This is a genomic window from Limnobaculum parvum (assembly GCF_003096015.2).
Classification (GTDB): Bacteria; Pseudomonadota; Gammaproteobacteria; order Enterobacterales; family Enterobacteriaceae; genus Limnobaculum; species Limnobaculum parvum.
The window spans coordinates 2,474,876-2,532,546 of the sequence record NZ_CP029185.2; the positions used below are offsets into that span (position 1 = coordinate 2,474,876).

A 57,671-nucleotide genomic window follows, 5' to 3' on the forward strand; every position below is an offset into this window, starting at 1 on the left:
TGTTTGGTAATACCCGCGGTCTTAAGCAGTAACTCACCGGGAGCACCAATCTCTACCTTTCCCCCCGCGATTTTAATATAACCACCACCACAAACCAGAATGAGCTCATCTTGCGCAGATATCACCATCCGCTTTCCACTGCTAATCAGGGTATCCTTCGTTGACCAGGTACTTATTTGTCCCTGATGAGCTTGAATATCAATATCATTATTAGAAGCAAATAGCTTCATACCGGATTCAAGGGCATATAATCCTATCCCTCCACCAGCGGCCACCGTGACATCCTTAATGGCACCAATATCAATCTGATCACCAGCAGTTAAAGTCATATTTTGAGCTGTAGCAATTTGCATATGTTCACCACTGGTTAAACCAATACCTTGAGGTGCGCTGGCTAAAATTACTTGTGCACTTAAATTATTTAAACGTTGTCCTAGTAGGGCCTGTTGCGCATCGATATCAGCCACCAACGCTTTCGCTTTACGAGCAGCTTCAGTCAGGCTTTGCATATCCATTTTAGCCTGCTCCAGTTGACTTAATGCAGCTTCCATCTCAAGACTCAACCCCGAGGCTTTCGGTTGCCCATCCGCACTAATAAACAGCCCTTTCCCCGCCCGTATCGCCCCCCACTCATCGGTGCGTAGCTCAAACCCTTCTCCCCGCTGTTTACGTTCGGCATCCACCAGATGCCCCATATTCAGTTGGGTTTTGCCGTATTCGGTGGCGACTTTGATGTGCTCTTTGCCGCGCTCGTCGTCCATTCGCAATTTGTTATTGGCTGGGGTGCGGATCAGGTTGCGTTTATGGTTGGCAAGAGTGACCACATCCCCATGACGGGAGTCGTGCATGGCGTGGGCGATATACGGTCGGTCGGGGTTGCCTTCGGTGAAGGCGATAGCCACTTCGGTGCCGTCAATCAGCGGGAAGTGGATGCCGTAGGTTTCACCGGCGTAGGATTTCGCCAGCCGCATCCATAAACTCTCTTCCCCTTTACGCCAGTTGTCGTTCAGGTCGAAGTCCATCTTCACCCGATAGCGCCCCTGTGCGTCGATATAACTGTAGGTGTCGTTATCCGGGCTGGTGACCCTTGCCGGTAAGGTGCCGCTGATGGTCGGCCAAGGCAAACGAACTGGGCGGTAAGGGCGCAGTACGTCGTAAGGAATACCGGTGAAGCTGATGACATAGGCCTGTTGACGGTCGCCCTGCGTCTCTACTGAAACAATCAGAATGCCGCTGCCCGCTTCGGCTATTGGCGAACCGGATACGGTCAGAATTTGCCCCGGAGCCAGATGGGATAAGGTGGTCTTTCCGCTGATGGTGATTTGTTCGGTCATAAAGCGCTGATGGCGCAGGCGAGCATACCACGCGCCTTGACCCACGCCCTCGGGCTCTTCGCTGGCAGCAGCGTCACTTTCACTGTCGCTGCCGCTCAAGCCATTGAGCAGGTCTCCACCTTTATCGGATAAGCCTCCCAGCGAACTGCCGACGCTGTCGAAAGCCCCTTTGGCCTGCCCCGCCATGTTCTGTACCGTACCGGTCACGCCGGAAACCGCTGAACGAGCAGAGGAACCCACTGAACCCGCGGCAGCGCTAGCGATATCGCCCATACCCGCAGCCGATGTTCCTCCGGCGATACCCGCTGGCGAGGGTAATGAAACCCCACCCTTAACGCCGCTGACCGCACCGCCCACCGAGCCTGCCACGCCGCTTAACTGGCTGACGCCGGGGATATCCCCTAAGCCGTTTGGCATCATATTGCTGAACTGACCGACTAAATCATCCTGTGCATTGGCGTGGTTGGTGTCTTCTCCTTTGTCGCGATAGTGCTCACCGTAAACATAATGTTGACCGCGGGTGGTGTTATCTTTTTGCGCGCTGTTAACGTCGGACTTCATGCCGGTTTGGGCGTTACGGTAGTTATAGTCTTGGGTCAGCACATTTTTGGGCACGGTCTTGCGGGCTACCGACATATCCCATACCGATTCCACCCCGTTATCGTTATTGCCAGAAGGCTGACGATAGCTGGCGGTTGGGCCGTCCTGATATTGCTGTTCACAATCGCCAAACACCACCACATCACAGTTGTGTTTGGTGTGGGTTTCAAAGCGAAACCAGATACCGCTGTCCGCCAGTAACCGGCGAATAAAGGTCAGGTCGCTCTCTTGCCATTGAGAGATGTACTCTTTGACCGGGTAGCTTTCCGTGAGCTCAAAGCGGAAATCCACCCCGGTCATTTCGTGTTGACGCAGCACCTGCTCTACCACTTGGGGAACCGTCTGGTTCTGGTAGATGGCGCTGTTTTGGGTGTTCTCCAGCAGGGCTAAACGCGGGGCGAGCGTAATGGCGTAACGGGCTTCGTCTGCCGATGTGGCTAACTGACTGAACGCGGTGACCACCCCGTATAAAATTCGGGTTTCGCTTTCACTACCGCCTAGTGAACGGGTGATACCGCTGAGGGTCGACAGGCTGGAGCCGGCTTTGCCCAGTAAGCCTGAGGCTTTACCGGCGATGCCGCCAACCGAGTCCGCCATTCCCCCCAGTTGGCTCATCGCCGAGCTGGCCTGATTCACCCTGCCCATGCCGCGACTCGCCATCTGGCTCACGCTGTTAATGGAAAAACCACCGGAAAGCGAGTTGGACGCACTGCCAATCTTGTCGCTGAACATCCCGCCAAAGGCGTTAAACGCGCTCATCAGTTCATTACTTAACTGACCGGCAACGCCGCTTAGGCTGCTGATACCGCCGGGCGCCAGCGTAAACACCGCTTTTTCACTCAGCACCTGTTCCATGCTCAGGCCGTGCTGCGCGGTAAACTGAATGTCGTATTGCCAAGCCTCACTCAGGTGTTCATGGCCCTGTACGCTTAACACAGAAAGTTGAGCGTTCAATCCGTCTATCGCCAACTGATAACGGTTGATGCCATCACCTAATGATGAAAAGCTGGCGGCTGAACCACTGCGGTTACTACTGCTACTCTGGCCGACCATTCCCCCAAGACCATAGGCCTGAAGCTGTTCGTCCAGCAGATCTTTACCCTTTGTTATCAGTTGGTCTTTCATTCCGTTATTCCTTTTCTGACTCGTAAACGCCCAAGGTTATCTCTGCTTCCGGTGCAGAATGTGTCATTGCGGTCGTGTCGTGTTCAATAATATCCAGCGTAATGCCTTCCTGCTCGCGGTAACCCAAGGCCAGCGCTTTGGCTTTCTTCTGCTGTGACTGCATTTGCAGCAGGGTTTGTGACAGTACCGGCAAAATTTGCTGATTCAGCAGGCTATCGATATTGCGGGCTCCGCTGTCCGGCAATAAACAGGCGCTCACCAGTTCGTCAAACAAACTCTCTTCAACCCGAAACTCAATGCCGTAGTGGCGCTGTAATCTTTCCGCCACGTTGCCCATTTTTATCGCCACAATTTTTCTTAACGCGTCGGCCCCCAGTGGGCGGTAAATCACGGTCTGGAAACGGGCCAGTAAAGCCGGTTGGAAGTGGTCGCGCAGAATAGGATGAATCACTTCATGCAGCATGGCGGTGGTCGCCTGAGGTTGCTCTTCCAGCAACGCCATCATGTAGTCGCTGCCGAGGTTGGCGGTCATCAGAATAACGGTATTGCGAAAATCAATTTCACGCCCTTCACCGTCGCGCATAAAGCCTCGGTCAAAGACCTGATAAAACAGATTGATGACGTCCTTATGGGCTTTTTCTACTTCATCCAGCAGCACGACGCTGTAAGGGCGACGGCGTACCGCTTCGGTCAGGATGCCCCCCTGTCCGTAGCCCACATAGCCAGGCGGGGAGCCTTTCAGTTGGGAAACCGTATGGGCTTCCTGATATTCAGACATATTGATGGTGATCAGCGAGCGTTCACCACCAAACAGGCTATCCGCCAGCGCCAGCGCGCTTTCGGTTTTACCAATCCCCGATGGGCCTACCAGTAAGAATACCCCCAACGGTCCCTTCTCCGGGGTCAGGCCGGTTTTTGCCGCCCGTAAACGCTGGGCCAGCGATATCAGCGCTTCATCCTGCCCGATGACTCTTTCTGCCAGTTTGCTTTCCAACGTCAGCAGGTTGCTTTGCTCATCTTTCATCAGGCTTTCTAATGGAACCCCGGTCCAGTCGGCGATAACGCTAGCAACGGTGCGGCTGTCTACGTCCAGCGACAACAGCGGTACCGAGTCCTGTACGTTGTAAAGCTGTTGCTGAAGTTGGTTAATCTGCTCGGTTATCTCCTGCGGCGTTTGCGGTATATCCGTTTGGTTCAGCCAAGAGCGCAGCTCAATCAGTTGCTCAATAATTTGCTTTTCGTTAGTAAACTGTACGGTGCGCTGCTCAATTTGTTGGATCAGCCCTTGCTGCTCGACTTTAATCTTATCCAAACGTGACTCGGGGATGGCTTCCCCCAGTTCTTTATCTTCACTCAGGGCGATGTACTCGTACTCCCGTGCTGAAAGCTGTGCTTCTAGCAGCGTTATCTCTTCGGGAATAGTATCTAACCCCATACGCACTCGGGCTGATGCGGTATCCAGCAAATCCACCGCTTTGTCCGGTAGCTGACGACCCGTAATATAGCGGCGCGACAGTGAAACTGCGGTACGTACCGCTTCATCTAAAATATGAACCCCGTGGTGCTGTGCATAGCGAGACTTTAGGCCGCGCAGCATCAGCGCGGCGGTGTCGTCGTCTGGCTCATCCACTTTCACCATTTGAAAGCGGCGTTCCAATGCCGCATCGCGCTCAAAATACTGTTTGTATTCAGACCAGGTGGTGGCGGCAATGGTACGCAGTTCCCCCCGAGCCAGCGCGGGTTTCAGCAAGTTAGCCGCATCGGCTCCCCCGGCCTGATTACCCGCCCCAATAATGGTATGGGCTTCATCGATAAACAGCAGGATTGGGGTGGGCGATTGCTGTACCGCGTCAATCACGTTTTTTAGCCGCTGCTCAAATTCACCTTTCACGCCAGCACCGGCCTGTAGCAAACCTAAGTCCAGCGTATGAATATTGACCGGTTTTAAGCTGTCCGGCACGTTGCCTTCGGCAATACGCAGGGCTAAGCCTTCTACCAGCGCGGTTTTTCCTACGCCGGGTTCCCCCACCAAAATCGGGTTGTTTTTACGACGGCGGGATAAGATATCCACCATCTGACGAATTTCTACATCGCGACCAAATACCGGATCGATTTTTTGTTCTTTTGCTCTGGCAGTTAGGTTGATGGTGAAACGGTCTAATGCGGTAGGCTGTGCCGGTGGTGGTGCCGTTTTATTTAATGTGCTGGCGCCCGGTGCAGTTGGGGCGATATCGGCACTGGCAAAGTCAGCGCTCTCGTAAGTGGGTGCGTTGACCCGTTCTGGGCTCTCATCGGAGAGTTCGTCCAGAATGGGTAATAGACGCTGAAGCTGAACCTGAGAAACGCTGAGTAAAGGCCACGCGTCTCGGGCTTTCAGCCATTGGGGATTGTCGCAAAGCGCCTGAAGAATGTGGGCTGAACGCACGGAATCGGCTTGATTTTCCAGCGAGGCGATAAGCCAGGCTGACTTTAACAGCTCTTGTACCACGCCGGATAATACCGGTTTCTGCTGTACCGTATGGGGTAAGGTTTCCAGTTGATTGAGCAGTGCTTGCCATACGCTGTCCAAATCCAGCTCATAGCGACGAGCGATCACCGTCATATCGCCGCACCCTTGCTCCAGCAATTTCAGTAACCAATGTTCTAAAGTAATTTCTGGATGTGCGCGCGTCTGACACAGGCTGGCAGCAGCCTCTAACGCTTTGGCGCAATAGGGGTTTAATCGACGTAGTAATACGGAAGGATCGGTGATCATTGGCTGCTCCCTGGCACAATATGATTTTATCTTGGAGATAGATGCATGATTTTATCTTGGTGATAAATGCACCGGCAGAAGCCCACCGGTGCATCATGGCGGTAATGCCCTAAGTCATTGGAACCGTGGCAAGGCAGAAAGTGAACGCCGCGCCGGTTTCAAGGACGTCGGGAATTTAACCGCGACCTTCGTTCCAGCTATCAGCATGGATGATGTTGCCATCTTTATAAGTCCATGTGATTTTTTCGTAGCGCACTTCCACTTCTTCTAAGTGGTTGTAACGCTCTTTGCTTGGATCTTTGATGTTGTGCATGATGGGTTTGATAGAAACCACTTTCACGCTGTCCATCAGGGTGTTGAAGTACTCGACTTCCTGACCAGAATCATCAATACGGAACCATTTGATTTCAGCTGATTTCAGGGTTTGACCGGTGGTCACCGCTTTGTACAAATAAGGGGATGAAGAATCCACTTCTTTAACAAAGGTTAAAGGCGCATGTACGCGAGTACCGGTTAATTTGCCGGTGTTACCATCGGTGGGAATATGAACCTTATGGTCAAACTCAACCAGTTCAATACTGCCTTCACGTCCTTGAACCGTCACCGATCCCTTGATGTCTGCACCACCATCATCTTTAACAAACAGATATGCAGGAATTGCCATTACTCTCTCCTTAGTTTTGTTGAGATATCTGATGCCCGGCTTGTGGCTGACATGCCGAAGCGTCTGGCACCAAACTGATTTCCACCCGGCGGTTAGCCGCTCTTCCTTCTGCTGTCTCATTGTCAGCAATGGGTTGAGTTGCCCCGTACCCCTGAATGGCGAAACAGGTCTTCTCGATATCACTGGTGTGTATCATCCAGTCGCGGACCGATTCCGCTCTGGCCAGTGACAGCGTCTGATTACTTTCTGGATTTCCTGTGACATCGGTATGGCCCGCAATCAGAATCAGCCACCCCGGCTTGGCTTTAATGTTAATTAAAGCGTCTACAAGAATTTTGGTTGAACCACTTTTCAGTTGGGCCTTCCCGGCGTCAAACAGCGACATGCTGTCGAGGCGGACCAGCTTCGGTACGTCCTCTACCGGAGGCGGCGGAGGCGGTGGCTGGTAATTTTTAATCGCCACATCCAACGGCAGGATTAATCGCCCGGCGGTGTACAATCCCACCCCCAACCGTTCGGGTTCGCCTTCCCGGTAATACTTATCTAACAGTTGGCGGTCTGTTTTCAGCACATTCAGGCGGGTTAACTTTTCGTCATAGCTGTCCATAGCTACCTGCCGGTAGGCATTCAGATCGCCTGCGACATGTTGCAGCAATTGGCGGTTGTGATAAGCCGATGAGCATAATGCCATCGCCGCAAATATCGCCGTCAGTATGACCGCATGACACAGCGCCCTTTTCTTGGCCGGTAACGGACAGTACACCGGCATGTCTTCCACCAAGCGCTCTGGCAAGGCGATCGACTGATTCGTTTCAGCCGCCGCCGGAAGCGATAACGTAGTGGCATCGTGTAAATAGCGCTGCCAGACGTTTTCACTTTCACCCGCCAAACGGATGTTCAGGCACGCTACCGCCCCCGGTATCCACTGGGGAACCGGCTGTTGTGTATCATTGAGTACTGAAATGACCTGCTCATCCAGCCACTGTTGTAAGATTTTCAACATCACCGCCAGATGTTGGCGCCGATGTTGATGCGGTTGCTCTGCCTGCTGACACCACAGGTTTAGCGGCGTGTGGCAGTCATCCAGAATACGTATTCCCGAACTCTGTTGATTCCACCAGAACCACGGCGCTGATTCTGAGGGCTCTTCACCCAGTCGGGCATTAACCGCCAAGTACCCCGGCAGCTTGTAACCGCTGGTTTTACTGGCATCCGCCCATGACTGGCGAAAGGTTTGCAGATATCCTGCCAGCGACGGGCCGTTGATATATCGTTCAGGCGTCAGCGTGAACAGAACGCCTATCCTTCCTGCCATCTCGGGCCAGCGTCCGCTCAGGGCGTCTGCCGTCAGAGAGAGCGTCGACATATCCGGTACTGCAATCCAGATACACTTACCGCTTATCGCTACTTGCTGATTGTCTTGTTCCGCAAAGTAACGGGGGGTCGCATCGCCGGTGACGAATATCACCGGTAACCGGCGTCTCAGTCGCGCCGGCAATGCTTCCAGTTGTCCGTCTAGCGCATCCAGATAAGGTGATACCTGTTTAACCTGTTTGGTATACCGTAAGGTGCGCCACCCTTTATATCCGCTGACCAACAGCGTCAGCACACAACCTATAACTACCCAGCCGGTCGGCAAAGGTAGGAAGAACAGCAGCAGAGCCAGACAGAGACAGGTGGCATACAACAGCTGCACTCGCCAAGGGTAATCACCCACATTCACATCCTTAATTTCAATCCCACGTCGATTTTGCAATGCCGTCTCGTTGTGCAGGACGCCTTACCCCATCGATAAGGGGCAACCCGGGTATGACGCTAAACTATCCACTCCGCTTAAAGTCAACACCGCCGGGACTTTCCCTATTGCTGTGTAAGTTTCTCTCTCCTGTAAAACGCCTGATTAATTGCATAGATTTTCATACCGGTTGCCGTCACAGCGCCGGATTGAAACGTTGTTATGCATCCTGTAATAGCTGAACCAGCGTGCTGTCCAGATGCTGGCGTAACAGCATGTACAGTAAAATCACCGCCATCACTGAAATACCGGTCCAGAACAGCAGCGAAGAACGACGCCAAAAGCCGCCTTTCCCCTGCACTGCGTTAATTGTTGGCGCGTTGTTACCCGTTGAAGACTTCGGCAACAGATCGCGTACCGCCATCACCAGTTGTTCTCTTTCCGTTTGTGGCTGTGCCAGATAACGGCCCTGAAAGCCCAACCCCAAAATGCGGTCGTAGCAAGCCAGCACGAGCTGAGCCCCTTCCGGATGGCCAATACGCTGGCGAATGCGTTCAAACAGCTCATCACCGGCTCGATACGTTTTAAAGAAGGTGACCTGTAGCGGCGTGCCCTGCCAAACGTTGTAACCTTCATCGCTATTGCGTAACAGGACGGTTTCATCCAGTAAGGCACAGGCGGCGTAGCTGATGTCGTTAACCACGTCCGTGCTGCATTGCATGTCGGTTAAGCGTTTACGCAGTTGCTCGATCTGCTCTACGCAGCGTTTGTACAGCGCTTCCCCCTGTTCAACCACTGACCCCGCGCGCAAATGCACGACGGTCAGGGCGGTATCACGCAACAGTTCATCAATGGAAATAGTTTTCAGGTTTTGGCTCATGATTTAAGTACCGCAAACAGTTCCAGCGAAACGTCCGGCAACGAGCGCGGAACGTAAAACTCGCAGCAACGTGCCGCCAGCATGCTTTGCGCGGCCGAATGGGTTAAGTCCAGCGCAAAGTACTGGTTATCCAGCCGCAGCGGGATGGCTGCCGGTACATGACTTAATGCTTTTAGCGGAACGCCGGACAGCGCCGAGTTGATGATTTGATTCACATCGTCCGGAGAGCCCACTTTGCACAGCACCGGCATCAGTTCCAGCAGTTGATGCGCCGGTAACGATGAGCGCACCGACAGATAGAAATCGGTCTCTTCCGTCAGGCGGCTGTCTTGTAGGCGACCAGACCAGCGGGTTCCGTTGCTGTGAACCAGATCGATGGCAATCACCCTTGACGGTAAGCTGGCTTCCAGCAGTTGACCAATCAGTTTAAACAGCGGCGGGAATACCCTATCCAATTGGTTATGCTGATAAGACGGGATGGCCTCAACGTCATGCTCCAGCGAAAACGTCAGCAACGCGCCCGCCAGAGAGACCAGTTGCTGATACAGTCGCTCAGGATGGGTAACCGGGTACTGGTGCAGAAACTTCAGCAGCGGCTCATGGCTGTTCAGGGCATTGAGCAGCCAGAACAGTGACACATCCGCCACGGCAAACTCCGCCATTTGCTGATTGCGCTCACGACGCATTCCCATCAGGCGCTGGCGCTTTGACTGCACCTGCGTGCATAACATGTCCAGCTGTTGGGTCAGCACGCCATTACTGGCGGTGAGGCTCAGTAGCGGTGGTAAAAATGCCGGTTCAATGGCAAACAGGCCGTTAGCATCGCGCTTTAGTCGAATCAATGGACAGGTGAGATAATCTCCCTGTTCTTCAAAATCAAACAGCAGCGTCAGTGCATAACGCTCAACGGCAATGGATTCATTCCCCTGACCGAATATGTCCTGCGTTTCGACCCATTCCTGCCGGTAGCGTAATGGTCGCTCCGAGTAGTGACCGTCCTGATGGCAGTTTCCACCATTAGCATGTAACAGCGGCAACCCCAACAGCACCGTCACATCATGACGATCGGCTGGAATGCTGTGTTTCAGATCGCGAGCCGGAGGCAGCGCATCAGAGACGTCGGTATCTATCCAACTGCCATCGGGAAAACGCACGCTTAAACTTTCGGCATTGAGTCTATTCAAGGCTAAAGCTTGGGTGTCAAACGTGACGCGCTGGACGCCCCAAGGATTAGCCAGGCCGAGCCTGGCAATCTGATCGTTACTAAACGCTTCCCATCGACTTTGCTGCTGGAATTGTTCCGGCGACAAAAACGCACCTTCGCTCCATAACGGGCGGTGGATCTTCATTATTTAAAACTCCAGATAAAATTAAGCTTTAGCCTTTGGCATTTGAGAAACCATCGATAAATTGATGTCCATGCCTTCAATCTGGAAGTGAGGAATAAGGAAGGTTTTCACGCGGAAGAAGCCCGGGTTATCCTCAATATCTTCTACGGTCACTTTAGCCTGACGCAGCGGGTGTGATGCTTGAACTTCATCACTCGGATCGGTCATTTCTGTCACCAGATTATTGATCCAAGCGTTCAGTTCTAGCTCCAGTACGCGGCGGTCTTTGGTGGCACCGATGTTTTCACGCTGAATCACTTTCAGGTAATGGGCAATGCGCGACAGCAGGAAAATGTACGGTAAACGGGCATTGATCCGGCTATTGGCGGTGGCTTCTTTGGTGTCATACAGCGCCGGCTTCTGGGTAGAGTTAGCGGAGAAGAAACACGCGTAGTCGCGGTTTTTATAGAATGACAGGGGAATAAAGCCCAAGTTAGCAAATTCAAACTCACGGGTTTCCGGGATCAGTACTTCCGTTGGGATCTTCACCTGATTGCCGGTGCCGAGGTCATACAGATGGATCGGCAGATCGTCAACCAAACCACCCGCTTGCGGGCCACGTACTTGGACACACCAACCGTTACGCACGAAGCTTTTTACCATATTGGCGGCAAACGCAAATGAGGCGTTGGTCCACAGATATCTGTCGTGATCCGGCCCTTTTACCTCTTCGGTATAGTTGAAGTTACGCACCGGTACCGTATCTGGACCATAAGGCAGACGCGCTAGCACACGCGGCAGAGTTAAACCCACATAGCGGGAATCGTCGGTATCGCGGAAGCTTTTCCACTTGGTGTATTCAGCACGGTCAAAATAGTTGGCGATGTCTTTAATGGCAGCCACTTCTTCCATGTTGTTCTTGCCAAAGAATGCCGGGCCGACGGAGGCGATAAACGGCATGTGGGCCGCCGCCGCGACTTTAGAGATATTACGCAGTAATGCAATATCTTGCGGGCCACGGTCAAACTCAAAGTTAGAGATGGTTACGCCAATCGGCTCGCCGCCCGGGGTGTCATATTCCTGAATGTAGGTATGGCGGTAGAAACCGGTTTGGATGGTTTCTGGCGCATCTTCGAAATCTTGCTGTAGCGCTTCTTTAGACGCATCCAGCACTTCGATTCTGACGTTGCGGCGGAAATCGGTGCGGTCAACCAGAAACTTCAAACCACGCCATGCAGACTCGATAGACTGGAACTCTGGGTGATGCATGACGGCATCTAACTGCTCGCTCAGCTGTTTGTCGATTTGACTGATATGGAAATCCAGCAGGCTCTTGTCCAGCTTATCCACTTTTTGCGCCGATTTCTGAACCATGTTCAGAAAGACGTTAACCGCCATGGTGACACGTTCGTCCGCCGAGGCTTCTGCCAACGCATCGTTGTCCTGAAACTTGACGATATCGTCAAATTGCGCCACTGGGGTGAGATTAATTTTATCGAACAGAGACTGATAGACGCTGCCGGCGTCTTTTACGACGGTGCTGGCTGTTTTAGAACTGGAACCTTGTGTAGAGGTAGACATAAACAATCCTTATAAAATACGTATCAGAGAGTCATGATTACTGAGAATCAGAGCCGCCGGGTAAAGAACCAATTGCTGCTAATTCGGCGCGCAGTTCGTCCGATAATTGCTCATCTTTTAAAATACGTTCCAGTTCCTGACGGAAAGTGGCGTTATCTAACAGGTTGGATTTCAGGTCGCGTAATAGATTACGCATGGCGAGTAGTGAACGTAATGCAGGAATTTGTTTGGCTACCTGCTCCGGTTCGAAATCTTTCATATCTTTAAAACTTAACGATACGTTGGTTTCTGAATCATCACCGGCTAGGGTATTTTTGATGGTGAGTTTAGCTGTAGGGTTTAAATCCGCTAATACGGCATTGAAGTTATTTTTATTGATGGAGATCTTTTCTCTTTCAGCAATGGGGCGATTTTCCTGACCGTGGCTATAATCGCCCATCACTAATAGTTTCAGTGGTAATTCAACTTTTTTCTGTGCGCCGCCGGTATGAAGATCGAGTTTAATATTTACGCGCGCTGCGGGAACTTCGTTTTGAAAGCTGTCAGCCATAGTCTTAGTCCTGATCCTTATTAGTAAAGTACACCACAACTACGTTCCCTATTTCCTTATGCATCAACTGCCTGAAATATCCGAGCGCTCGGATGAGGTTCTGCCTCATGGTCGATAACCGTGGTTCCATCTATTGGTTATTGATAAAAGTTATATTCAGTTTTACGAATAATGTTATATCTGCGAAGGTTTGAGTTTTGCTAATTAGTATAAAAAAAGATCAATCTATTAAACTTTATATTGGGGATGGTTGTATCAAAATTGGCTAAGAATAAATACCTGTCAAGGTTGACAGTTGACAAGTCACAATATTAATGATTTTTAAATTATTTTTATTTAATTCAATCAATTAACTAAAATCACACTTTTGGAATAGTCATGATTATTTTTCATTGCTATTAATAAATAATCTCAGAATTGATCATTATCAGATTTTAGCTTCTCTCGAGTTCCCCCTTTTAAAAAATAAGAAAAAGATTGGTGAGTAATTATTAATGAGTAAGCTTGGCTTTTTATGTTCTAAAGGGAACCTATAACGTTTACTGGAAACTCTCTAAAAGAGAATCGTCTGTTTTTACGGGACGTATGCCATATCAGTGACGCTGGCACAATGGGCTGAAGACCATGGTGTGAAGCTAGAATTTATCAAGCCGGGCAAGCCGACGCAGAATGCGTATATCGAACGGTTTAATCGGACGTATCGGACAGAAATACTGGATTTTTACCTGTTCAAAACGCTGAATGAAGTACGGGAGATCACAGATCGCTGGCTGAATGAATACAACAGTGAGCGACCTCATGAATCCCTGAATAACCTGACACCGGAAGAATACCGGCTGATGGCTGAAAACCCAGAAATCTCAAAAAATATGTGGTACTAAAATGGGTGTGCTTACATGACCACTTCCCCCCCCTAAAATACTAATCTTCAGGATGAATTGCCTGACAGTAAATATCAGTATGACACCTCATACACTGCTTTGCTCCTGTATGTGTTTCACCACACAAATGGCAATGCAAAAATGGGCAATACATGGTTGCCGAGATGACGGATTGAATGGTTTCAGTGCTCGCCCCGTAATATAGGCCTGATTTTATGGCTAACCTCACTGTTTTAGATATTTTGTTATGAATTGTTGTTTCATTATCTATAAACCTTTTACATATAGTGGAAATATGTCAGGCTAGTCCAGTCTCGCGAAGTAAGCTGAATTCTAGTCGGTTCACCACAATAATATAGGGATTGATGGGGAACCCGATGAATTCGCATTAGGCTACTCGCCCTTTTTAATTCGCTAATAAATTTCTCTGACGGAAATTAAATGGGATTATAAATAAATTATGTCGACTACAAATATTGATAGGTTCAATGAGATTGTTGGGGTAATTCTAGGATTACTATATGAATCTTTCCCTCTCAAAACTGATTTGATGGCAGTTGATGTCGTTGGTAAGGAAACAGAAACTAATTACTTCAGCGAACATGATTCAGAGGTAATTCTGACTGTCTCAGATGATGATGCTATTTTTTATTTAGATACAATTGATTGGCTTAAGGAAAGTGGATATTTGACGGGACAGCGTAGTTCTGATGGCATACATAATGTGGTGTTAACAGCAAAGGGACTTGAAGTTCTCAATGCCACACCAGAAAGTTTAGGCCTTCCTTTAGGCGTGAAGATAGTTAACTCGGTTAAATCTGAAGGAAAAGAAGCATTACGTTCTTTAGTCAGTCAGGCTTTGGGGATTGGTTTACAGTATGTAACCCGTGGTATTCTCTGATAGCTTTATTTATATCAGGCTATTCATGTTGTTTAACTAAGAGATGGGATGCCCGCTGAATGGAAAAGTATTACACGGTTGATTCTTCGAATGGCTTAGTTCCGTTTTGTAAAGTGTTACTAGGTAGCTATACACCAGACCAACCAGAACAAGCCATATTCCTCAATCAAATACATCCAGACGGCCTTTCAAAACATGGTTATAACTATCTCTATAATCCAGGTCTTTCCATGGAGGAATCCTCTGGCGAAAGCAGCTCGCTTATGATTAGTTTAATATTCGAATTGGTTCGTCGCAGCTATTTCCCAGAAAAACCATCTCGTTATCAATCATTGTTTGCTTGCCAGCAACTCAGTGAGGTTAAGCAATTCCGGAAATTATTAGCGGATGAAAGAAACGATGATGGGATAAGATCAGCATCAATATACGAGGTTATTACCGGAGAGACTGTTCATTTTGGCGATATGAACTTGCTGAATAGTGAGTGCCCGATTCTGGAACTTTATCGTCGAGCACATCTTTACTGGTCTGGAATTCCTCTAAATGATGGTGAAGAGCCTTTCTGGGAGGTACTCATTCCGCTTCCTGTATTGATTGGTCAGCGGATACCTGAATAGCTGAACACCCGTAAAATTATAGCTACATTGCCAATCATCATAGTTTACCTTTCCCCTCAGCGAAATGGTTTCTCTCTTTTTCTACTCAATGAATGCTTCTTTTAAACCTACGCTCAACGTATAAATTTTGATTTTTCTACTTTGCAGTAATAACCAGATCTACGTTGAGACAGTATTATCTCAATCATCATGCTGTCTCACACCATTTATGTAACTGAATAGATTGATCGTCATTAACGATCAATCTACCAATTTTCGATCGGTTATAACGATCTGACTTCTTAAAAATCCTTTGGTAATGTTTTCTTGTTTCAGAAGTGGCCTAAATAATGTTCTGTTTGAAAAACATTAGGGAGGCATACTTATAGATTTACAGGAAGAACTGGCCTGCTTTACCTATATCAGTGAGACCCACTATCAGGTGGTATTAGTTGATGGGCAACCAGACAGTCTGGAAATGGTTATTAAGCAGTAAGGTTCATAAAGGATTTATATTTGCCTCTACATTAACTTAATAGGATAAAGCACATGGATATCTTAAAATATACGTCAGACGATCTTGGTGATGATGAATTAGCTTACTTAATAAAGCACCGTAAATCGTTTCAAGTCGTTGGTGTAAGAAATATTACCAGTGTGGTTAATAAACTTGAATCTACAATAGAAAGCTTAGGCTACCGTTGCCGTGTTTATTCGGAATATCGTGCAGCTCTTATGGCTGGCGCCCTCATTCCAGTCCCTGTAGCTCTGTTCGCTGGATGGGGAGCCGCGATTGGCGCTGCTGTTCATAATTTATCTACATTCAATCCAGACTTTGAAATCGCGAAGAACAAGTTACAAGGGACTGTTACGGTTAAATATAAAAAATAGTGCAGCAATTGATGCTTCATGTTGCATACAGTGTTCAATTAAATAAGTATTAAGGCCTGATATAAACTCAGGCTTAATACTTCGGCATTAACTAGGTAGCCTATTCCTACTTATCAATCTCACAGCCATATGAAGTTTTGCTCCTTTATTCAAAGATATAAATGCTATAAATCCACCAAAAAACACGAAATAGACACCTGCAATTATTTTCTTCCACAGAGCAATCTCATTAAAATGAGCCATAAAAGAAAGATCTCTAAACAAAAAATAGAGCATTGGGCTAACAAAAATTACACATCCAACAAAATAAAGCACCGTTAAGAAAAATAGTATTCCCCATCGAAAAATTCGATATTTATGCCAAGGCTTAGCCCATGAAAATTTATGACCACTCGTATTTACATTTAAATAGGCCGAACATTTTCTATAAACATCAATATCCCTGATAGGGTCATCTGAGTTTAGCAAAACTTTACGCTGCTCTGTGCTTAAATGGTGATCCCCAATCAGGGCTGCACATCCATAATCATGAGCGATTTTTTTGAATTGAACTTCCCCTGATCGCTGATATAGCTCATATGAAAATCTGCTAAGTTGCGAGCGTCGAGTGAATAACCGGTCAGAGATGAAAACCCAGCCATTCCATAGTGTCATAGCAGGGACAATCAAAGGAAAAACTGAAATAATTAAACCCGATATAGTAGTGAGATTAACATCCATAACTCCTGTTCTCCGTTCCATATTTGCATTTTTACAAAATATCAGAATTACAAAAAACTCACTTTTTGTATATTAAATTAGCAAGCTGCGTAATCCATAATTATCATCAGTAACAATCTAAGTTGAACTGACTCACGCTTAAATTCTGTACTGAAACATCTTCTTTTTATTGCGATACCAGTGTTGTTCTAAGGTAAATATATCACCTCTGTTTCGGTAGTCGTTCGGTGTATAACGACATCAGGATATAGGATAGTGATGGTAAAAAAGTTATTAAACGCTTGATTGCTGAGCTTCTAGCTGATAAATCCTTTTGGGATCGTTGGTAAATGCGTTCTTTGGGCTTGTATACAAGCCCAATATATAAGTTATAGACTGAGTTCAACTCTGACTACATCCAAAATTACGCTCACCATCACCACTGATTTTACTTTTCACCTTAGCCAGGTAACTCACCCGAACTATCAACTCTGCATATACATCATCAAAATCGGATGCATTGACATTCAGGTAATAACAGGGATTCTCTGGAAAGTAAGTTAAAGACCGATACCGGTCATCGGTAACGCCTAATGCACTCATCCAGGCCTGAGTGATTAAGGCCGCCAAATTCCCATCCGATAAACGATATTCCCCAGAAAGGCGTAGGTATCCTTATTTAGCAGGAGAAGCACATGATAGTGCTTCTTATCTCCTGGCTGATTAAATTCCCTTACCCAAACATAACGAAGCGTACTGACGCATACTTTCTAACACCAGAATATTATTACTGTTTTCGCGGTCTACCGCGCCCACTGTGGGGCCCAATCCAACTGACCTGATAACAATAGACTCCTTGCTTTTGGTCTTCTTTAGCTAAGTAACTGATAGCGTATAATAACGCCTCAGAAGATTCTCTGTTGGTATAATTCAATCGCCCCTGGCCTTGCCGTGAATATCCAGCCGTGTTGCGACTACAGTCGTATACAACCCCTTGGTTCCGTGTAATGTCTTGCCAGTGATGGGTTATACCCTGCGCTGTTGGGAAGTAGTTTTGGTGTCGATGTCCGTTCAGATAAAAGACTGCATGAAAATGTATCCCGTGTTGAGAGGTGTATTCCATTACCCAGGCATAGCCAATAACGTCATTGAATTCCATCGCCATCTCTGCGAGACGCCACATATCACACAGGGAATAATCATTAGTACGCTGCAAAAAGAGCGGACTGTCCTTGAGATAGGAAAAATCCATACGAAAAGCCAGCAACTTTGAATAACGTGCTTGTAATGCATTAGCATGATTGTGAAGTTGGGCTAACAGGAAAGGGTTCATCTGATAATTAGGGTTAACGATTGACATTTAGACTCCATGAATGAATTAGGTTTCATTTCATGGGGCAACACTGTAATTTTTTACGTACTACTGGTGTTGAATAGGCTTAATGGTCAACCTGATTATTAACTAACCTATTGATATCTTAAAAATAATACTACCTTTAATTAATGCCCCTTAAGTTAATCAGCTTGAAACTCACTGAGTACCCGAACAACCCGTTAAGTAGCCTTATTAGCGCCTAAGATGACGTTAAAGAGTACCGCTAACTCGAACTTCAGCTAAATAGTAAACTACCGTTACAAGCAGCTTTAGGCCTGTTTTAGACTGGTCATAGCAAAGCGTATTTTTCATCTAATACTCATTGATTTATTAACAAGCAAATTAGCCTATGGGATTGCAGAGTTTACGTCTTTATCAAGTGAAAGCATTAAAGACAACGCCCTACGTTCTTCCTAAGAAAAACCAATGACAATGACCGATAGTTATAAATTACTGATGGTGACTACCTGCTACGCGCTCAGCACAGGGATACTTAACGTACACCCTGATAGGGTTGACTAGATACAAGCCTCCTGTAATCAGAGTGATTAGTGTGTATTCTTTTCGTGATAACAAAAACTCACTACCGTTACTGATACGAATAATACCACTCCAGTCATACCTCAGTATCGCTCTTCTATTGTTCTCTGGTGTAAGAGCTTAATCGTAATAAGCTCAAGCTATATTAACGAACATGACCGATTGGCTAACATGTGCATTAGAAATAGTTTACTTCTATAGGGATATATATTAATAAAAATACTCTATTGATTAATAATCAACATAACAACTAGGTTTAATGAGTACTTACCATATTGCATTTAATGGTGTTGATATAGTATTTAACACAGTGATACTTGCTCCCAATATCTGCTAATAGAATAGTAATGATTATGCTATATAACTCATGGTATTTATACTAATAACATTAATTAACCCAAATTCAATTTATAGACACCAAATTGAAATGGTAATGAGTATAAAAACAAAACATTTTAACGATAAATAAGGGGGCAATAAGCCCCCTGAGATAAATAGCCACATCAGTTTAATATTAAGCACGTTATCCCCATAAAAATAACAGCAATACTATTCTGATAATCAGAAGTGGTTTAAAGTAGTGATGAGGTTTATTTAAGGCAATAACTGAATGCTGAATAAATTAGCTCAATAGTATCAGATGTGATTAATATATTTTTAGGGGGTCAGAATTCAATTGGTATTGACATCTATTCAGTAATAACTTCACCTCTTGACTCTTTAATACGTTGTTGTAACCAAGCTTCTACTTCACTTTTTAACCAGCGAGAAGAACGACCCAGTTTAATTTGTTTAGGGAACTGGCCTAGTTGTATTAGTTTATAAAACCATTTATCTGTTAGACCTGTGAATCGCGTAATAAAAGCCATATCAACTAATTGGTCATCCATTAATTCAATTGGTAAGTTATTCATGTGATGTGTCTCCATTAAGTTCGTTTAAGAGGGAGAACACGACATGTATTGATATTAGTGATATCTCTTTAAATCATCACTGTTCAATACTAGCGTCAGTGTTCCTCATCACATAACTCAACTGTGTAAGAAATTACTTGAGGTTAGTTGACTATAATAATCAATATCCAACTAATTAATCTTGAATAGAAAAATAGCTTTACCCATAGTTAAACCTATTGTTCATACGATTCTATAAAACCCTTATAGAATCATTCAAAAATGACCAGTAATGATGAAAGATAATCACAAGAAACAGACCATTTTTAGTTAACGATTTTCATCATGTATTTTCATTGAAAAAATTCTGTTTACTTCTCATGATTTTTTGATATTTTCATGTCAAATTGAAACAAAAAAAGAACAGCAATTGCCTTGAAACCATAGAGAAAATAAAGTAAATTCAAACTATTCTAGAATTAAATAACTACGGAAATATTTATGATAATTTATACAGAAGTAACTTCGTAAAATCACGCATCATAAGCTACACAAGATATTACGTAAAAATCTACGTAGTGAAATGGAAGAATTTATTTTTTAAGGTGAAAATAATGACAGCGAAAATAGAAAAGGATATTAAAGAAAAGATTATTATTCGTGATAGTGATATAAGAAGACTAAATTTTTATGTAACACACATGAAAGATAAAAATAAATTATTTGATTTTTATAGTTTAACCAACACCTGCGAGTCTATTAATAGAAACTTGTCCATAGTTTATGAAGAAATTATAAAAAGAAAGGAGTTTGTTGATGAGATGCGGGCTGCGTGTAATAAAGTTATATTGCCTAAAAAAGAATTTAACTGGATAAAGATTAATGATAGAAACTGTTTTTGGGCATGGCTAATGATTAAAGATATTAGAAGCGAACTCCTACCTTTTCATACAAATGAATTATATTCTAGTAGTCCCATTCTCTATGATAAACTGCCCATAAATCAGATACCAACAAATACAAAAGAACGTTATAAAGCTATAATTGATTTTTTTGACATATTACGTATAGATATACAAATAGTCAGAAATTATTTTTATAACCTAAAAATTAGACTTCGGCAGATCTATCAATTCTCTACAAGTTTTAATTGGTTGAAGAAAGAAGATAAGGAGCAATGTAAGTGGGCATGGGAATACATAAAAAGAAGTGGAATAATTATTAACAATGAAAAGATACTAATACCTTTCAGTAAAAAAGAAATGTATTTTACCATTATTGCTGCTTTTGATTCATGGCCTGTATTGGATGTGGAAAAAGAGCTTTTTCTAATAAAAATGAGGAAGGCCTGGAGCCAGAAAAAATATAGAGATGATGTTTCTGATAAGAAATTACTTAATACCTATATCTCGAAGGAAGCTAAAAAAAAGTTAGATATAATGACAAAAATTAACAAGAAAAAAATCAATGAAATAATCGAATTAATGATTGATAATGAATATGACAAGTATCAATAACAAATGAAAAATAAAATTACGGGTGTGTTATTAAAAAAACTGTATTTAACACACCCTTAAACCTACTTATCATCAAAAAACACACATTTAAATATTTTTTCATTTCCAATGAAAGACAACACAACTCTAATTATTTTTAGACATAAATTATAACCCTGATATAACTGACTTATCGGTTATATCTTGCTTATTCAGGCTGATGAAATAAAACTCTCAGGCCTGCCGTTATAACCTATGTTTAGGAAAAATCACTATGACGCGTCTTACTTCCCGTTTTGGCAATACAAATAATATTCGCCGTGATTATCCATTAACCAACGACGAATTAGCCCGTTATGTCCCCAGCATCTTCTCTGAAGAAAAGCACCATTCCCGTAGTGATCGTTATACTTATATCCCAACGATTACCCTGCTGGATAAACTTCGTCACGAAGGGTTTCATCCCTTCTTTGCCTGTCAGACCCGTGTCCGAGATCTGGATAAGCGTGACCATACCAAACACATGTTACGCCTGCGCAGAGAAGGACAAATTGCCGGAAAAGAAGTTCCGGAAATCATCTTACTGAACAGCCATGATGGTTCCAGCAGTTACCAGATGATACCAGGCCTGTTTCGCTTTGTTTGCAGTAATGGACTGGTCTGTGGTGACAGCTTTGGTGAGGTTCGGGTTCCCCATAAAGGTGATGTGGTTGGTCAGGTTATTGAAGGGGCTTATGAAGTATTAGGGATTTTCGATAAGGTGACTGAACAACGCGAAACCATGTTAGGTACAACATTATCCCTGCCTGCTCAACAAGCCTTCGCCCACGCAGCACTAACTTATCGTTTTGGTGAAGAGCACCAGCCCATTACTGAAAATCAGTTACTCATACCCAGACGTTGGGAAGATAAGAAAGACGATCTCTGGTCAACCTACCAACGAGTGCAAGAAAACCTGTTAAAAGGTGGTATCCGAGGTATCGCCGCTAATGGTAAGCGCACGCACACCCGTGCGGTAAAAAGTATTGATGGAGATATCAAACTAAATAAGGCGCTCTGGGTGTTAGCTGAGGAGATGCTACGACTCGCTTAATAACTGTCTCATTCCACTCTCTTTTTATTGCGCTATACACCAGCCCTCCTCTCACCATGATGTTTTAGTCCTATACACACTAAATCAGGAAAATATAACGATGAATGACAATACATTCACGCTGTCCCATATCCAAAATGCATTGGACTGGGCCTATGACAAAGCCTTAAACGGTATAGCCGGTTTAGATTCAGCTCGGGAACTGGCTGATTCCTATTTATCAGAAAGTGATAATCTGCTCGACAATGTTAACGCACTTATTCGCTGGCAAAATGCCAAAGCAGGAGCCAGCGGTTTTCTGACAGGTTTAGGTGGGATGATAACGCTACCTGTCGCTATTCCAGCCAACATCACCAGCATTATATTTATTCAAGTCAGAATGGCCGCAGCCATTGCGTATATGGGAGGACACGATCCCAGAGACGAGAAAGTCAAAACGTTCATTTACTTATGTCTGTGTGGAAATGTCGCTAAAGACATACTGAAAGGAATTGGTATTAAGATAACCGGGACCGTTTTGAACAAACTTTCCGCAGAAATGGTTAATAGTATCAGCCGGTCAGTTAGTACCCGCTTATTATCTCAACTGGGGCAACGAAGCAGTGTGAATTTGGTTAAATTTATTCCCTTTGCAGGAGGCTTGGTTGGCGGTCTGTTTGACAGTGTTTCTACCAATATCGTCGGTAATATAGCCAGGGATATCTTTATTCAATCAGAGACAAATCTCATGCTAATTCAAAATAAATGAATCCGATATATCAACATTTTTAACTCCTCAGTCTATAGAAACAGGCTCACCAGCAATGGTTAAGCCTGTTTTTGTTATTTTATTTCCACCTATTATTGAGAGTACGACTATGCAAGATAAAGTACGCGAAAAACGCATCATCAATATGGCATTACAACTATTAGAAAAGCAGATAAAAGTCAGGCCTTACTCTTTTACTTCATCAACCCAGACCAGAGACTACCTGCGCTTACAGTTGGAACGATTAGAAAAAGAAGTATTTATGGTTTTATACCTGGATAATCAGCATCGTCTTATTTCCAGTGATATAACAGCCATCGGTACCATTAGTGAAGCATCAGTGTATCCCAGAGAAATTGTTAAAGAATCGCTCACGTTCAATGCCGCTGCCGTTATCCTTGCACATAATCATCCCTCAGGGGTTGCAGAGCCTAGTCAGGCAGATCGTGCACTTACTAACAAACTGAAAGAGATTTTATCGCTGGTCGAAATAAAATTATTAGACCATTTTGTCGTTGGCCATGGAGAACTGGTATCGTTTGCCGAACGGGGCTGGTTATAGTTCAAACCACCCTCGACTTCCCCAAGTCTAGACCAGACCCACACTACCCTCTCCTCTATTTCACTACTATTTACCAACAATAACATGGAGATTTTCCTATGCTGACATTCCCTGCGCCAAAAACTGGCGCATTTCATTTTAAATTATTACACGATATCGTTCAGGAAGACTGGTTCACGCTGTGTCATCTGGTCACCCGCGCCCATCGACAGGTCCGCCTGAATCCCGAAAGCACAGGCATTACCCCTCTCCCCGTTATCTGCAATGGTGCCGGTATCACGCCACTGCGTTACGATGATAGCCTGATAGGACTCGGCGTTATCGTCTTTAACGGGGAGCATCACCATCAACTCAGCAGCGATACCTTTATCTTGAACCGACATCGCCATCCTTACGACCGGGGATATTGTCATACCCATGGTCACCCCTACCGTTTTATGGTCATGGCGGTATTACTGCTCGCCCAACACACCTGTCCAAATGTCTGGAAAATCACGTCTGATGTCAGTGGTGCTGAATGGCAACATGTCGCTGACTGGTTGTACACTGAACTTGCGATAGGGATAACGCTTCCCACCGAAATATTAGCAGGAGTAACACAATGAATCTGACTACGCGTCTACTGTCACTAAAATCACTGGAGAATGTTGATTTGATACACACTGTCTGGGTCACTGAATCGGCGTTTAACGATTTAACAACGTTGGGTAGCGAAGGTATTTTCTACCCAGTAACGAAAAGTTCAGCAAACGCGGAGTTCGTCATACTGGACCTTGAGTTTATCCGTGACCACCAGTTGGATTTTGATAAACCTGCTTTTACTGAATGGTGTCGAACACACTTATCCCTAAACATGGTTGCGTTGCAACCACTATCCTATTTGTTTGTAATCGGGACAGATGAAGTCTAAAACGATTTACTAAACAAATAAATCTCTAGTCGTAGTCAGTGCATATCGTTTGCTGAAAGAGGATGGATATAATAGGTTAATTGCCCTTCTTATATGGCTTCTGACGCGCTTTTCGTTTAACCGATGTATATCAATTATTAGCGGGCATAAATGCGGGCACTTTATTAAGGTAAAAATTTAATAACATTTAAATTCAAAATGATAAATATCAAGTATGACGTCTGTCGGGGACGCCATTTAGATAACCATTATTTCCAGTCTCCCTCCCTAATTATTAATGTTATACAACTCACCAATATTGAACGTCTTTTTTATATAACTGACTTATTTATATACTATTAAACCTATCTTGATTGATGCTAAACGCTATCAAAATTAATGGTCAATAATATAGATAAACAGGAGTTTCCGGTGAGTTTCTATTCGTTTGAAGGATTAATACCTGTTGTTCACCCGAATGCATATGTACACCCCAGCGCAGTGCTTATTGGGGATGTTATCGTGGGTGAAGGTGTCTATATCGGCCCTAACGCTTCTTTACGGGGGATTACGGGCGGCTGATTCTGGAGAATGGCGCTAATCTGCAAGATAACTGCATTATGCATGGCTATTGCGATATAGATACCATCGTTCATTCATGCGGTCATATTGGGCATGGTGCCATATTGCATGGATGTATCATCGGTCGTGATACTCTGGTGGGAATGAATAGCGTCATTATGGATGGCGCAATCATCGGCGAGGAAAGTATCGTTGGTGCGATGAGCTTTGTTAAAGCGGGATTCATTGGCAAACGCAGGCAGTTATTGATGGGGATCCCGGCAAAATACGTGCGTGACGTTTCAGACGATGAACTCCACTGGAAACGCCTGAACACCTTAGAATATCAGGACCTTGTTTCCCGCTCGCAATTATCATTGCGTGAAGTGACTCCTCTGGAACAGACGGAGCCTAATCGACCCCGGCTGAAAGGAACTACGGAGGTTAAGCCTAAAGGGGAGATGGGGTAATTTATTGGTATTTTGTGGGTTTTCATCTTTTGATGATGTTTCTACGAATACATCAAGCTGTCCCAATAATAGGGAGGTGGTCTGGTGCTTTTTCACCCATTTAAGATGCTATCTGGACCTGTCAGGGCCAGCCCCTCCTGAAGTGCTTTCAGAGCTTTATCAAAATCGAAAAACTAAGACATGTATCATTCCTTTTCGTCGGTATTTTACTGGAATAACACAGAATTTCTAACACTCCCAATATATTGTATACTCACCGACCTTGTAACATCTGGTCATATAGCCTACACCACTGTGCGATGCATCGGTTAGCCTTGTTCTCGGCATAGTTATTTGCTTTTGGGGTTGTAATAAACCTGATTACATTTAACCACTATGTTGCTCAATAAAATAATTTCAAAAATTAACAACCCTAATAGGTATCAGGAATATATTCCTATGACAGAAAACTTTTCCCCCATTATTGGGATCGATTTGGGAACGTCTAACAGCGCTGTGGCGTGGTTTGCTGATGGAGAGGCTAAACTGATAACCGGAGCAAAAGAAGAACGATTAACACCATCAGTGATTGGTATTGACGATGATGGAAACTTATTAGTTGGTGCATCGGCAAAGGCTCGATTGGTGAGTCATCCGAATCTTTCAGTTGCAAGTTTCAAGCGTTATATGGGGACCGAAAAAACGTTTACTCTTGGTGACCGTAAGTTTCGTGCTGAAGAATTATCAGCATTGGTGCTACGTAAACTAAAAGCTGATGCTGAAGTAACCTTGGGCTGTTCAGTAACACGAGCTGTGATTACTGTACCCGCTTATTTTAATGACTCACAACGTAAGGCGGTGAAAATTGCCGGGCAACTGGCTGGCTTAGAAGTCGAAAGGCTACTGAATGAACCAACAGCAGCCGCGTTAGCCTATGGTCTCGCAGATAATTCCGAGCAAAAATTCCTTGTCTTTGATTTGGGGGGAGGAACCTTCGATGTATCTATTGTTGATATGTTCGAAGGGGTTATTGAAGTACGCGCCAGTAGTGGTGATGCATGGCTGGGAGGGGATGACTTTACTGATACTATTCGCCGATGGATGATTACCTACTACCCGGCTCTTTCAAGTGACAATCCTGAACTGGCTGCTGAATTGACATTTTTTGCCGAGAAGTTGAAATATCAGTTAAGTACAGAGGATATTAGTCGCGTACAACTTACCCATGATGGACTAGAGTACCACTGGGAACTTACCAGCGAGACTTTCAGTGAATGTTGCAGTGGGCTGCTTTCCAATTTAAAGAAACCGGTGGTTCAGGCACTTCAAGATGCACAATTCGAGGTCAATAAACTGGATCATGTGATCTTGGTAGGTGGTGCAACACGAATGCCCATTGTACGCCAATTAGTCACACGCATGTTTGGTCGATTTCCTCGCAATGAGCTTAATCCTGATGAAGTTGTCGCATTGGGGGCTGGTATACAGGCCGGACTGATTGCTGAAGCGAAGGCTCTAGACGATATCGTGTTAACTGACGTAATGCCTTATTCCCTTGGTATCGAAACAGCTCGTCGTAACAATGGTAAAATAGAAGATGGCTATTTCACGCCACTAATTGAACGTAACGCATTCGTACCAGTGAGTGTGATGAAAACGTTTAGTACACTCCATGACTACCAGCGTCAAATCGATATCGTAGCTTATCAAGGTGAAGCTCGTCGCGTAAGCGACAACCTATTGCTTGACAGTATGACGATAGCCGTACCATCACGCAAAGCCGGTGAGGCTGGCGTGGATGTCCGTTTTACCTACACGCTGGACGGTATCCTCGAAGTAGAATGCAACATCACAGGGGAATCGACAACATCAACCATGATAGTGGAAAAAACACCAGGAACATTAAGCCAAGAAGAAATAGCTGAACGTTTGAAACAACTTGATGGTTTGAAGCAACATCCACGGGACGTACCCGCTAACCGACAATTGCTTGCCGAAGCAGCAAAACGTTACGAACAAACGTTAGGCGAACGCCGCCAAGTTATAGATCACTATATTAACCAATTAGAACAGGCTTTGGATCGTCAAGATCTGCGGATTATTACGATAGCGCGAAATGAGCTCCGCCAAGTACTGGATCAGTTTAACGATGGAATGTAATTAATGGCGACGATATGGGATGTACTCGGTATTAAGCCTACTACTGATGAAAATGAAATTCGTCGCGCTTACGCCCGAGAATTAAAGCTGCGACGACCAGATAAAGATCCACAAGGTTTTCAACAGCTACGCGAAGCATTTGATCATGCAAAACATTATGCCAAGGGAATCGTGATACAAAAAACCATTCCGGCTACGGATGTTTCATTTGATGTACAACCTGCAACGTCAATAATGGACTATGTCAATAATCTGATGGAGGAACCCTCCTCAGATTCTGAAGCAAAATGGCAACGCAAAGAGTTGAAGGTACAGGCAACCGAAATAGCTAAGTCACTGGTCAAAAATGAGCTAGCCGGGCTTAGGCATTTACACCACTATCTCGATCATGAAATGCCTGACGCCTTAGAGGCTCGGGGTATCTTTAGTATGGAGTTAGCGGAAGCCTTAGGAAATCAACCTTGGTTAGATCGTAGTGTCGTACGTGAAGTCTCTGCTGTGATGAACTGGGGTGTGGACAACTATCGTTCTTCACAACTTCCTCCTTGGTTGCTAAATGCTTTAGAAGAACAAATTGCTATCACGGATCAGGAAAATCACTGGCAATATCTGGCTCGCCATTACAATAGTAATAGTAGCTATTTAGAACAATTGAAATGGCGATTGCTCACGGAAAAAGGAGTCGCACTTCCTTGGTGGACACGGTTTATCCCTGATTTTGTTCCTGGACTTAACAGGCAGGTAACCGAACTTCGAAAACAATTTCCAGAACTTATTGCTCGTCTTAACCCTAAGCTGCTAGAAATGTTCTCCCGATCTACATTTGGACTGAGTTGGACAATGCTGATTGCTGTATCGTTCTGGGGTTACACTGCATGGTTACCGGGACATGAATCCCCTAAAATGGCGATACAATCAGTGATAATGCTGGTAGTTGTTAGCAGTTATCTCTGGGTATATCCAGCTCTTGATCGCAAATGCCCTCCTGAAAGCAAATCTCATAAGGTATTACAATCAATAGTCTGGCTAGTTTCTATAGCTATTATTTTCCTAGCTTTATATAACACATGGCGAGGAGCCGGTTTCTTAATAGGGAATGACCGTATATTCTTCTTGTTATTTTTAATGATACCAATAGGCTGGTTTTTATGGAGCCGCCGTAAACAATGGCGCACTTTACCCATTGGCATTGTGGTCACTATCATAGAGTTTCCTGCGCTATTTATTCGTAAATTACCACCTGTGATTAACTTGTTGGGACTGCTGTTTCTGCCGATGATATATGGCATCCTTATTCAGATGATTTACTTCATGAAATGACCCCAGAATATTGCCATCTATCGCCAGACAAAGTTTTTATCAGACACGGCTCAATTCAGGGACAGATCTTTATAATTGTCTCATTTTAAGGGAAGTGGACACTATCGGGTCCTGACAAACAAAAATTCTATGCGCGATAACGTAAACTGACGCTTGTGGGGGCTAACGCAGCAATAAGCCCCTGAGCTACCTTATCACAGCGGAGAGATCCCGGCAGAAACCAAACTTTGAGAAGATACAGCGCTGATTCAACTCAGTTGAATCAGCGCTGTACTAAATCATCAGAAACAAAAAAGCCATTTCGCACTCTGGCAAAATGGCTTTTTATTGAGTCGATGAGATTATCGGTGATTACCAGACATACCGCACACCAACCGCACCTTCCAGTTTCTGATAATGGTCAAAGTCGTCGGTGGCGCTAACGTTTATCCAGCCCTGCCAGCGTTGACTAAAGTTCCCTTGAAGGCCCAATTTCAGTTCACCGCGATCTTTCGGTATGTTTTCCTCAATATGCATACTGTCGAGAGTAACCGCCGAGTTCTGGTTATGATGCCACCAGTTGAGTTCAGCGTATGGCTGTACCGCATAGGCATCATCCAAAATATCATCGGACAAACGTAAACCTAAACGAGTACTGTAAGTCTCATTATTCTGACCGCTTACCGCCGTATTACTGGAATCAGTGAAAGTATCAGCGGTATATCGGCTATAGATAACCTGCGCTTGTGGCGTCAGACGCAGTAAGTGCTTTTCATTTTGCGGATTCAGCATCAGGCTATAGCCTATCTCCAGCGATGAACTCCACAAATGAGAATCATAACTGTCAGAGCGCTGGCCTTCGCCCTTCACTTCATTATCGTACCAGCCGTACTGCGTCCAGCTATCGACATAGGCTCCGCTCTGCCGTTGTACATCGGCAAACCAGGTGGCATAAGCTCCTAGGTTGAAGCCATTAACTGACCCAGTAGCAGAATGGTGGATGCCGTTCAAATCACTATTTCCGGTAGCATCCGTGTCTGCATTACCCCAACTGCCCATCAACCCTATCTGCAGACGCTGATTATCTCGCTGGTAAGCGGCGATATCAGTACCAAACTGCACCAAACTATAGTCGCCGTTCATATCCACATGGCCGCTGGCGGCTTTACTTTCCGTATGGCCGCCGATAATCCGCCCCCATGAACTGCCGTCGTTCTGGGTATATTGAGCACCCTGACGGTCAAACAGCGTATGAATCTGCATCAGTGCCGCCATGGACTGGTTACCCAAATAAGCACCGCTCTCTGGCCGCCACTGTGGCGTATCGTCCCCTTCATCACTCACGGAACGCAAATACCAGTTGCCGTCAGCTTGAGTTGGTAACCCCTGATTCAGGCTATATTCATAAGCACCGGCAACCACCCGATTAGCCAGAGCAAACTGCCCGTTCGATTGACCACCTACGTGGATAATTTCAATGCCATTAACCGTAGCGGCACCATTTCCTCCAGAATTATTCACGACCACTCGGGTGGAACCGGATGTATCGCCTTGAACTACCAGCTTATCGGTCGCGGAGTTGTCATCACCCAGTACGGTACTGAGCGTCAGCAGACCGTTATTGCCCACATAATTACCTTTCACCACCAGTTGGCTGGCTGGTAACAGACTGGCCATACGTAATTCACCGCTGTTAACCAACTGCCCACCTACGGTGAAGACACCGGTCGGGCTATCGCTCATGCCGGGTAATGCATCCGCTACGGCTAATAGGCCGTGGTTAATTACATCACCCGCAACGCCACCGTAACCGCCTAAAATCGCCCCTTCGGCAACAGAAACTGACGAGGTAGCCAGTAAAGCCTCATTCATCAATACCAGACTGCCCGCATTGACATTGGTTGCACCGCTATAGGTTTGGTTTTGGTTAAAGCTCAGTTGCCCCGTGCCTTGCTGTGTCAGCATTCCGTTACCGCTGATGACGCCACCATAGGCGTAATTATCGCTATGGTTAAACGTTAGTTGAGCATTAGTGACAAGGGCACCCGCCACTCGACCGGTTGTTCCCCCATTGCCAAGCTGCAATGTCCCTTCATTAATGGTGGTGCTACCGGTAAACGTATTGTCATTGGTCAGAGTCAGGGTGCCGCTGCCCGTTTTGCTCAGGCTACCAAAGCCGTCAATGGCACCGCTAAATGTGCTATCCACGCTGTTATTGGCAATTAACTGTGCATCACCCAATACCACATGGCCTGAACCGGTCAGGTTATTCACATGTTGGTCAAAGCTATTCAGATCAAAAGAGGCTCCCTCGCCAATAATGAGCTGGGAACTCTGGGCAATAATGTCACTATGTCCCGCCAACAGCGTACCGCCATTGATTAACGTTGCTCCGGTGTAAAGGTTAGCTTTCGATAATTCTAAGGTTCCGGCTCCCGCTTTAGTCAGGGATTTGCCATCCCATCCACTGGCTGGATTCGCCACTTCATCCATTAGCAAGGCATCTAAATCAAAGTACTCATTTTGGCCGGTGAGGGTAAAGTCTCCTATCGCTTTTGCCGGTAGGCCGGTATGTGCTGCATACCAGCTTAATGCCAAGCCAACATCAAACTTATTGCCATCATTAATCGATGTTATTGACAGGTAATCAACCGGACTCACAGCTCCGCCTGCGGTTCCGCTGGCGAAGTGCCCGGTCAGATTTCCCGGAGCCGATGTCTGAATAATGGTAAACAGGCTATTGGCTAACTGGCTGGCAGTGGTGGTTTCGGGGGCGCTGTAACCCGCTACGTTAATCACTGCGACACTGCCAATATTGGCGCTATCAGCAGTAATAAGCGGTGGATTGCCTCTGGCAACAACATCCAGTACACCGTTGATGTTAAACTGATTGCTGACGTCCAGAGTAGCATTGGTTGCCAGTGAGGTCGTCGCACCAACCGCCGAATCATAGTTAGCCGCGCTAAATACCCCTTCCTGAGTCAGATGCAACACGCCCTGATTAACCGAAACGTTACCCTGACTGGAATTATTATGGGCCAGTATGGCAATACCACTGCCGCTCTTGATTAAGTTACCGCTTCCGGTTAATTGATTATTCAATATCCCGTTTTGAGCGAACGCCAGCTCGAGTTCAGCATTGTTAACTATTCCGTTAACGCCCAGAGCATTGCCCTGTGTGCCAATTAACCGTCCCTGAGTAATGGTTGTTCCACCTGAGTAGAAATTCATTCCACTCAAGGTTAGGGCTTCGCTGCCGGCTTTAATTAAACTACCATGACCGCTTATCGCGCCATCAAACGTGCTGGAAGCATTGCTGTTCGCGGTTAGAACCGCATTCCCCAAGACGATATTACCGTTGCCCGTCAGGTTATTAATCTGTTGATCGAAACTATTCAGATTGAGCGTACCATTATTGCCGATGACGACATTGGCACTATTAGCAAAAGCATCAGCAATATCGGTACGCAACAGGCCATTGTTAACCACGGTATTACCGGTATAGAGGTTTGCAGCAGAGAGAATCAAGGTTCCTGCCCCCTCTTTCGTCAGGCTCTTACCATCCCAGCCGGTTGCTGATGCAGCGCCATTCGCCAATGCAATATCGACATTAAAGGTGTCATCCTGATTGACCAGCGTGAAGGTGCCATTCCCCATATCAGCGCCGGCCAACCACGTCAAACCAAAACCAACGTTATAGTCATTGTTATTGAGACTTTTCGCTGCATTAACAATTAAATAGTCGGCTGAACTGCTTGCGCCATTCAGGTCGACGCTGTCAAAATCGCCGGTAATACCGCCGGTGGTATGAATAATGGTAAACAGGCCACTCGGTATTTCAGAGGCCTTATCAGGAATCGCGCTGGTATCGATACCCACGACTTTCAACGTGCCACCCAATGCTGCCGCTGATGCCGTAATCAGGGGTTCGACAGAGCCCAATCTCACACCCAGCATCGCATCACTTTGTTGTGTCAATACTCCGCTCAGATTAAGCGTGGCGTCTGTTGCCAACTCGATGGCACTACCACCGGCAGTTGTCAGGCTGCTGGCATTAAAGGCACCACCCTGTGCCAGTGTTAAGGTACCCGCATTGATATTCACTGTGCCTTGAGAAGAACCCACTGCGTTTAGAATGGCATTTCCTGCGCCAGATTTAACTAAATTGCCGCTACCGCTGAGTACATTTGTCAGCGTACTGTCATTGGCGAAATCTAACTGCAAGACGCTATTGTTGGTCACATTTCCCGTACCCAGCGCGCCGGCTTGTGTGATGTCTAATGTTCCTGCGCTAATGGTGCTGCCACCGCTATAGGTACTCACCCCACTCAGAGTCAGCACACCTGCGCCGGTTTTTATCAAACTGCCGGTGCCGTTGATATCTCCGCTGAAGGTAGTATTCGCGGTATTGTTGGTAGTCAGTGCAGCGCTGCCTAAGCTGATATGACCGGTTCCACTCAGGTTATTGGCCTGTTGCGCGAAACCATTTAAATCCAGCGTACCGCTATCGGCAATACTCACATCGCTGCTGGTAGCAAAAGCATCGGCAATGCCCGCTTGTAGCGTTCCGGCATTAATCAAGGTGCTGCCGGTGTAAGTATTGACGGAGGAGAATTGTAACGTTCCCAATCCTGCTTTGGTCAAACTCTTGCCGTCCCAGCCGCTGGTAAAGGTGCCGGTTTGGTCTGCCAGTACCACGTCCACATTAAACAGGTCATCGGTATTGGCTAGCGTAAAGGTTCCGTTACCCAGTGAAGAACCGGCTTCCCAAGTCAGGCCAAAGCCCACGTTGTAGTCTGCGTTGTTGACTACCCGTCCGGCCAGTATCAGGTAATCTACGCTGCTGGCGGCACCGTCCAAATTGACTGTCGTAAAGTCACCGCTGATACCGCCTGCGCCGGTGGTATGTATCACGGTAAATTCGGTATTGGTGAGGGCACTGGCGCTGGTTGGCGCACCGGTGGTAAATCCGGTGATATTCAGCGTGCCGCCTAACGCGGCGCTATCCGCCGTAATCACCGGTTGAACATTACCGATGGCAACATTCAGTATGGCGCTGGCGTTCTGTGTGAGTGCGCCGCTCAGGTTCAGTGAAGCATCTGCCGCCAGCGATGTGCTGGCCCCGTCCGCCGTGGTTAGGCTGTTGCCGTTAAATGCGCCGCTCTGGGCAAAATTTAACGTGCCCTGATCGACATGGATGATGCCTTGAGTTGAGCCTACGCCGTTCAACGTGGCGGTGCCGGCGCCTGATTTGGTCAGGCTGCCGGTGCCGCTTAACACATTGCTTAATGTGCTGTCGCTGGCGAAGTTCAGTTCTAGCAGCGCGGCGTTATCAACGGTGCCGGTTCCCAGCGCGCTGCCCTGAGTGGCAATGAGGTTCCCGCTGCTGAGGCTGCTGCCTCCCTGATAGGTGTTGATACCGCTTAACGTTAGCGTACCGGTACCGGTTTTAGTCAGGCTGCCGGTGCCCTCTATCACGCCGCTAAAGGCCGTATTGGCACTGCTGTTGGCGGTTAATTCGGCGCTGCCCAGCAGAATGCTGCCCGCGCCCGTCAGGTTATTGGCCTGTTGGTCGAAATCATTCAGATCCAGCGTAGCGCCGCTGGCTACCGTCACGTCGCTGCTGGTAGCAAAAGCATCGGCAATGCCCGCTTGTAGCGTTCCGGCATTAATCAGGGTGCTGCCGGTGTAAGTATTGACGGAGGAGAGTTGTAAGGTACCTAGCCCTGCTTTGGTCAAACTCTTGCCGTCCCAACCGCTGGTAAAGGTGCCGGTTTGGTCCGCCAGTACCACGTCCACATTAAAGCTGTCTGAAATATTCGTCAGGGTAAAGGTACCGTTGCCCAATGTATCGCCAGCCTCCCACGTCAAGCCAAAGCCAACGTTGTAATCCAGACCATTGACCACGTGGCTTGCCAACTGCAGATAATCCGCACTGTTGGTAGCACCTCCCAGATTAACGTTACTGAAATCACCCGTAATGCCGCCGGTAGTATGGATAATCGTAAACTGCGTATTGATTAGCTCACTGGCATTGGTTGGAGCGCTCTCAGTAAAGCCACTGATATTTAGCGTACCATCAAGTACCGCGGTACTTGCCGTAATAGTTGGCGGCGTCGTGCCTAATGCAACATTGAGGGTTGCACCATCGTTTTGGGTTAACGCCCCGCTAATATTCAGTCGGGTATCGTTAGCTATCGCCGTGGTTGCTCCACTTGCCGTATTCAGGCTGCTGGCGACGAAAGTATCACCCTGTGCTAGCGTTAAGGTTCCACCGTCTACATTGACTATACCCTGAGAGGAACCTAAACCGCTCAAAGTAGCATTACCGCTACCGGCTTTTACCAGTTCACCACTGCCTGTTAAGCGGTTAGCCAGCGTACTGTTATTGACAAAATCTAACTGCAATACGCTATTGTTGGTCACATTCCCCACACCCAGCGAACCACCCTGTGTCGCTTTCAATGTTCCTGCGCTAATGGTGCTACCACCGCTATAGGTACTCACCCCGCTCAGGGTCAGCACGCCTGCGCCGGTTTTTATCAAACTGCCGGTGCCGTTAATATCTCCGCTGAAGGTAGTATTCGCGGTATTGTTGGTAGTCAGTGCAGCGCTGCCTAAGCTGATATGACCGGTTCCACTCAGGTTATTGGCCTGTTGCGCGAAACCATTTAAATCCAGCGTACCGCTATCGGCAATACTCACATCGCTGCTGGTAGCAAAAGCATCGGCAATGCCCGCCTGTAGCGTTCCGGCATTAATCAGGGTGCTGCCGGTGTAAGTATTGACGGAGGAGAGTTGTAAGGTACCTAGCCCTGCTTTGGTCAGGCTCTTGCCGTCCCAGCCGCTGGTAAAGGTGCCGGTTTGGTCTGCCAGTACCACGTCCACATTAAACAGGTCACCGGCATTGGCTAGCGTAAAGGTTCCGTTGCCCAGTGGAGAACCGGCTTCCCAAGTCAGGCCAAAGCCCACGTTGTAGTCTGCGTTATTGACTACCCGTCCGGCCAGTATCAGGTAATCTACGCTGCTGGCGGCACCGTCCAAATTGACTGTCGTAAAGTCACCGGTGATGCCTCCGGTTCCAGTGGTGTGGATCACGGTAAACTCGGTGCTGGTTAAATCGCTGGCATTGGTTGGTGCTTCTGTGGTCAATCCGGTGATATTCAGCGTGCCGCCTAACGCAGCGCTATCCGCCGTAATCACCGGTTGAACATTACCGATGGCAACATTCAGTATGGCGCTGGCGTTCTGTGTGAGTGCGCCGCTCAGGTTCAGTGAAGCATCTGCCGCCAGCGATGTGCTGGCCCCGTCCGCCGTGGTCAGGCTGTTGCCGTTAAATGCGCCGCTCTGGGTAAAATTCAGCGTGCCCTGATCGACATGGATGATGCCTTGAGTTGAGCCTACGCCGTTCAACGTGGCGGTGCCGGTACCTGATTTGGTCAGGCTGCCGGTACCGCTTAACACATTGCTTAATGTGCTGTCGCTGGCGAAGTTCAGTTCTAGCAGCGCGGCGTTATCAACGGTGCCGGTTCCCAACGCGCTGCCCTGAGTGGCTATGAGTTTCCCGCTGCTGAGGCTGCTGCCTCCCTGATAGGTGTTGATTCCGCTTAACGTTAGCGTACCGGTACCGGTTTTAGTCAAACTGCCGGTGCCCTCTATCACGCCGCTAAAGGCCGTGTTAGCACTGTTGTTGGCGGTTAATTCGGCGCTGCCCAGCAGAATACTGCCCGCGCCCGTCAGGTTATTCGCCTGTTGGTCGAAATCATTCAGATCCAGCGTAGCACCGCTGGCTACCGTCACGTCACTACTGGTAGCGAAGGCATCGGCAATGCCCGCTTGTAGCGTTCCGGCATTAATCAGGGTGCTGCCGGTGTAAGTATTGACGGAGGAGAGTTGTAAGGTACCTAGCCCTGCTTTGGTCAAGCTCTTACCGTCCCAGTCGCTGGTAAAGGTGCCGGTTTGGTCTGCCAGTACCACGTCCACATTAAACAGGTCATCGGTAGCTAGCGTAAAGGTTCCGTTACCTAACGCTTCACCCGCTTGCCAAGTCAGGCCAAAGCCCACGTTGTAGTCAATATTGTTGACCACCCGACCGGCTAAGATCAGGTAATCTACGCTGCTGGCGGCACCGTCCAAATTGACTGTCGTAAAGTCACCGGTGATGCCTCCGGTTCCAGTAGTGTGGATCACGGTAAACTCGGTGCTGGTTAAATCGCTGGCATTGGTTGGCGCTTCTGTGGTCAATCCAGTGATATTCAGCGTGCCGCCTAACGCGGCGCTCTCCGCCGTGATCGCCGGTTGAACGTTACCGATGGCAACATTCAGTATGGCGCTGGCGCTTTGTGTCAGTGCGCCATTCAGGTTCAGTGAAGCATCTGCCGCCAGCGATGTGCTGGCCCCGTCCGCCGTGGTCAGGCTGTTGCCGTTAAATACGCCGCTCTGGGCAAAATTTAACGTGCCCTGATCGACATTGATGATGCCTTGAGTTGAGCCTACGCCGTTCAACGTGGCGGTGCCGACACCTGATTTAGTCAGGCTGCCGGTGCCGCTTAACACATTGCTTAATGTGCTGTCGCTGGCGAAGTTCAGTTCTAACAGCGCGGCGTTATCAACGGTGCCGGTTCCCAGCGCGCTGCCCTGAGTGGCAATGAGGTTCCCGCTGCTGAGGCTGCTGCCTCCCTGATAGGTGTTGATACCGCTTAACGTTAGCGTACCGGTACCGGTTTTAGTCAGGCTGCCGGTGCCCTCTATCACGCCGCTAAAGGCCGTATTGGCACTGTTGTTGGCGGTTAATTCGGCGCTGCCCAGCAGGATGCTGCCCGCGCCCGTCAGGTTATTGGCCTGTTGGTCGAAATCATTCAGATCCAGCGTAGCACCGCTGGCTACCGTCACGTCGCTGCTGGTAGCAAAAGCATCGGCAATACCCGCTTGTAGCGTTCCGGCATTAATCAGGGTGCTGCCGGTGTAAGTATTGACGGAGGAGAGTTGTAACGTTCCCAATCCTGCTTTGGTCAAGCTCTTGCCGTCCCAACCGCTGGTAAAGGTGCCGGTTTGGTCTGCCAGTACCACGTCCACATTAAATAGATCATCGGCATTGGCTAGCGTAAAGGTTCCGTGACCTAACGCTTCACCCGCTTCCCAAGTCAGGCCAAAGCCAATGTTGTAATCAATATTGTTAACCACCCGACCGGCTAAGATCAGGTAATCCACGCTGCTGGCGGCACCGCCTAAATCAAGGCTACTAAAGTCACCGGTGATGCCTCCGGTTCCAGTGGTGTGGATCACGGTAAACTCGGTGCTGGTTAAATCGCTGGCATTGGTTGGCGCTTCTGTGGTCAATCCAGTGATATTCAGCGTGCCGCCTAACGTTGCGCTATCCGCCGTAATCACTGGCTGTACACTACCAACCGCAACATTCAGTATGGCGCTGGCGTTCTGTGTGAGTGCGCCGCTCAGGTTCAGTGAAGCATCTGCCGCCAGCGATGTGCTGGCCCCGTCCGCCGTGGTCAGGCTGTTGCCGTTAAATACGCCGCTCTGGGTAAAATTCAGCGTGCCCTGATCGACATGGATGATGCCTTGAGTTGAGCCTACGCCGTTCAACGTGGCGGTGCCGGTACCTGATTTGGTCAGGCTGCCGGTACCGCTTAACACATTGCTTAATGTGCTGTCGCTGGCGAAGTTCAGTTCTAGCAGCGCGGCGTTATCAACGGTGCCGGTTCCCAACGCGCTGCCCTGAGTGGCTATGAGTTTCCCGCTGCTGAGGCTGCTGCCTCCCTGATAGGTGTTGATTCCGCTTAACGTTAGCGTACCGGTACCGGTTTTAGTCAGGCTGCCGGTGCCCTCTATCACGCCGCTAAAGGCCGTATTGGCACTGCTGTTAGCGGTTAATTCGGCGCTGCCCAGCAGAATGCTGCCCGCGCCCGTCAGGTTATTCGCCTGTTGGTCAAAATTATTCAGATCCAGCGTAGCGCCGCTGGCTACCGTCACGTCGCTGCTGGTAGCAAAAGCATCGGCAATGCCCGCTTGTAGCGTTCCGGCATTAATCAGGGTGCTGCCGGTGTAAGTATTGACGGAGGAGAGTTGTAAGGTACCTAGCCCTGCTTTGGTCAAACTCTTGCCGTCCCAGCCGCTGGTAAAGGTGCCGGTTTGATCTGCCAGTACCACGTCCACATTAAACAGGTCATCGGCATTGGCTAGCGTAAAGGTTCCGTTACCCAGTGAAGAACCGGCTTCCCAAGTCAGGCCAAAGCCCACGTTGTAGTCCGCGTTGTTGACTACCCGTCCGTCCAGTATCAGGTAATCTACGCTGCTGGCGGCACCGTCCAAATTGACTGTCGTAAAGTCGCCGCTGATACCGCCTGCGCCGGTGGTATGTATCACGGTAAATTCGGTATTGGTGAGGGCACTGGCGCTGGTTGGCGCTTCTGTGGTCAATCCAGTGATATTCAACGTGCCGCTTAACGCGGCGCTCTCCGCCGTGATCGCCGGTTGAACGTTACCGATGGCAACATTCAGTATGGCGCTGGCGCTTTGTGTCAGTGCGCCACTCAGGTTCAGTGAAGCATCTGCCACCAGCGATGTGCTGGCCCCGTCCGCCGTGGTTAGGCTGTTGCCGTTAAATACGCCGCTCTGGGCAAAATTTAACGTGCCCTGATCGACATGGATGATGCCTTGAGTTGAGCCTACGCCGTTCAACGTGGCGGTGCCGGCACCTGATTTAGTCAGGCCGCCCGTACCGCTTAACACATTGCTTAACGTGCTGTCGCTGGCGAAGTTCAGTTCCAGCAGCGCGGTGTTATCAACGGTGCCGGTTCCCAGCGCGCTGCCCTGAGTGGCAATGAGGTTCCCGCTGCTGAGGCTGCTGCCTCCCTGATAGGTGTTGATTCCGCTTAACGTTAGCGTACCGGTACCGGTTTTAGTCAGGCTGCCGGTGCCCTCTATCACGCCGCTAAAGGCAGTATTGGCACTGTTGTTGGCGGTTAATTCGGCGCTGCCCAGCAGAATGCTGCCCGCGCCCGTCAGGTTATTCGCCTGTTGGTCAAAATCATTCAGATCCAGCGTAGCGCCGCTGGCTACCGTCACGTCACTACTGGTAGCGAAGGCATCGGCAATGCCCGCCTGTAGCGTTCCGGCATTAATCAGGCTGCTGCCGGTGTAAGTATTGACGGAGGAGAGTTGTAAGGTACCTAGCCCTGCTTTGGTCAAACTCTTGCCGTCCCAGTCGCTGGTAAAGGTGCCGGTTTGATCTGCCAGTACCACGTCCACATTAAATAGGTCATCGGCATTGGCTAGCGTAAAGGTTCCGTTGCCCAGTGGAGAACCGGCTTCCCAAGTCAGGCCAAAGCCCACGTTGTAGTCTGCGTTATTGACTACCCGTCCGGCCAGTATCAGGTAATCTACGCTGCTGGCGGCACCGTCCAAATTGACTGTCGTAAAGTCACCGGTGATGCCTCCGGTTCCAGTAGTGTGGATCACGGTAAACTCGGTGCTGGTTAAATCGCTGGCATTGGTTGGCGCTTCTGTGGTCAATCCAGTGATATTCAGCGTGCCGCCTAACGCGGCGCTATCCGCCGTGATCGCCGGTTGAACGTTACCGATGGCAACATTCAGTATGGCGCTGGCGTTCTGTGTGAGTGCACCGCTCAGGTTCAGTGAAGCATCTGCCGCCAGCGATGTGCTGGCCCCGTCCGCCGTGGTCAGGCTGTTGCCGTTAAATGCGCCGCTCTGGGCAAAATTCAGCGTGCCCTGATCGACATGGATGATGCCTTGAGTTGAACCTACGCCGTTCAACGTGGCGGTGCCGGTACCTGATTTAGTCAAGCTGCCGGTACCGCTTAACACATTGCTTAATGTGCTGTCGCTGGCGAAGTTCAGTTCTAGCAGCGCGGCGTTATCAACGGTGCCGGTTCCCAGTGCGCTGCCCTGAGTGGCAATGACTTTCCCGCTGCTGAGGCTGCTACCGCCCTGATAGGTGTTGATACCGCTTAACGTTAGCGTACCGGTACCGGTTTTAGTCAGGCTACCGGTGCCCTCTATCACGCCGCTAAAGGCCGTATTGGCACTGTTGTTGGCGGTTAATTCGGCGCTGCCCAGCAGAATGCTGCCCGCGCCCGTCAGGTTATTCGCCTGTTGGTCAAAATCATTCAGATCCAGCGTAGCACCGCTGGCTACCGTTACATCGCTGCTGGTAGCAAAAGCATCGGCAATGCCCGCCTGTAGCGTTCCGGCATTAATCAGGGTGCTACCGGTGTAAGTATTGACGGAGGAGAGTTGTAAGGTACCTAGCCCTGCTTTGGTCAAACTCTTGCCGTCCCAGCCGCTGGTAAAGGTGCCGGTTTGGTCTGCCAGTACCACGTCCACATTAAACAGGTCATCGGTAGCTAGCGTAAAGGTTCCGTTACCTAACGCTTCACCCGCTTCCCAAGTCAGGCCAAAGCCAATGTTGTAGTCAATATTGTTAACCACCCGACCGGCTAAGATCAGGTAATCTACGCTGCTGGCGGCACCGCCTAAATCAAGGCTACTAAAGTCACCGGTGATGCCTCCGGTTCCAGTGGTGTGGATCACGGTAAATTCGGTGCTGGTTAAATCGCTGGCATTGGTTGGCGCTTCTGTGGTCAATCCAGTGATATTCAACGTGCCGCTTAACGCGGCGCTCTCCGCCGTGATCGCCGGTTGAACGTTACCGATGGCAACATTCAGTATGGCGCTGGCGCTTTGTGTCAGTGCGCCACTCAGGTTCAGTGAAGCATCTGCCGCCAGCGATGTGCTGGCCCCGTCCGCCGTGGTTAGGCTGTTGCCGTTAAATGCGCCGCTCTGGGTAAAATTTAACGTGCCCTGATCGACAAGGATTATGCCTTGAGTTGAACCTACGCCGTTCAACGTGGCGGTGCCGGTACCTGATTTAGTCAAGCTGCCGGTACCGCTTAACACATTGCTTAATGTGCTGTCGCTGGCGAAGTTCAGTTCTAGCAGCGCGGTGTTATCAACGGTGCCGGTTCCCAGCGCGCTGCCCTGAGTGGCAATGAGGTTCCCGCTGCTGAGGCTGCTACCGCCCTGATAGGTGTTGATACCGCTTAACGTTAGCGTACCGGTACCGGTTTTAGTCAGGCTGCCGGTGCCCTCTATCACGCCGCTAAAGGCCGTATTGGCACTGTTGTTGGCGGTTAATTCGGCGCTGCCCAGCAGAATGCTGCCCGCGCCCGTCAGGTTATTCGCCTGTTGGTCAAAATCATTCAGATCCAGCGTAGCACCGCTGGCTACCGTTACATCGCTGCTGGTAGCAAAAGCATCGGCAATGCCCGCCTGTAGCGTTCCGGCATTAATCAGGGTGCTGCCGGTGTAAGTATTGACGGAGGAGAGTTGTAAGGTACCTAGCCCTGCTTTGGTCAAACTCTTGCCGTCCCAGTCGCTGGTAAAGGTGCCGGTTTGGTCTGCCAGTACCACGTCCACATTAAACAGGTCATCGGCATTGGCTAGCGTAAAGGTTCCGTCACCTAACGCTTCACCCGCTTCCCAAGTCAGGCCAAAGCCAATGTTGTAGTCAATATTGTTAACCACCCGACCGGCTAAGATCAGGTAATCTACGCTGCTGGCGGCACCGCCTAAATCAAGGCTACTAAAGTCACCGGTGATGCCTCCGGTTCCAGTGGTGTGGATCACGGTAAATTCGGTGCTGGTTAAATCGCTGGCATTGGTTGGCGCTTCTGTGGTCAATCCAGTGATATTCAACGTGCCGCTTAACGCGGCGCTCTCCGCCGTGATCGCCGGTTGAACGTTACCGATGGCAACATTCAGTATGGCGCTGGCGCTTTGTGTCAGTGCGCCACTCAGGTTCAGTGAAGCATCTGCCGCCAGCGATGTGCTGGCCCCGTCCGCCGTGGTTAGGCTGTTGCCGTTAAATGCGCCGCTCTGGGTAAAATTTAACGTGCCCTGATCGACAAGGATTATGCCTTGAGTTGAACCTACGCCGTTCAACGTGGCGGTGCCGGTACCTGATTTAGTCAAGCTGCCGGTACCGCTTAACACATTGCTTAATGTGCTGTCGCTGGCGAAGTTCAGTTCTAGCAGCGCGGTGTTATCAACGGTGCCGGTTCCCAGCGCGCTGCCCTGAGTGGCAATGAGGTTCCCGCTGCTGAGGCTGCTACCGCCCTGATAGGTGTTGATACCGCTTAACGTTAGCGTACCGGTACCGGTTTTAGTCAGGCTGCCGGTGCCCTCTATCACGCCGCTAAAGGCCGTATTGGCACTGTTGTTGGCGGTTAATTCGGCGCTGCCCAGCAGAATGCTGCCCGCGCCCGTCAGGTTATTCGCCTGTTGGTCAAAATCATTCAGATCCAGCGTAGCACCGCTGGCTACCGTTACATCGCTGCTGGTAGCAAAAGCATCGGCAATGCCCGCCTGTAGCGTTCCGGCATTAATCAGGGTGCTGCCGGTGTAAGTATTGACGGAGGAGAGTTGTAAGGTACCTAGCCCTGCTTTGGTCAAACTCTTGCCGTCCCAGTCGCTGGTAAAGGTGCCGGTTTGGTCTGCCAGTACCACGTCCACATTAAACAGGTCATCGGCATTGGCTAGCGTAAAGGTTCCGTCACCTAACGCTTCACCCGCTTCCCAAGTCAGGCCAAAGCCAATGTTGTAATCCAAGCCTGATACCTTGCCCGTCAACGTCAGATAATCCACGCTACTGGCAGCACCACCTAAATCAAGGCTACTAAAATCACCGGTAATTCCACCCGTGGTGTGAATGACCGTGCGCTGAGTATTAGCCAGTTCACTAGCACTGGCAGGCGCTCCTGTCGTAAAGCCACTGATACTCAGTGTACCATCCAGCGCTGCGGTATTGGCTGTGATGATTGGTTGCAAGGTGCCTAAGACCACGTTGAGGTTCGCACCGTCGCTTTGAATTAACGCACCGCCGATATTAAGTTGAGTATCATTTGTTATTGCTGTGGTTGCTCCGGTTGCTGTATTCAGGCTACTGGCGATAAACGTATCCCCCTGAGCCAGCGTCAAAGTGCCGGTGTTAACATTGATGGCCCCTTGTGCAGAACCAGCTCCGGTTAATGTCGCATTACCACCGCCGGTTTTTATCAGATTACCGCTGCCAATGAGTACATTGTCGAGCGTGCTGTTGCCGACAAAATCCAACTCAAAAATGCTGTTGTTAACGATATCACCACTACCCACAACGCCACCCTGGGTCGCTTTCAATGTGCCCGCATTGATAGTCGTGCCGCCGCTATAATGACTTAATCCACTCAGGGTAAGTATGCCCGTACCGGTTTTGATTAAACTGCCCGTGCCGCTAATATCGCCGCTGAAAGTGGTATTGCTCAGGCTATTGGTGGTTAATATGCCACTACCCAACGTAATATGACCGGTTCCGCCCAAATCGTTAGCCTGCTGTGCCAGACTGTTGAGATCTAACGTTGCGTTACTGGCAATATTCACATTACCGCTGGTCGCAAAGGCATTAGCAATGCCCGCCCGTAAAGTTCCTGCATTAATCAACGTGCTGCCAGTATAGGTATTTGCTGATGAGAGTTGCAGGATCCCCAGCCCCTCTTTGGTCAAACTTTTTCCATCCCAGTTACTGGCAAAAAGGCCGGTCTGATCGGCCAATACCACATCAACATTAAAGCTGTCGGTTAGATTAGTCAGCGTAAAAGTACCATTACCTAGTGCATTTCCCGCCATCCAGGTGAGACCAAAGCCTATATCGTAGTCAGTACCGTTAACGACTTTACCCGCCAGCGTCAGATAGTCTACGGTACTGGCGGCACCGCTCAGGTTAACGCTGCTGAAATCCCCGGTAATGCCTGCCGAGGTATGAAGAATGGTGTATTGCGAATTGGTCAGTTCACTGGCGCTGGTAGGTACGCTGGCAGTGAAACCCGTAACATTTAGAATACCGTCCAGTGTTGCGCTATCGGCATTAATGATCGGATCGGCGCTGCTTCCCAATGCCACATTTAGCGCTGCGCCGCTGCTTTGAGTTAACGCACCGCTCAAGTCTACCGTTGTCCCTTCAGCAATATCGATTATTGCGCCATCCGCGGTGTTCAGGTCGCCAGCAGAAAACACACTACCTAAAGACAGTGTTAACGTTCCCGCGTTAATCGCTACGTTATTCTGTGAGGAACTCACCCCCGTCAGCGTTGCTTTACCGTCCCCGGATTTCACCAGATTGCCAGTACCGCTCAGAACATTATCTACTATGCTGTCACTGGCAAAATCCAGTTCAAGAGTCGCATTATTGGTTATATCACTCGTACCCAGTGCATCACCCTGAGTTGCCTTCAATGTCCCTTCGCCGATCGTCGTGCCATTACTGTAACTATTTGTTCCACTTAAGGTTAGTGTGCCGGTTCCTAATTTAATCAGGCTACCGCTACCGTCAATATTGCCGCCAAACGTGGTGGCGGTGCTGTTATTGGCGGTTAATGCCGCCGTTCCCAAAAGGATGTGACCGGTTCCACTTAAATTATTGGCCTGTTGAGCCAGACTGTTTAGATTCAATGTTGCGCCACTGGCAACAGTGACATCACTGCTGGAGGCAAAAGCATTAGCGACGCCGGTCAGCAAAGTACCTTGATTAATGAAGGTGCTGCCGGTGTAAGTATTCACCGAGGAGAGTTGCAGTGTACCCAGCCCCTCTTTAGTCAGAGTTTTGCCATCCCAGCCGCTCGTGAAAGGCCCGGTCTGATCGGCAAGGACAACGTCAACATTAAAATTGTCATTACTATCCGCTAGGGTAAAGATACCATTCCCCAGCGCCGCGCCCTCCAACCAGGTCAGACCGAAGCCTACGCTATAATCAGTCCCGTTAACAATGTGTCCGGCCAGCGTCAGATAGTCCACCGAACTGCTGGCCCCGCCTAAATTTACACTGCTAAAATCACCCGTAATACCACTGGTGGTATGGATAATATTCCATCTCGCCGTTTCCAGTTCGCTGGCCTGAGCCGGAATCTCGGTAGTATCTAATCCGGTAACGTTTAATACCCCATCTAATACCGCGCTACCGGCGGTAATCAGCGGATTGATAGTACCGAGTGTAACATCCAGTGTTGCACCGCTATGTTGAGTCAGTGCGCCGGAAAGGTTGAGCGAGGAATCGAGTCCCAGATAGGTTATCGCATCAGTATCCGTTGTCAGACTGGTGGCAGAAAAACCGCCAACTTGAGCCAGCGTTAAAGCGCCTTCATTGACGTTGACTGCACCTTGAGAGGAGCCAACGCCAATCAGCGAGGCGTTACCGGTGCCAGTTTTGACCAGACTACCGCCGCCGCTAAGAATATTGCCGAGGGAATTATCAGCGGAAAAATTCAATTCCAGCGTCCCATTATTGGCAATACTCCCCGAACTCAATGCGCCACTTTGAGTAGCTTTCAGCGTACCCGCGCTGATAGTGGTATTGCCGCTATAGAGGTTAACGCCGCTTAATGTTAATTGACCGGCTCCGGATTTAATCAGACTCCCCGTGCCGTTGATATCACCACTAAACAGGGTATCTATGCTGCTGTTGACCGTTAATACCCCCGAGCCCAGCGTAATATGACCACTGCCAGCTAGGTTGTTTGCCTGTTGAGCAAAACCATTCATATCCAGCGTTGCATTACCCGCGATATTGACATCACTGCTGGTAGCAAAAGCATTTGCAATACCCGTTTGCAGAGTACCTGCATTAATCAGGGTACTGCCGGTATACGTATTGACTGAAGAGAGTTGTAACAGGCCGAGCCCCTGTTTGGTCAGGGTTTTACCATCCCAAGTGCTGGTAAAGGGCCCGGTCTGATCCGCCAGCGTCATATCAACATCAAAGCTGTCGGCAATGTCTGACAGAGTAAAGACACCGTTGCCCTGTGCTGGCCCGGCCAACCAGGTCAAACCAAAGCCAACGTTGTAATCTAGGCCGTTAACCCCGGCACTGATGGTCAGATAATCGACCGAGCTAGCGGCTCCCCCCAAACTTACACTGAGAAAATCATCGGTCAGGCTGCTGAGGGTATGAATAATGGTTTTTTGAGTTGCCGCTAAATCACTGGCTTTAGCTACCGTTATTCCATCATCGATACCAGTAATATTTAATATTCCACCCAGGGTTGCGGTATTGGCAGTGACAATTGGATTAACATTTCCTAATGCAACACTCATTATGGTGAGATTATTGAGTGCCAATCTATCTGATAAGTTAAGGGAGGTATTGGCCGTAATGCCAACTGACGTATTGTAATTCAAACTTAAGTATCCAGTATTGAAGACATCGCCCTGATCGAATATCAACCCCCCCTCATTCAGATTAATATATCCCTGACTGGATCCCGCACCGGTCAAGGTAACGACCCCGGCCCCCTCTTTTGCTAGCGACCCCAGTCCGTTTAGTTGATTTATTAAGGTCTGGTCTGTATCAACGGTCAGTGTTAACGCACTTTGGTTATATATCTCTCCGCTGCCTGCCGAATGCATATCGTACAGAGTGAGGATGCCGTTTTGAATCTCCGTACCACCGCTGTAACTATTGATACCGGATAACGACAAATTATTTGTACCCACCTTAATCAAACTTCCGGTACCGGTGATATCGCCAATAAATCCGGTATCATTCACACTGTTGATCGTCAGCACCGCGCTCCCTAAATTGAGGTGACCACGACCAAGCAGATTATTAATTTGCTGATCAAAGTGTTGTAAATCGAGGGTGGCACCGCTGCCGATTTCTATACGGGAACTGGTGGCAAATGCATTCTCAACCCCTATCTGCAATGTGCCACCATCGATCAGTGTTGCCCCGGTATAAGTATTCACCGCAGAAAGCAACAGTGTGCCATCACCTTCTTTCGTCAGGTTCTTGCCGTTCCAGCCGCTGGTAAATGGCCCGGTTTGGTCGGCCAGTACCACATCCACGTCAAAGGTGTCATCACTGTTGGTTAACGTAAATGTACCATCACCCAATGCGGGCCCGGCCAGCCAAGTCAGGCCGTAGCCGATATCATAATCATACCCATCGCTACTCCTAAAGCCGCCGATCGTCAGATAATCATATTCACTGGCGGCACCGCTGAGGTTAATGGTGCTGAAATTACCGGTAATCCCCCCGGTGGTGTGAATCATGGTGGTGGTGGTGTTAGCCAGTGCGCTGGCGCTGGATGGCGTAATTGATGAATCAATACCGGCAATATTTAACGTGCCATCAAGTGCTGCCGTATCCGCGGTAATAACCGGCTCATTTACCCCCAGAGTGGCGTTAAGTGTAGAACCTGAACTTTGAGTTAAGGCACCGCTAATATTCAGCGTTGAATTGTCATTCAAGGTGATTGCCGTACCCGATGAGGTTGTCAGGTTGTTAGCATCAAAGTCACCCGCTTGTGAAAAAATTAGCGTACCGGCATTGACTGTAATATCTCCCTGAGCAGAACCCGAAGCACTTAAGGTCAGCGACCCCGCGCCCAGTTTAGTGAATGAACCAGAACCAGATAACACGCCTGAATAGGTGGTATCGTCTAGACGGTTAAAGATCAACGCATCATTGTTAGTAATATTGCCGGTAAGGCTACCGCTACTGCCGCCAGAACCGACTTGCAAAGTACCAAGATTAATTAATGTGGAACCATCAAAGGTATTATCACCTGTCAGAGTCAACATGGTTGAACCTGAATTCTTCTCCAGCGTTCCGCTACCGCTAATCACGCCACCGTAAGTTAAATCAGCACTGTTGGTAAAAATCAGGTTACTGTTATTAGTGATATCACCGGCATAATTTCCGGTTTCGGCAATCGTGAGTGACGAGCCACTGTTGATGGTCATATCACCGGTATAAGTATTATTGCCCGTCAGGGTCAGTCCGGTGCCATTACCATTATCAATCGTGACTGAACCACTGCTGCCTATCAAGCCAACGGCAAATACGGATTCCGTATTACCTCTGAGCGTCAGATTACCGCCGTTTATATTGAGCGTTGCTCCGCTGATAGCAGCATTATTGGTCAGCAAAGAGACAATATGCGTTTTACCATTCAAATCAACTGACGTGTTATCGGCGCGATACCAGAGACTTTTCCCAGCGCCCAATACGTTATCAGCCCCCAGAATCAGCGTACCGCCGTTAATGTAGGTATTTCCGGTATAGCTGTTGCCGCCATTATTTAACGTAATGCTGGTACTGGCATTAATAGCAAGATCGCCATCTCCGGTAATCAGGGCATGCAGCTCATCCGCACCGCTCGGTGTGGTGGCATCATTGGATAAGGTGGTGGTAAAACCGCTTAACAGTTGCAGTTCGGTTAAAGCATAGTGGGTATATAGCCCTGAAGCATCGTTACCCAGCGATATCGCATAACTACCAATCGCTACTGTATCGCCGCCCTGCTGTATATTGGCAGTATCCGCAATAGGGTTATTGGACAAATCCGTCAGCGTCAATCCTGACACATCACCGGTGACGCTACCGGCTGTAATCAGGCGGAAATCTGCCCCCTCATCCTGCTGTAATATATTGGCGGTACTATTGACGATATTGTCAGGACTGACGGCCACCGTACCACTTCCCAATGTCAGGGTATCTGCATTAATTACCCCGGTAGGCAAGTTTTCAAAACGTAATGTGCCGCCGTTAAATATCACACCGCCAATAGTCTGGGTGCCACTATCAACAATCACTGTACTACCGGTATCGAGCTGTAATGTTGCGTCAGTCAGCGCAACCGTATTATCTCCTGACAGGGTAAATGTACTGTTGCCAAGTTGGGCTGTACCGGCAAACAGATTTCCTGTTCCACTGCCAAACTGGAATGTATTGGTTTTATCCAGCAGCGAAACTAGCAGAATGCCGTTACCCGTTAAACTGTTATTAAACTGATAGTTACCCGATGAAGGAGAATCAACAAACAGCGTTCCCGCTGAGTCAATACTCACGGCAGAGCTGCCAATTGAACCCGCGTTGGTTAAACGCAATACGCCGCCAGAGACGTTGGTTCCACCAGAATGCGTATTGGCCCCCGTCAGAGTAAATGTACCCTCTCCGGTTTTAGTCAGTCGTCCTACACCGCTAAACGCGTTACCGGTAGCGATATCGAAACCATTAGAGTCAACCGTTCCCCCGCCGTTCAACAAGGCTAACCCTGTGGTGCTAAAACCGCTGATAAAGGCGTTATTACTGGCTAGCGCTTTTAATATTCCGCTATCGAGATTGACCTGGCCCGAACTGGTACCCGATAAGGTATTGGTTAACACTGTCCCGGAATTACTGACATTCAGTATCCCTGCCCCTGAAGCCCCAACGCTCGTCGTCACCCGAGATTTTAGTGTCGAACCAGCGCCACTAACCGTTAACGCGCTGCTATTAGTGATTTGAGTGCTGGAATCTTCAACCGTATTTCCGCCATTAATTAATAATGACCCACCGGTAACTTGAATATTTGAGCTGACATCCCCGGTAAGATTGACATTGCCTGTCAGGGTCAGCGATCCGATATTTTGTTTCAGTAAAGAGCCGGTGCCAGTGATAGTTCCCGAGTAGACATCACTAGCCGTATTATTTACCGTTAGAGAGGTGCTGTTATTGGCACCCATGGTTATTGCACCATCCGTGCCGCCGTTAAGATTCTTCAGCGTCTGGTTTAGGCCATTCAGATCAAAAGTACCGCTATTAATCAGCAAGCCGCTACTGTTGGCAATCATATTGGCGATGCCTGCCTGCAATGTGCCATTGTTAATGGTCGTATCGCCAGTCAGGGTCTGAACGTTTGTTAGGGTGGTCGTTCCTGAACCTGACTGAGCTAATGCTCCTGTGCCACTAATAATTCCGGTATAGGCATAATTATCGCTGCGGTTAAACGCCACTGTGCCACTATCAGTGATGTTATTGCTGATACTCCCCCCGGTGCCGCTACCGTTATCGCCAATCTGAAGTATGCCGCTGCTATTGGAGACATTAACCAGTCCGGTATAGCTGCCTTGTCCGGTAACCGTTAAGGTTCCGCCGTTATTTTTTACCAGGCTGGTATTCGAGCCAGACAGTACCGCGCTCGAATCGATAATCAACGCGTTCTGCCCTGTTCCATCAAACTGAATCGCCGTGGTGCCATTACCACTGGCATTCAGCGTTCCGGTGAGCTGTAGCGACACATTATTATTGGTGGTGTTCTTAATGTTACCGTTAAGCTGTGCACCACTGCCAATAGCCAGCAGGCCACCGCTTAACGTCCAGTTTTGCGTACCTGTGTTGGTTAGGGTCCAACTGCTGTTTTCTTGTTTATCAAACAGAACAAAGCGACGATATTGGGTTGAGTTACCAATCAAAGAAAGATTAAAGCTGTCGGAGCCGGTCTCACCGCCTAATGCCAACAGATCGTTCCCACCGGCGGCATCAACAAAACCGGTAATGATTGAGCCCGGTTCCAGAATCAGGGTATCTGCGGTACCAGACCAAAACATCGCCCCTTGGCCCGATGTATTTTGGATGGTACCGGCATTACGCACGGTAATCGCCGCATTCGAGTTGATGGCCCAGTCAGAACCCCCAGCGGCCGTTGAAATCAACCCTCGATTAATAATATTGGCAGTACCATACAATTGCATGGTTCGGGTGGTTGAACTAATGGTTCCACCCACTTCATTCGTGATATTAATGGTGCCGGCATTGTTCCAGATGGCATAATTATTACCGGTAGAGATAGTGCCGTAGTTATCGATAGTGGTGTTGTTACCGGCAATGTTTAATGCCATACCGCTAGCCGAAGAGATGGTGGCGTCGGCACTATTATTAATAATATAAGTGCTTGTTCCCGTTAAGTTTAGCGTCTCACCATTAACCGAACTAATGGTGCCCGCATTATTCAGTATTACGTTAGTGTTATTAACACTACTTTCAATCGTATTTGCTGAACCTGTAGCCGAGCTATTGATCAGCGACCCATTATTAATGATGGTATAGTTTCCGCTGGTTCTTAGCCCTATCAGATCGGCCGCTCCTGAACCACTGGGAACCGTTACACTTCCTTGGTTGGTTAATATCCAACTGGTATTCGTGGGACCGCTAATTAGAATACCGGTATTGGTACCGCCAGAATAAACATAGCTACCACCGGAGTTAATGGTTAACGCCGTATTGTTGCCGGTATAGGTCAGTAATCCCGTAAAACTGCTATCTAACGTTAAGGTACTTCCGGCGGTACTGATAGTACAGTTGCCCGTTTCCGGTGTCGTTACCGAACCGCCCGTGGCACCACAAGCAGCATCGGCAACGTTTGAGATAAGTCCCATCACCAGCAATGGAAAAGCGCGATATAAACTAACCACTAACGGAGAAAGTTTATACTCAGGATGACCAGTTTCTTTATTGATAAATAACGGTGCCATATTACAATATTCCATTCAACTGACTTATAGCTATAAGTATTGTCCATTTCTTCAAAAATGAAATATTCACACACAAAATTACATCTTTTTCTCAATTGTAAAATAGTTAAAAAACCTTTCTCACCGATAAATATAAAATTAATTAAACCATAGCTAATTCAATAAATTATAAAAAACACCCCACCTTCAAACACACCTTTAAAAAATAAATAAGCATTTTTAAAAAATAGAAAATGGAGTCATTCAATAAAAAACACCCATTAAATAAAATAAAAAAATTAGAATTAATACAATGCACTTAATCCAATGAAAACAACAACATAAAAACCATTAAATGAAAATAAATACAACATATTTGATTTGGATTTGATTGTCTAATTTAATCAAAACCCCATACAAATTATCAAAATATATAAAAGAAAAGGCTCATCAATCGTGAATTGACGAGCCTTCTGACTAAAAAAGACCTTTGGCTATGTGTTATAGCCCATCATTTCCAGCAGTTGCTGGGCCTGTTGTATGGCTTCCTGACGGTGAGTAACGCCGATTTTCTGATACAAATTACGGATATGGGTTTTGATAGTGGTAGAAGCAACGCCCAGTTCTCCCGCGATTTGATCGTTACTGTAACCGGAATAGATTAGCCCTAGAACCTGCCACTCGCGATGGGTTAACTGACTGGTGCGAATCAGCTCAGGCGTTTGGGCATTATTCAGCAGTTGATGAACAAAGTTCTCATCAAAATGGGCAAACTTATGCCGATAATGCTGATTAAGCTCGCGTAAAATACGCTGAGCATGGTGTTGATTCTGTTCAGATAAGCTATTTAGCTGCAATAGCTGGCGCAATTGCTGGGCCATACTTTCGCCTTCAATGACGAAGTTGCTAATAAGGCCGGTACGATAGGCCAGCGTCAGCGCTTCAATCAGCATCTGCTGCGCCTCACCCTTCTGCCCTTTATGCCAGTAAAGCATATTGCAGAGTATCAGATTACGCCCCAGCTCACTGACCAACTGTAGCTGCCGCGCACTCTTAATGATATCCAGCAGGATGACTTCCGCTTCATCATACAAACCTAGCAACAACTGAGCCCGTATAATATTGCGCCATTGCCCATGTTGAAAATGATTGTAGGCTCCGGTCGGCCGTTGAGTCCGATGTAGCCAACTGGCAGCGGCGGCCCGGTCATCCGTCATTTGCCAATAAATTACTCGCGGTTTATCGGCATTAGTTTGCCAGTCGCTGTGGTACTGAGCATTACTTAGCAGGTTTTCACAGCGATAGAGATAATGACGGGCATTATCCAAATTGCCGCGAGCTAAAAAGCATTTAGCCAGCAGCGCCAGACACTGTAACTGCTGCTGCCCATTGTCTAAAATTTCTATTCCTTTGCGAGTAGCCAGTTCAGCCTCATCAAGGCGCGACCACTGCCATAATAGCTGAGCACGTAAACGCAGCAGAAACTCATGCATTGGTAACTGTTGTAGGTTGAACTCATCCACCAGCACAAAGGCTTTTTCCTGTATTTCATAAGCCGCTTGTACAAAACCTTGAGCCAACAGAATTTCACTCTGTTGCAGCAGCGCCCAGAGCGCGTAGTGATAAATTTCAAAGTGACGGGCCATCTGCTCGGTTTGCTGCATCATACTGAGCGCTTCGATTAGATTACCTTTGCAGTGCATCACTTCGCCAATCACCGATGTGGCAACAATTCGCCCGTAATAGCTGTCCGGCGCTAGATTTTCAATCGCTGTCATAGCCAGCATTTCCGCTTCATCTAGCGCTTCAGAATTAATGGCGATTTGTGCGCGCAAAACGTCAAATTCGGCGTATAACCAAGGTTCAATCTCTATTTGTTTTGCTGCGATCTCTTTTTCTGCTTTAGTGAGTAGCAGATTGACTTCCGCATGGCGATGTTGACTCTGAGCCAACCAAGCCTGTAGCAAAATGAGTTTCGGTTTCTCTATCAGATAATCGTAAGGTAGTGCACTAATGCACTCTTCCAGTAGTTCCAGCTCACCGTGATTAAACAGTGACCAAGCGTGCTGTAGCAAAATATCCCGCAGTAATTCAAGGTTATTCGCGCTTAGGGCGTGATAAATGGCCTCAGCGGAATAGCCCATGTTCAGCCACCCTTCGGCTGCCGCTTTGTGGATTTCAGGAAGCGCCTGAGCCAGTTCATTTTGACTGCGCTGATGTAAAAAACTGGCAAACAGAGGGTGAAAACTGAACCACTCTCCCCGATTGTCCATGCGCTGAATAAACAGCCCCTGACGCTCCGTCTCTTCGAGTCGCGCCTGACTTCGGTCTTCACCCGTGATACAAGTAATCAGCTCCGCATTCATCGAACGTAACACCGAACAACGTAGTAGAAATGAACGCGTTACTGCATCGGTACGATCGAGCACTTCATCAACCAAATAATCATACAGATAGCGAACATTAAGCCCAGAAAGGCGTTTTGTTGACGGCTTAACCGATTTCCCCGATTGGTGAGTGGAAAGCGCAATTAATTGCAGCGCCGTTGCCCAACCGGCTACTTCATCGCACAATCGGTGCGACTCTTCCACCGATACTGGCGTTTCAAGACGGCAATCAAAAAAATCTTTCGCTTCATCATGCGTAAACGCCAGATGCTGGCTATCAATCTCTAGCAGTTGGCCATGTACCCGTAATTTCGCAACACCCAGTGAAGGAAGATTGCGCGACAAAATCACCAGCGTGAGATTTTCTGGCTGATGTTGTAAAAAGAAACGCATGCCATCATGAATAACGTCATTGGTAATCAGGTGATAGTCATCAATAACCAGATACAACGGCTGCCGCCATTCAGATAACTCAACAAACAGCTGAGAAAACAGTGCGGTAATACTGGTGTATTGGTGCTTTTGCGTTAAGGTTTCGCTTTTCTCACAGTGCCCATTGGTAGCCTGTTGCACTGCGGAAACTAAATAGCTGGCAAAGCGTTGTGGTTGATTATCGCTTTCATCCAATGAATACCACCCCAAATAAGGCATTTCAGAAGCCCATTGGGTTATCATCGTGGTTTTTCCATAACCTGCCGGGCTCGTTACCAGTATCAAGCGATAGTCGAATGCATTGGACAATTTATTCAGTAAACGGTGACGTATCACTACGTGGGATTGTCTAACTGGACGGCTTAACTTCGATGGAATTAGCATATAATCAGACTCGCATCTTAATTTATATATTTAAATACAATTAGTTATAGCACAGATAATTTACTTTGCACGCCAGCCCAATACATCTGACTGTATCTCAATTTAACCCTAACCTGAGGTTATATGAACAAGCCCGGAGTCACAGTTCCAACTTTCTGTTTTGATGCCTGTCTGATATTAGTCGCATACTCTATTTTTATCCGCCCCCTAATCGATAATTTTGTCCCTGAGAGAATAAAAATCACCGTATGAATATGGTCCGGCTACGCCCCTCTCCTCCTCCCTAACTAATCCCCCTCGGGATGATGCTCTCCACCTGCATCAATGACAGCATGAGCACGACTCTATAATTAACAAAATCAGAGGCCCTACCTACTATGCAAACATTTAATACCGCGCAGTTTCATGACAGTCTGGCCCGTCAATGGCGAAGCTTTGGTCTGCAATCCGCGCAACAGATGACTCAACACCAATGGTGGCAAGCGCTCAGCCGAACATTAAACGAATTACTGCCGCTGCAAGCTACCGCTCCGAATACTCAGCAACGGCAAGTTAACTATATCTCGATGGAATTTTTGATTGGTCGATTAACCGGTAATAACCTGCTCAACCTCGGGCTATATCAACAGATAAAAACCGCGCTGGCCGACTATCACGTTGACCTCACCGATCTATTAGAGCAGGAAGTCGATCCTGCACTGGGTAACGGCGGCTTGGGTCGTCTGGCTGCCTGTTTTCTGGACTCAATGGCAACAATTGGTCAATCGGCCATTAGCTATGGTTTGAATTATCAATATGGCTTGTTCCGTCAGTCATTCAAGCAAGGACACCAGCATGAGTCCCCTGATAATTGGATGCGTGAACACTATCCTTGGTTTACCCGTAATGAGACGCTAAATGTACCGGTTAACTTTGGCGGCAAGCTGGTTAAAAATGCCCAAGGCGTTGAACGCTGGGAACCCGCTTTAACGCTGGTGGGTGAAGCTTGGGATCTGCCGGTGGTGGGTTATCAAAATGGGGTGGTTCAAACTTTAAGATTATGGCAATCCACCCACAGCACACCTTTCGACCTCACGCTGTTTAATGATGGTAAATTCCTTCAGTCGGAGCGACTGGGTATTGAAGCGGCAAAACTGACCAAAGTTCTCTATCCAAATGATAATCATACTGCGGGTAAACGCCTGCGTCTGATGCAGCAATATTTCCAGTGCGCCTGTTCTGTGGCGGATATTTTGCGTCGTCACCATCTAGCAGGACATAAAATTGAACAGTTGGCGGACTATCAAGTCATCCAATTAAATGATACTCACCCCACAATCGCCATTCCTGAACTGATGCGTATTCTGCTGGACGAGCATCAGATGAGCTGGGATAAAGCTTGGGCTATCGTCAGCAAAACCTTTGCTTACACCAACCATACCCTGATGCCGGAAGCCCTCGAGTGCTGGAGTGCTTCACTGATGCAAAGTCTGCTGCCGCGCCACTTTGCCATTATTAAGCAAATTGATGCTCACTTTAAACCGCTGGTAGAGAAAACTTGGCCAAAAGATAAAGCCGTATGGGAAAAACTCTGTGTGGTTCATAACCGTCAGGTACGCATGGGCAACCTGTGTGTTATCGGTGGTTCTGCGGTGAATGGCGTTGCCGCCCTGCACTCCGAGCTAGTGGTGAAAGACCTGTTTCCTGAATATAACCAGCTATGGCCAAACAAATTCCATAACGTGACCAATGGCATCACGCCACGCCGCTGGTTAAAACAGTGTAATCCCGCGTTGGCATCACTGGTTGATGACGCCATTGGTACCGGTTGGGTAACGGATTTAGACCAGTTGAAAAAGCTGGAGCCTTTTATTGGCGATGCCGCTTTCCGTCAACGCTATCAGCAAATCAAAGATGACAATAAACAATATCTGGCGCGCTATGTGAAGCAGGTTACCGGCCTGATCATTAACCCTGATGCCATATTTGACGTACAGATAAAGCGGTTGCATGAATACAAACGCCAGCACCTTAATCTGTTGCATATTCTTTCTCTTTATCGCCAATTACGGGATAACCCATCGCTGGATATTCCACCGAGAGTATTTATTTTTGCCGCAAAAGCCGCTCCGGGATATTACTTAGCAAAAAATATTATTTATGCCATTAATTGCGTGGCGGAAAAAATCAATAACGACCCGCTGGTTAACCAGAAGCTACAAGTGGTATTTATTCCTGACTATAAAGTATCGGTCGCTGAGTTGATTATCCCTGCCGCCGACGTGTCTGAGCAGATCTCTACTGCGGGTAAAGAAGCATCAGGTACCGGTAATATGAAGCTGGCACTGAACGGGGCGCTAACCATTGGTACACTGGATGGCGCTAACGTAGAAATTGCCCAAGAAGTCGGGAACGAAAATATCTTTATTTTTGGTCATACCGTTGAGCAGGTTAATGCCTTAAAAGCCTCTGGCTATGACCCGCTGAAGTGGCGTAAGAAGGATAAGCATCTGGATGAGATTCTGAAAGAACTTTCCAGCGGCATCTTCACTCAGGGGAATAAACAT

General features: G+C 47.8%; 27 protein-coding genes and 3 pseudogenes (2 of these 30 running past the window's edge). 14 read left to right on the forward strand and 16 right to left on the reverse strand.

The window, feature by feature from the left end:
* The 8 genes from HYN51_RS10450 to tssB form a co-directional block, all read right to left on the reverse strand.
* Positions 1-3,059: the 5' portion of a DUF2345 domain-containing protein gene (locus HYN51_RS10450; RefSeq protein ID WP_108899970.1), read on the reverse strand. The gene continues 223 nt to the left of window position 1, outside the view; 3,059 of the gene's 3,282 nt are visible here — the first part of the coding sequence; its start codon is at positions 3,057-3,059; its stop codon lies off the left edge, out of view.
* Positions 3,060-3,063: 4 nt separating this feature from the next.
* A complete protein-coding gene (gene tssH / locus HYN51_RS10455; protein WP_108899971.1) occupies positions 3,064-5,814 on the reverse strand; it encodes a type VI secretion system ATPase TssH in 2,751 nt (916 codons plus the stop codon).
* Positions 5,815-5,989: 175 nt separating this feature from the next.
* Positions 5,990-6,478 carry an Hcp family type VI secretion system effector gene (locus tag HYN51_RS10460; RefSeq protein WP_108899318.1) on the reverse strand — a complete coding sequence of 163 codons (489 nt, stop codon included), beginning with the start codon at positions 6,476-6,478 and terminating at the stop codon, positions 5,990-5,992.
* Between the two features lie 10 nt (positions 6,479-6,488).
* Complete coding sequence (locus tag HYN51_RS10465; RefSeq protein WP_157953027.1) at positions 6,489-8,234, reverse strand: OmpA family protein; 1,746 nt, start codon at positions 8,232-8,234, stop codon at positions 6,489-6,491.
* 199 nt (positions 8,235-8,433) lie between these two features.
* Positions 8,434-9,093, reverse strand: a complete 660-nt coding sequence (gene tssL, locus HYN51_RS10470) for a type VI secretion system protein TssL, short form (RefSeq protein ID WP_108899973.1) — start codon at positions 9,091-9,093, stop codon at positions 8,434-8,436.
* Positions 9,090-10,442 (reverse strand): type VI secretion system baseplate subunit TssK, encoded by a 1,353-nt coding sequence (tssK, locus tag HYN51_RS10475; protein WP_108899974.1) that lies wholly within the window; start codon positions 10,440-10,442, stop codon positions 9,090-9,092. Before tssK ends, tssL begins: the two co-directional genes overlap by 4 nt.
* A 21-nt stretch (positions 10,443-10,463) precedes the next feature.
* On the reverse strand, positions 10,464-12,002 hold the full coding sequence (tssC, locus tag HYN51_RS10480) for a type VI secretion system contractile sheath large subunit (protein ID WP_108899314.1): 1,539 nt from the start codon (positions 12,000-12,002) through the stop codon (positions 10,464-10,466).
* Positions 12,003-12,039: 37 nt separating this feature from the next.
* Entirely contained in the window at positions 12,040-12,552 is a 513-nt protein-coding gene (tssB, locus tag HYN51_RS10485) for a type VI secretion system contractile sheath small subunit (protein WP_108899313.1), read from the reverse strand.
* 578 nt (positions 12,553-13,130) lie between these two features.
* Between tssB and HYN51_RS10490 the strand changes: the two are divergent.
* A pseudogene (locus HYN51_RS10490) lies at positions 13,131-13,433 on the forward strand (integrase core domain-containing protein); the annotation flags it as partial.
* A 40-nt stretch (positions 13,434-13,473) separates the two neighbouring features.
* On the opposite strand, the gene HYN51_RS16865 reads toward HYN51_RS10490, so the two are convergent.
* On the reverse strand, positions 13,474-13,587 hold the full coding sequence (locus HYN51_RS16865; protein WP_456237234.1) for a putative zinc ribbon protein: 114 nt from the start codon (positions 13,585-13,587) through the stop codon (positions 13,474-13,476).
* A gap of 306 nt (positions 13,588-13,893) precedes the next feature.
* On the opposite strand from HYN51_RS16865, the gene HYN51_RS10495 reads away from it, so the two are divergent.
* The 3 genes from HYN51_RS10495 (at position 13,894) to HYN51_RS10505 (ending at position 15,821) form a co-directional block, all read left to right on the forward strand.
* Positions 13,894-14,334 (forward strand): hypothetical protein, encoded by a 441-nt coding sequence (locus HYN51_RS10495; protein ID WP_108899975.1) that lies wholly within the window; start codon positions 13,894-13,896, stop codon positions 14,332-14,334.
* 59 nt (positions 14,335-14,393) lie between these two features.
* Complete coding sequence (locus HYN51_RS10500; RefSeq protein ID WP_108899976.1) at positions 14,394-14,951, forward strand: DUF2441 domain-containing protein; 558 nt, start codon at positions 14,394-14,396, stop codon at positions 14,949-14,951.
* Between the two features lie 528 nt (positions 14,952-15,479).
* The gene (locus HYN51_RS10505; protein ID WP_108899977.1) at positions 15,480-15,821 is read left to right on the forward strand and encodes a hypothetical protein; all 342 of its coding nucleotides are present in this window, start codon (positions 15,480-15,482) and stop codon (positions 15,819-15,821) included.
* Positions 15,822-15,908: 87 nt separating this feature from the next.
* Here the strand turns inward: HYN51_RS10505 and HYN51_RS10510 are convergent, their stop codons facing one another.
* The 5 genes and pseudogenes from HYN51_RS10510 to HYN51_RS10530 all read right to left on the reverse strand — a co-directional run bounded on the left by HYN51_RS10510 (position 15,909) and on the right by HYN51_RS10530 (position 19,349).
* Positions 15,909-16,541 (reverse strand): hypothetical protein, encoded by a 633-nt coding sequence (locus tag HYN51_RS10510; protein ID WP_108899978.1) that lies wholly within the window; start codon positions 16,539-16,541, stop codon positions 15,909-15,911.
* 381 nt (positions 16,542-16,922) lie between these two features.
* Positions 16,923-17,123: a YagK/YfjJ domain-containing protein gene (locus HYN51_RS16815; RefSeq protein WP_407936348.1), complete on the reverse strand. Its 201-nt coding sequence runs from the start codon at positions 17,121-17,123 to the stop codon at positions 16,923-16,925.
* Positions 17,124-17,137: 14 nt separating this feature from the next.
* Positions 17,138-17,227, reverse strand: a pseudogene (locus tag HYN51_RS16820) (hypothetical protein); the annotation flags it as partial.
* Between the two features lie 80 nt (positions 17,228-17,307).
* Positions 17,308-17,880: a YagK/YfjJ domain-containing protein gene (locus HYN51_RS10525; RefSeq protein WP_108899980.1), complete on the reverse strand. Its 573-nt coding sequence runs from the start codon at positions 17,878-17,880 to the stop codon at positions 17,308-17,310.
* A gap of 1,244 nt (positions 17,881-19,124) precedes the next feature.
* On the reverse strand, positions 19,125-19,349 hold the full coding sequence (locus HYN51_RS10530; RefSeq protein WP_108899981.1) for a helix-turn-helix transcriptional regulator: 225 nt from the start codon (positions 19,347-19,349) through the stop codon (positions 19,125-19,127).
* A 593-nt stretch (positions 19,350-19,942) separates the two neighbouring features.
* Here HYN51_RS10530 and HYN51_RS10535 point away from each other — a divergent pair.
* From HYN51_RS10535 to HYN51_RS10575, 9 genes and pseudogenes are all read left to right on the forward strand, one after another.
* Complete coding sequence (locus HYN51_RS10535) at positions 19,943-20,845, forward strand: hypothetical protein (RefSeq protein ID WP_108899982.1); 903 nt, start codon at positions 19,943-19,945, stop codon at positions 20,843-20,845.
* Positions 20,846-21,098: 253 nt separating this feature from the next.
* Positions 21,099-21,917, forward strand: a complete 819-nt coding sequence (locus tag HYN51_RS10540) for a DUF932 domain-containing protein (RefSeq protein ID WP_108899983.1) — start codon at positions 21,099-21,101, stop codon at positions 21,915-21,917.
* Between the two features lie 100 nt (positions 21,918-22,017).
* Entirely contained in the window at positions 22,018-22,665 is a 648-nt protein-coding gene (locus HYN51_RS10545; RefSeq protein ID WP_108899984.1) for an EcsC family protein, read from the forward strand.
* 109 nt (positions 22,666-22,774) lie between these two features.
* Complete coding sequence (radC, locus tag HYN51_RS10550; protein ID WP_108902031.1) at positions 22,775-23,227, forward strand: RadC family protein; 453 nt, start codon at positions 22,775-22,777, stop codon at positions 23,225-23,227.
* 98 nt (positions 23,228-23,325) lie between these two features.
* Positions 23,326-23,832, forward strand: a complete 507-nt coding sequence (locus HYN51_RS16365; RefSeq protein ID WP_157953028.1) for a hypothetical protein — start codon at positions 23,326-23,328, stop codon at positions 23,830-23,832.
* Complete coding sequence (locus HYN51_RS10560; RefSeq protein ID WP_108899986.1) at positions 23,829-24,137, forward strand: hypothetical protein; 309 nt, start codon at positions 23,829-23,831, stop codon at positions 24,135-24,137. The genes HYN51_RS16365 and HYN51_RS10560 overlap by 4 nt, the downstream gene beginning before the upstream one ends.
* A 411-nt stretch (positions 24,138-24,548) precedes the next feature.
* Positions 24,549-25,147: pseudogene (caiE, locus tag HYN51_RS10565) on the forward strand (carnitine operon protein CaiE).
* 438 nt (positions 25,148-25,585) lie between these two features.
* Entirely contained in the window at positions 25,586-27,286 is a 1,701-nt protein-coding gene (locus tag HYN51_RS10570) for a molecular chaperone HscC (protein WP_108899987.1), read from the forward strand.
* A gap of 3 nt (positions 27,287-27,289) precedes the next feature.
* Positions 27,290-28,606: a J domain-containing protein gene (locus tag HYN51_RS10575; RefSeq protein WP_108899988.1), complete on the forward strand. Its 1,317-nt coding sequence runs from the start codon at positions 27,290-27,292 to the stop codon at positions 28,604-28,606.
* Positions 28,607-28,957: 351 nt separating this feature from the next.
* Here HYN51_RS10575 and HYN51_RS10580 read toward each other — a convergent pair whose 3' ends face one another.
* Positions 28,958-51,943: an autotransporter-associated beta strand repeat-containing protein gene (locus HYN51_RS10580; RefSeq protein ID WP_192878396.1), complete on the reverse strand. Its 22,986-nt coding sequence runs from the start codon at positions 51,941-51,943 to the stop codon at positions 28,958-28,960.
* Between the two features lie 473 nt (positions 51,944-52,416).
* A complete protein-coding gene (malT, locus tag HYN51_RS10585; protein WP_108899990.1) occupies positions 52,417-55,125 on the reverse strand; it encodes an HTH-type transcriptional regulator MalT in 2,709 nt (902 codons plus the stop codon).
* Positions 55,126-55,502: 377 nt separating this feature from the next.
* Between malT and malP the strand changes: the two genes are divergently transcribed.
* A protein-coding gene (malP, locus tag HYN51_RS10590; protein ID WP_108899991.1) for a maltodextrin phosphorylase crosses the window boundary here: on the forward strand, positions 55,503-57,671 show its 5' portion. 225 nt of this gene lie beyond the right edge of the window; the window shows 2,169 of its 2,394 coding nt (coding positions 1-2,169); the start codon lies at positions 55,503-55,505; its stop codon lies beyond the right edge, outside the window.

Bases quoted from the DNA above. Each gene is read 5' to 3' on its own strand.
- tssH (WP_108899971.1), bottom strand. From the start codon at position 5,814: ATGATCACCGATCCTTCCGTATTACTACGTCGATTAAACCCCTATTGC.
- HYN51_RS10460 (WP_108899318.1), bottom strand. From the start codon at position 6,478: ATGGCAATTCCTGCATATCTGTTTGTTAAAGATGATGGTGGTGCAGAC.
- tssL (WP_108899973.1), bottom strand. From the start codon at position 9,093: ATGAGCCAAAACCTGAAAACTATTTCCATTGATGAACTGTTGCGTGAT.
- tssK (WP_108899974.1), bottom strand. From the start codon at position 10,442: ATGAAGATCCACCGCCCGTTATGGAGCGAAGGTGCGTTTTTGTCGCCG.
- tssC (WP_108899314.1), bottom strand. From the start codon at position 12,002: ATGTCTACCTCTACACAAGGTTCCAGTTCTAAAACAGCCAGCACCGTC.
- tssB (WP_108899313.1), bottom strand. From the start codon at position 12,552: ATGGCTGACAGCTTTCAAAACGAAGTTCCCGCAGCGCGCGTAAATATT.
- HYN51_RS16865 (WP_456237234.1), bottom strand. From the start codon at position 13,587: ATGTATTGCCCATTTTTGCATTGCCATTTGTGTGGTGAAACACATACA.
- HYN51_RS10495 (WP_108899975.1), top strand. From the start codon at position 13,894: ATGTCGACTACAAATATTGATAGGTTCAATGAGATTGTTGGGGTAATT.
- HYN51_RS10500 (WP_108899976.1), top strand. From the start codon at position 14,394: ATGGAAAAGTATTACACGGTTGATTCTTCGAATGGCTTAGTTCCGTTT.
- HYN51_RS10505 (WP_108899977.1), top strand. From the start codon at position 15,480: ATGGATATCTTAAAATATACGTCAGACGATCTTGGTGATGATGAATTA.
- HYN51_RS10510 (WP_108899978.1), bottom strand. From the start codon at position 16,541: ATGGATGTTAATCTCACTACTATATCGGGTTTAATTATTTCAGTTTTT.
- HYN51_RS16815 (WP_407936348.1), bottom strand. From the start codon at position 17,123: ATGAGTGCATTAGGCGTTACCGATGACCGGTATCGGTCTTTAACTTAC.
- HYN51_RS10525 (WP_108899980.1), bottom strand. From the start codon at position 17,880: ATGTCAATCGTTAACCCTAATTATCAGATGAACCCTTTCCTGTTAGCC.
- HYN51_RS10530 (WP_108899981.1), bottom strand. From the start codon at position 19,349: ATGAATAACTTACCAATTGAATTAATGGATGACCAATTAGTTGATATG.
- HYN51_RS10535 (WP_108899982.1), top strand. From the start codon at position 19,943: ATGACAGCGAAAATAGAAAAGGATATTAAAGAAAAGATTATTATTCGT.
- HYN51_RS10540 (WP_108899983.1), top strand. From the start codon at position 21,099: ATGACGCGTCTTACTTCCCGTTTTGGCAATACAAATAATATTCGCCGT.
- HYN51_RS10545 (WP_108899984.1), top strand. From the start codon at position 22,018: ATGAATGACAATACATTCACGCTGTCCCATATCCAAAATGCATTGGAC.
- radC (WP_108902031.1), top strand. From the start codon at position 22,775: ATGCAAGATAAAGTACGCGAAAAACGCATCATCAATATGGCATTACAA.
- HYN51_RS16365 (WP_157953028.1), top strand. From the start codon at position 23,326: ATGCTGACATTCCCTGCGCCAAAAACTGGCGCATTTCATTTTAAATTA.
- HYN51_RS10560 (WP_108899986.1), top strand. From the start codon at position 23,829: ATGAATCTGACTACGCGTCTACTGTCACTAAAATCACTGGAGAATGTT.
- HYN51_RS10570 (WP_108899987.1), top strand. From the start codon at position 25,586: ATGACAGAAAACTTTTCCCCCATTATTGGGATCGATTTGGGAACGTCT.
- HYN51_RS10575 (WP_108899988.1), top strand. From the start codon at position 27,290: ATGGCGACGATATGGGATGTACTCGGTATTAAGCCTACTACTGATGAA.
- HYN51_RS10580 (WP_192878396.1), bottom strand. From the start codon at position 51,943: ATGGCACCGTTATTTATCAATAAAGAAACTGGTCATCCTGAGTATAAA.
- malT (WP_108899990.1), bottom strand. From the start codon at position 55,125: ATGCTAATTCCATCGAAGTTAAGCCGTCCAGTTAGACAATCCCACGTA.